The organism is Streptomyces sp. NPDC041200 (genome assembly GCF_055591805.1).
This window is the reverse complement of the sequence record NZ_JBVIZF010000024.1, coordinates 54,412-101,817: the sequence shown is the minus strand read 5'-3', so window position 1 is coordinate 101,817 and position 47,406 is coordinate 54,412. Positions and strand designations below refer to the sequence as shown.

43 protein-coding genes and 2 pseudogenes (1 of these 45 only partly in view) are annotated in these 47,406 nt (G+C 71.2%); 15 read left to right on the top strand and 30 right to left on the bottom strand.

Features of this window, described 5'->3' with window-relative positions; genetic code table 11:
* Positions 1 to 508: 508 nt before the first annotated feature.
* On the top strand, positions 509 to 742 hold the full coding sequence (locus ACZ6CL_RS33430; protein WP_468942772.1) for a DUF5133 domain-containing protein: 234 nt from the start codon (positions 509 to 511) through the stop codon (positions 740 to 742).
* A gap of 197 nt (positions 743 to 939) precedes the next feature.
* On the opposite strand, the gene ACZ6CL_RS33425 is transcribed toward ACZ6CL_RS33430, so the two are convergent.
* From ACZ6CL_RS33425 to ACZ6CL_RS33415, 3 genes are read right to left on the bottom strand one after another with little or no spacing between them, the layout of a single operon-like run.
* Entirely contained in the window at positions 940 to 1,974 is a 1,035-nt protein-coding gene (locus ACZ6CL_RS33425) for a DMT family transporter (protein WP_468942752.1), read from the bottom strand.
* A complete protein-coding gene (locus ACZ6CL_RS33420; protein ID WP_468942749.1) occupies positions 1,971 to 2,585 on the bottom strand; it encodes a TetR/AcrR family transcriptional regulator in 615 nt (204 codons plus the stop codon). The genes ACZ6CL_RS33425 and ACZ6CL_RS33420 overlap by 4 nt, the downstream gene beginning before the upstream one ends.
* 57 nt (positions 2,586 to 2,642) lie before the next feature.
* Entirely contained in the window at positions 2,643 to 3,050 is a 408-nt protein-coding gene (locus ACZ6CL_RS33415; RefSeq protein WP_468942746.1) for a RidA family protein, read from the bottom strand.
* A gap of 281 nt (positions 3,051 to 3,331) precedes the next feature.
* On the opposite strand from ACZ6CL_RS33415, the gene ACZ6CL_RS33410 reads away from it, so the two are divergent.
* Together ACZ6CL_RS33410 and ACZ6CL_RS33405 are read left to right on the top strand one after the other, a co-directional pair.
* Positions 3,332 to 4,264, top strand: coding sequence for an SDR family NAD(P)-dependent oxidoreductase (locus ACZ6CL_RS33410; protein WP_468942769.1), 933 nt, complete (start codon positions 3,332 to 3,334; stop codon positions 4,262 to 4,264).
* Between the two features lie 46 nt (positions 4,265 to 4,310).
* Positions 4,311 to 5,306, top strand: coding sequence for an alpha/beta fold hydrolase (locus ACZ6CL_RS33405; RefSeq protein WP_468942745.1), 996 nt, complete (start codon positions 4,311 to 4,313; stop codon positions 5,304 to 5,306).
* On the opposite strand, the gene ACZ6CL_RS33400 is transcribed toward ACZ6CL_RS33405, so the two are convergent.
* Genes ACZ6CL_RS33400 through ACZ6CL_RS33390 form a run of 3 tightly spaced genes read right to left on the bottom strand, consistent with a single transcriptional unit; the run spans position 5,303 to position 7,969 of the window.
* On the bottom strand, positions 5,303 to 6,106 hold the full coding sequence (locus tag ACZ6CL_RS33400) for an inositol monophosphatase family protein (RefSeq protein ID WP_468942768.1): 804 nt from the start codon (positions 6,104 to 6,106) through the stop codon (positions 5,303 to 5,305). The genes ACZ6CL_RS33405 and ACZ6CL_RS33400 overlap by 4 nt on opposite strands.
* A 36-nt stretch (positions 6,107 to 6,142) precedes the next feature.
* Entirely contained in the window at positions 6,143 to 6,919 is a 777-nt protein-coding gene (locus ACZ6CL_RS33395; protein WP_468942742.1) for an SDR family NAD(P)-dependent oxidoreductase, read from the bottom strand.
* Positions 6,920 to 6,964: 45 nt separating this feature from the next.
* Positions 6,965 to 7,969 (bottom strand): enoyl-CoA hydratase/isomerase family protein, encoded by a 1,005-nt coding sequence (locus tag ACZ6CL_RS33390; RefSeq protein WP_468942740.1) that lies wholly within the window; start codon positions 7,967 to 7,969, stop codon positions 6,965 to 6,967.
* A gap of 156 nt (positions 7,970 to 8,125) precedes the next feature.
* Here ACZ6CL_RS33390 and ACZ6CL_RS33385 point away from each other — a divergent pair, with 156 nt between their 5' ends.
* The gene (locus ACZ6CL_RS33385) at positions 8,126 to 9,001 is read left to right on the top strand and encodes a sugar phosphate isomerase/epimerase family protein (RefSeq protein WP_468942738.1); all 876 of its coding nucleotides are present in this window, start codon (positions 8,126 to 8,128) and stop codon (positions 8,999 to 9,001) included.
* Between the two features lie 19 nt (positions 9,002 to 9,020).
* On the opposite strand, the gene ACZ6CL_RS33380 is transcribed toward ACZ6CL_RS33385, so the two are convergent.
* From ACZ6CL_RS33380 to ACZ6CL_RS33370, 3 genes are read right to left on the bottom strand one after another with little or no spacing between them, the layout of a single operon-like run.
* The gene (locus ACZ6CL_RS33380; RefSeq protein ID WP_468942737.1) at positions 9,021 to 10,016 is read right to left on the bottom strand and encodes a Gfo/Idh/MocA family protein; all 996 of its coding nucleotides are present in this window, start codon (positions 10,014 to 10,016) and stop codon (positions 9,021 to 9,023) included.
* 30 nt (positions 10,017 to 10,046) lie between these two features.
* Positions 10,047 to 10,808, bottom strand: a complete 762-nt coding sequence (locus ACZ6CL_RS33375) for an SDR family oxidoreductase (protein ID WP_468942734.1) — start codon at positions 10,806 to 10,808, stop codon at positions 10,047 to 10,049.
* A 17-nt stretch (positions 10,809 to 10,825) separates the two neighbouring features.
* Positions 10,826 to 12,004, bottom strand: a complete 1,179-nt coding sequence (locus ACZ6CL_RS33370; protein ID WP_468942732.1) for a phytanoyl-CoA dioxygenase family protein — start codon at positions 12,002 to 12,004, stop codon at positions 10,826 to 10,828.
* Positions 12,005 to 12,113: 109 nt separating this feature from the next.
* On the opposite strand from ACZ6CL_RS33370, the gene ACZ6CL_RS33365 reads away from it, so the two are divergent.
* Positions 12,114 to 13,130, top strand: coding sequence for a LacI family DNA-binding transcriptional regulator (locus ACZ6CL_RS33365; RefSeq protein ID WP_468942730.1), 1,017 nt, complete (start codon positions 12,114 to 12,116; stop codon positions 13,128 to 13,130).
* A gap of 79 nt (positions 13,131 to 13,209) precedes the next feature.
* Here ACZ6CL_RS33365 and katG read toward each other — a convergent pair whose 3' ends face one another.
* Positions 13,210 to 15,426, bottom strand: coding sequence for a catalase/peroxidase HPI (katG, locus tag ACZ6CL_RS33360; RefSeq protein WP_468942727.1), 2,217 nt, complete (start codon positions 15,424 to 15,426; stop codon positions 13,210 to 13,212).
* Positions 15,427 to 15,672: 246 nt separating this feature from the next.
* On the opposite strand from katG, the gene ACZ6CL_RS33355 reads away from it, so the two are divergent.
* Positions 15,673 to 16,083, top strand: a complete 411-nt coding sequence (locus ACZ6CL_RS33355; RefSeq protein WP_468942725.1) for a Fur family transcriptional regulator — start codon at positions 15,673 to 15,675, stop codon at positions 16,081 to 16,083.
* Positions 16,084 to 16,113: 30 nt separating this feature from the next.
* Here the strand turns inward: ACZ6CL_RS33355 and ACZ6CL_RS33350 are convergent, their stop codons facing one another.
* From ACZ6CL_RS33350 to ACZ6CL_RS33335, 4 genes are all read right to left on the bottom strand, one after another.
* Entirely contained in the window at positions 16,114 to 16,764 is a 651-nt protein-coding gene (locus ACZ6CL_RS33350; protein ID WP_468942722.1) for a hypothetical protein, read from the bottom strand.
* Positions 16,761 to 17,273 (bottom strand): RNA polymerase sigma factor, encoded by a 513-nt coding sequence (locus ACZ6CL_RS33345; protein WP_468942719.1) that lies wholly within the window; start codon positions 17,271 to 17,273, stop codon positions 16,761 to 16,763. The genes ACZ6CL_RS33350 and ACZ6CL_RS33345 overlap by 4 nt, the downstream gene beginning before the upstream one ends.
* A 61-nt stretch (positions 17,274 to 17,334) precedes the next feature.
* A complete protein-coding gene (locus ACZ6CL_RS33340) occupies positions 17,335 to 17,562 on the bottom strand; it encodes a hypothetical protein (RefSeq protein ID WP_468942718.1) in 228 nt (75 codons plus the stop codon).
* A gap of 132 nt (positions 17,563 to 17,694) precedes the next feature.
* The gene (locus ACZ6CL_RS33335; protein ID WP_468942715.1) at positions 17,695 to 18,363 is read right to left on the bottom strand and encodes a class I SAM-dependent methyltransferase; all 669 of its coding nucleotides are present in this window, start codon (positions 18,361 to 18,363) and stop codon (positions 17,695 to 17,697) included.
* A gap of 106 nt (positions 18,364 to 18,469) precedes the next feature.
* Here ACZ6CL_RS33335 and ACZ6CL_RS33330 point away from each other — a divergent pair, with 106 nt between their 5' ends.
* Positions 18,470 to 19,009, top strand: a complete 540-nt coding sequence (locus ACZ6CL_RS33330; RefSeq protein ID WP_468942713.1) for a GNAT family N-acetyltransferase — start codon at positions 18,470 to 18,472, stop codon at positions 19,007 to 19,009.
* An 11-nt stretch (positions 19,010 to 19,020) separates the two neighbouring features.
* On the opposite strand, the gene ACZ6CL_RS33325 is transcribed toward ACZ6CL_RS33330, so the two are convergent.
* The 8 genes from ACZ6CL_RS33325 to ACZ6CL_RS33290 all read right to left on the bottom strand — a co-directional run bounded on the left by ACZ6CL_RS33325 (position 19,021) and on the right by ACZ6CL_RS33290 (position 34,330).
* Positions 19,021 to 19,860, bottom strand: coding sequence for a phosphotransferase (locus tag ACZ6CL_RS33325; protein WP_468942710.1), 840 nt, complete (start codon positions 19,858 to 19,860; stop codon positions 19,021 to 19,023).
* Positions 19,861 to 19,903: 43 nt separating this feature from the next.
* Complete coding sequence (locus ACZ6CL_RS33320; protein WP_468942707.1) at positions 19,904 to 21,487, bottom strand: ABC transporter substrate-binding protein; 1,584 nt, start codon at positions 21,485 to 21,487, stop codon at positions 19,904 to 19,906.
* Between the two features lie 6 nt (positions 21,488 to 21,493).
* Positions 21,494 to 23,584, bottom strand: a complete 2,091-nt coding sequence (locus ACZ6CL_RS33315; RefSeq protein ID WP_468942704.1) for an ATP-binding protein — start codon at positions 23,582 to 23,584, stop codon at positions 21,494 to 21,496.
* 219 nt (positions 23,585 to 23,803) lie between these two features.
* Positions 23,804 to 27,022 carry an NACHT domain-containing protein gene (locus ACZ6CL_RS33310; protein WP_468942703.1) on the bottom strand — a complete coding sequence of 1,073 codons (3,219 nt, stop codon included), beginning with the start codon at positions 27,020 to 27,022 and terminating at the stop codon, positions 23,804 to 23,806.
* A gap of 163 nt (positions 27,023 to 27,185) precedes the next feature.
* Entirely contained in the window at positions 27,186 to 29,999 is a 2,814-nt protein-coding gene (locus ACZ6CL_RS33305; RefSeq protein WP_468942700.1) for a beta-L-arabinofuranosidase domain-containing protein, read from the bottom strand.
* 132 nt (positions 30,000 to 30,131) lie between these two features.
* Positions 30,132 to 31,793 (bottom strand): RNA polymerase sigma factor, encoded by a 1,662-nt coding sequence (locus tag ACZ6CL_RS33300; protein WP_468942697.1) that lies wholly within the window; start codon positions 31,791 to 31,793, stop codon positions 30,132 to 30,134.
* Between the two features lie 36 nt (positions 31,794 to 31,829).
* On the bottom strand, positions 31,830 to 33,065 hold the full coding sequence (locus ACZ6CL_RS33295) for an alginate lyase family protein (protein ID WP_468942694.1): 1,236 nt from the start codon (positions 33,063 to 33,065) through the stop codon (positions 31,830 to 31,832).
* A gap of 86 nt (positions 33,066 to 33,151) precedes the next feature.
* The gene (locus ACZ6CL_RS33290; RefSeq protein ID WP_468942692.1) at positions 33,152 to 34,330 is read right to left on the bottom strand and encodes a serine hydrolase domain-containing protein; all 1,179 of its coding nucleotides are present in this window, start codon (positions 34,328 to 34,330) and stop codon (positions 33,152 to 33,154) included.
* Between the two features lie 125 nt (positions 34,331 to 34,455).
* Here ACZ6CL_RS33290 and ACZ6CL_RS33285 point away from each other — a divergent pair, with 125 nt between their 5' ends.
* Together ACZ6CL_RS33285 and ACZ6CL_RS33280 are read left to right on the top strand one after the other, a co-directional pair.
* Positions 34,456 to 35,034: a class I SAM-dependent methyltransferase gene (locus ACZ6CL_RS33285; RefSeq protein ID WP_468942690.1), complete on the top strand. Its 579-nt coding sequence runs from the start codon at positions 34,456 to 34,458 to the stop codon at positions 35,032 to 35,034.
* A gap of 83 nt (positions 35,035 to 35,117) precedes the next feature.
* A pseudogene (locus ACZ6CL_RS33280) lies at positions 35,118 to 36,366 on the top strand (MFS transporter).
* Here the strand turns inward: ACZ6CL_RS33280 and ACZ6CL_RS33275 are convergent.
* The 4 genes and pseudogenes from ACZ6CL_RS33275 to ACZ6CL_RS33260 all read right to left on the bottom strand — a co-directional run bounded on the left by ACZ6CL_RS33275 (position 36,281) and on the right by ACZ6CL_RS33260 (position 40,881).
* On the bottom strand, positions 36,281 to 38,311 hold the full coding sequence (locus ACZ6CL_RS33275) for a hypothetical protein (protein WP_468942689.1): 2,031 nt from the start codon (positions 38,309 to 38,311) through the stop codon (positions 36,281 to 36,283). The pseudogene ACZ6CL_RS33280 and the gene ACZ6CL_RS33275 overlap by 86 nt on opposite strands.
* A 39-nt stretch (positions 38,312 to 38,350) precedes the next feature.
* Positions 38,351 to 39,592 (bottom strand): ATP-grasp domain-containing protein, encoded by a 1,242-nt coding sequence (locus ACZ6CL_RS33270; RefSeq protein ID WP_468942687.1) that lies wholly within the window; start codon positions 39,590 to 39,592, stop codon positions 38,351 to 38,353.
* Between the two features lie 92 nt (positions 39,593 to 39,684).
* Positions 39,685 to 39,855: pseudogene (locus ACZ6CL_RS33265) on the bottom strand (transposase); the annotation flags it as partial.
* A gap of 3 nt (positions 39,856 to 39,858) precedes the next feature.
* Positions 39,859 to 40,881, bottom strand: coding sequence for an alcohol dehydrogenase (locus ACZ6CL_RS33260; protein ID WP_468942685.1), 1,023 nt, complete (start codon positions 40,879 to 40,881; stop codon positions 39,859 to 39,861).
* Positions 40,882 to 41,094: 213 nt separating this feature from the next.
* Between ACZ6CL_RS33260 and ACZ6CL_RS33255 the strand changes: the two genes are divergently transcribed.
* Both ACZ6CL_RS33255 and ACZ6CL_RS33250 read left to right on the top strand, forming a co-directional pair.
* The gene (locus tag ACZ6CL_RS33255; protein WP_468942683.1) at positions 41,095 to 41,493 is read left to right on the top strand and encodes a TOBE domain-containing protein; all 399 of its coding nucleotides are present in this window, start codon (positions 41,095 to 41,097) and stop codon (positions 41,491 to 41,493) included.
* Between the two features lie 390 nt (positions 41,494 to 41,883).
* On the top strand, positions 41,884 to 42,222 hold the full coding sequence (locus ACZ6CL_RS33250) for a hypothetical protein (RefSeq protein ID WP_468942775.1): 339 nt from the start codon (positions 41,884 to 41,886) through the stop codon (positions 42,220 to 42,222).
* Between the two features lie 290 nt (positions 42,223 to 42,512).
* Here ACZ6CL_RS33250 and ACZ6CL_RS33245 read toward each other — a convergent pair whose 3' ends face one another.
* Complete coding sequence (locus ACZ6CL_RS33245; protein ID WP_468942681.1) at positions 42,513 to 42,941, bottom strand: molybdopterin-binding protein; 429 nt, start codon at positions 42,939 to 42,941, stop codon at positions 42,513 to 42,515.
* A gap of 84 nt (positions 42,942 to 43,025) precedes the next feature.
* On the opposite strand from ACZ6CL_RS33245, the gene ACZ6CL_RS33240 reads away from it, so the two are divergent.
* The 4 genes from ACZ6CL_RS33240 to ACZ6CL_RS33225 all read left to right on the top strand — a co-directional run bounded on the left by ACZ6CL_RS33240 (position 43,026) and on the right by ACZ6CL_RS33225 (position 45,976).
* Positions 43,026 to 43,121, top strand: a complete 96-nt coding sequence (locus ACZ6CL_RS33240; protein ID WP_468942679.1) for a MerR family transcriptional regulator — start codon at positions 43,026 to 43,028, stop codon at positions 43,119 to 43,121.
* A gap of 67 nt (positions 43,122 to 43,188) precedes the next feature.
* Complete coding sequence (gene modA, locus ACZ6CL_RS33235; protein WP_468942676.1) at positions 43,189 to 44,019, top strand: molybdate ABC transporter substrate-binding protein; 831 nt, start codon at positions 43,189 to 43,191, stop codon at positions 44,017 to 44,019.
* Positions 44,016 to 44,885, top strand: a complete 870-nt coding sequence (modB, locus tag ACZ6CL_RS33230) for a molybdate ABC transporter permease subunit (protein ID WP_468942674.1) — start codon at positions 44,016 to 44,018, stop codon at positions 44,883 to 44,885. The genes modA and modB overlap by 4 nt, the downstream gene beginning before the upstream one ends.
* Positions 44,882 to 45,976 carry an ABC transporter ATP-binding protein gene (locus ACZ6CL_RS33225; protein ID WP_468942672.1) on the top strand — a complete coding sequence of 365 codons (1,095 nt, stop codon included), beginning with the start codon at positions 44,882 to 44,884 and terminating at the stop codon, positions 45,974 to 45,976. The genes modB and ACZ6CL_RS33225 overlap by 4 nt, the downstream gene beginning before the upstream one ends.
* A 527-nt stretch (positions 45,977 to 46,503) precedes the next feature.
* Here ACZ6CL_RS33225 and ACZ6CL_RS33220 read toward each other — a convergent pair.
* The 3 genes in view from ACZ6CL_RS33220 to ACZ6CL_RS33210 are tightly spaced (each overlapping or abutting the next) and all read right to left on the bottom strand, a layout consistent with a single transcriptional unit that may run on beyond the window.
* Entirely contained in the window at positions 46,504 to 46,923 is a 420-nt protein-coding gene (locus ACZ6CL_RS33220; RefSeq protein WP_468942765.1) for an enoyl-CoA hydratase/isomerase family protein, read from the bottom strand.
* Complete coding sequence (locus ACZ6CL_RS33215; RefSeq protein WP_468942670.1) at positions 46,920 to 47,069, bottom strand: hypothetical protein; 150 nt, start codon at positions 47,067 to 47,069, stop codon at positions 46,920 to 46,922. Before ACZ6CL_RS33215 ends, ACZ6CL_RS33220 begins: the two co-directional genes overlap by 4 nt.
* Positions 47,066 to 47,406, bottom strand: the end of a protein-coding gene (locus tag ACZ6CL_RS33210) for an NAD(P)-dependent oxidoreductase (protein ID WP_468942667.1). 574 nt of this gene lie beyond the right edge of the window; the window shows 341 of its 915 coding nt (coding positions 575–915); the start codon falls outside the window, past its right edge; the stop codon is at positions 47,066 to 47,068. Before ACZ6CL_RS33210 ends, ACZ6CL_RS33215 begins: the two co-directional genes overlap by 4 nt.

The following is a 47,406-nucleotide window of genomic DNA, read 5'->3' as shown; positions in this document are numbered from 1 at the left end:
TGTTCCGCCAGGCGCGTGAACCAGCCCGGCCGGTCGCCGTCACGGTGCGCGGGGTGCTGCGGTGCCATGAGGTCTCCAGCCGTCCTCACGAGGTCACCCGGGCGGCAGGGGCCCTCAGAGGCCCGTCGGACACTTCGACGAGCCGCCCACGCCACAGGGCGTGCGGCCCGTCACCCGTATCCGAATCCGCCCGTGCCTACCCCGCCTTCCGCAGAGCATGCACCTGTTTGGAGAGGGGCCGGGTACTCCACCAGGCTTTTGAGGTCGAGCTGCACCCGCCGCGTGCGGGCCTGGCTGACGAGCCAGGCGATCTCGGCGGCGCGCTGCCGCCACTGCTGGGCTCGCTCTTGGTCGAAGCCGTGCTCGCGCAGGGCCCGGTCGCATGCCTCAGTTCCCCTTTTCGTGGTCGTTGCACCGAACGAGAGCCGAAGCGCCGTCCTTGAGCGCTGCCGGGCTGATGGCAGAGCCGGGGGAAGTTTTCCTGGTCGAGGAGCGGGTCGCCGCGTGGCTGCCGATGGCCCACCCCGCGGTTCTCGCCGACCTCGTCCAGCAGTACGAGACCCTGCACGCCCTGCACGCCGAGAAAGGCGGCCCGGAGGCACAGCAACGACTCGATGACGTCGTCTACACGCTGTGCACCGCCACCGGCACCCGCGACATCGACGCCGCTCTGATCGCCGCCCGCCACCAGCTCCCCGGCGCCCGAGCCGAAGACGACTCCCTCCTCGTCTCCGACGCCTGAGACGTGCTGTGGCCCGGCGGCCCGGCCGGGCCACAGCACTCGAATACATTCGGATGTGCTCCGTACGGTGCGCGAACTCGCTGCCGTACCGCCGGTGCAGACGGTGCCGAGCCCTGCGCACTCATCCGCTGGCGATGGGTTGGGCTGCCCCGGCGCTGACTGATGCCTTCGTCACTGGGCCGCCCGGAAACGTTGTCTCACGGAGCCTGCGGGAAGCGGCGCTGATCACCCGCCCCGCCACCGCCGATGAGGGCCGCGCCCTCCCCCTGGGGCCCGGTGTCCGGCGCCGGGGCGGTCGTCCGGGGCTTCGGGGCGGAGATGCGGGGCGGGGTGGTGAGTACGGCGAGGCAGCCGACGACCAGGGCGATGCCGACCCACCCCAGCGGGGGCAGACGTTCGCCGACGACCAGGACGGCCAGCACCGCCGCGACGGCGGGTTCCAGCAGGGAGAGCGTCGTCGCGGTGCTCGCCGGTACGTGGGCCAGGCCCCAGCCGAACAGGACGTAGCCGATGAACATCGGCACCAGGGCCATATAGGCGCCCACGGCCGCGTTGGACCAGGAGCTGAGCAGCGGGGCGCCGGTGGCCAGCAGTACGGGCACCAGCAGCAGACCGCCCAGCCCGAAGACGGCGCCCATGGCAGCGCCGGAGGTGATGCCGCCGCTGATCAGGCGGTGGGCCGCCCAGGAGTACAGGGCATAGGTGACACCGGCCACCAGGCCCAGCGCCACACCGAGCACGGTCGCCCCCACGGAACGGGCCCCGGTGTCGGCCGTGGCGGCCTCGGCCGCGCACAGCAGCACCGTCCCGGACAGCCCCAGCGCGGCGCCCACCGTCCAGCGGCGCGTCAGGCGGCGTCCGTCCGCGGCCCGTTCGATCACGGCCGAGGCGAGCGGGGCCGAGCCGATCGACACCACGGTCCCGGCGGCGACCCCGGCCAGGTGCATGGAGCTGTAGAACGCCAGCGGGTAGGCCCCCACCGCCAGCGCGCCGAGCAGCACCACACCGCGCCGCGTACGGAGCGCGGGCGCTTCCCGGGCGATGCGGGGGGCGGCCATGAGGGCCTGGAGCAGTCCGCCCAGGCCCATGGCCACGGCCCCGATCGCGAGCGGTCCCACGCCGGGTGCGAAGGTCGCGGCGGTGCCCGTGGTGCCCCACAGCACCGACGCCACGAGCACACACAGCGACCCCACTCCCGCCGAACCGGCCGTCTGTCCGGCGGGCCCCGTCACAGCCGGTCCACCAGGTCGGCCGCCATGGTCCGGGCGTGCGCCAGCCGCGTATCCGCGCCCTCCAGACCGGCGCGCGCCATCGCGCCCTCCAGCAGGAACGCCAGATGCTCCGCCATCGCGCGGGTCTCTTCGGGCCGCTCGGGTCGCAATTCCGCCAGGTGCGTGGCGAGCAGGGATTCCACTTCCTCCTTGTGGCGGCGCACCACGGCCCGTCCCTCGTCCCCGGCGGGCAGCTCCGCGGCCGCGTTGAGCAGACCGCACCCCCGGAAGCCGTTCTCATAGGCGAAGGCCGCGTGATCGGTGTACGCGTCGAAGACGGCCAGCACGCCGCCGCGGCCGTCGCCCGCCCGGACGCCCTCCAGCCGTCGCCGGTACAGCTCCATCCACTCCTCGTGCCGCGCGTCGAGGTAGGCCACCACCAGATCGGCCTTGGAGGAGAAGTTGTTGTACAGGCTCATCTTCGCCACGCCCGCCTCGGCGGTGATCGTGTCGATGCCGGTGGCGGATACGCCGTCCGCGTAGAAGCGGCGTGACGCGGCGGTGATCAACCGCTCACGCGCCGCCCCGCGCCGCCTGCCGGGCTGCCGTGCCGCGGCGTCGGTCGTGCTCATCTCGCGTCCCCTTCCGTTACTAGGTAGGTCAGTCTACCTAGTAACGCGGAGGATCGTTCAGTCGAGGACCGCGGTGGCCTCGATCTCGACGAGATGGTCCGGCACGTCCAGTGCCGCGACGCCCAGCAGTGAGGCGGGCGGGGTCGCGGTGATTCCCAGCTTCGCGGTCGCCCGGGAGATGCCCTCCAGAAGCACGGGCATCTTGTCGGGCGTCCAGTCGACGACGTAGACGGTCAGTTTCGCCACGTCGTCGAAGGAGCCGCCCGCACCGGCCAGGGCGGTGGCGACGTTGACGTAACACTGCTCGACCTGCGCGGCGAGATCGCCCTCGCCGACCGTGACGCCCTCGGCATCCCAGGCGACCTGCCCGGCGATGAAGACCAGCTTCGATCCGGACGCGATCGACACCTGCCGGTAGACGTCGATGCTGGGCAATCCGCTGGGGTTCACCAGAGTGATGGCCATGCCGTGTGCCTCCCTGTGAGCTTCACGCTCTCTCGTGGTTACTCGGGAACCGTAGGAGAGCGCCCGCTGACATGGAAGAACGCACTTTTCCGTGCCTGAGGAACCTGTTGGTGACCCAGCAGCTCACGAGCGTGCCGCTGTCGGTGATCCATAGTCGATCTGTCGACGATCTGTCGGTGGCCGCTGCGATCTTTGATGGCGGGGCGCCCACCCAGAGCGTCCCCGCTCGATACGGGCCCTCCGGGCCTTCTGCCGCAAGGGAGCTTGCCGCCATGCCATCCATGCCCTCCGCCCCACCCTCCTGGGATGTCCACCGGCTGCCGCATGCCGATGGCCGCGTCGTCCTGGTCACCGGCGGCAACGCGGGCATCGGGTACTTCATCGCGGAGCAGCTGTCCACGACCGGCGCCACTGTCGTGCTGGGCAGTCGCAGCCTGAAGAAGGCCGAGGCCGCGATGGCGGCCATCCGCGAGCGTGTCCCCGGTGCGCGGGTGCGGGCGCTGCGGCTGGACCTCGCCGACCTCTCGTCGCTCGAAACCGCCGTGGGCGCACTGGAGTCGAACCACCTCGACGCGGTGGTGCACAACGCCGGGGTCGCCCTCGACGATCCGCCGCGCCGCGAGACCGTGGACGGCCACGAGTTGATGTTCGGCACGAACCACCTCGGACACTTCGCGCTCACCACATGGCTGATGCCCCTGCTGTCGGCCGCACCCGCGGGCCGCGTCGTGACCATGGGCAGCTTCGCGGCGAAGACCGAACGGCTGGACCTGGACGACCCGCAGTCCCAGCGGGACTACCGGCCGAAGCGCACCTACGGACGGTCCAAGCTGGCGCAGATGTCCTTCGGTCTCGAACTCGACCGCCGTCTGCGCGCCACCGGCAGCGCGGTGGCGAGCGTGGTGGTCCACCCCGGTGGCGCCCTGGACTCCCTCACGCCCTCGCGGCCACCGGTGCACGTACGGACCCTCGGCACCCGGCTGCGCGCGGCGCCCGCCGGGGTCCTGCTCCAGGGCAAGGACGCCGGGGCGTGGTCCGCGGTGCGAGCGGTGCTCGACCCCGAGGTGCGCGGCGGGCAGTTGTGGGGGCCGAGCGCCTTCGGCCTGCGCGGCAGGCCACGGCCCGAACCGGTGTGGGCTCACCTCGCCGACACCGCCGTCGCGGCGCGGCTGTGGGACATGAGCCGCGCCATGACCGGCAGTGCGTGCATATAGCATCGTTACTGAGCAGTAGAGCGCCGCAACCGGAAGAGGAAACACAGTGCACAGCCCGGTCAAGCATGACGTCGTCGAGGTGAACGGTGTGCGGTTGCACATCGCGGAGCAGGGGCAGGGACCGCTGGTCCTGCTGCTGCACGGCTTTCCGGAGAGCTGGTACTCCTGGCGCCACCAGTTCGCCCCGCTGGCCGAGGCCGGATACCGCGTCGTCGCCCCCGATCAGCGCGGCTACGCCCGCAGCGAGCAGCCCGAGGACGTCGCCTCGTACAGCCTGCTCCACTTGGCCGGTGATGTGATCGGGCTGATCCGCGCGCTCGGCGAGGAGCGGGCGGTGGTCGTCGGACACGACTGGGGCGCCCCGGTCGCCTGGATCACGGCGATGCTGCGCCCCGATGTCGTACGGGCCGTGGCCGGGCTGAGCGTCCCACCGGCGCTGCCCGCCGGAATGGCCCCGCCCTCGGCCACCCGGACGTACTACGGCGAGGGCTTCTACCAGAACTACTTCCAGCAACTGGGCGTAGCCGACGCCGAGTTGGGGCAGGACATCGCGTCGTCCCTCCGCCGGATCCTGTTCAGCGGCTCCGGCGACAACCCGAAGAACGAGCGGCCCCGGCCCTGGGTCATCCCCGAGGGCCAGGCCCTGCTGGACACCGTGCCCGAACCGGAGCAGCTGCCCGGCTGGCTCACCGAGGCGGACATCGAGGTGTTCGCCCGCGACTACGCCGAACACGGCACCCGGGCCTTCACCGGTCCCCTCAACTGGTACCGCAACATCGAACGCAACCAGGAGCTTCTGGCCCCCTTCCGGGGCCGTGGCATCGAGGTGCCCGCGCTGTACATGGTGGGCGACCGCGACCTGGTCACCTCGTTCCGCGGCATGGACACCCTGCGCGCCTCACTGCGCCGGATCGTCCCCCAGCTGCACGACGAGGTGACCCTGCACGGCTGCGGCCACTGGACCCAGCAGGAACGCCCGGACGAAGTCAACGCCGCCCTGCGGGACTTCCTCGCTCATCTGGACGGCGACGGCCGCGGCTAACCGCCACCGTCCCCCGCCCGGGCGGCGTGCCAGATGCCGTACATCTCGTCCGCCGCCCCGGGCGCCGCGACCAGCAGCCCGCCCGACGGAATGCCCGCGGTCGGCCCGGTGTCGCCGAACGCGAGCGCGCCCGCCTCCCGGCAGATCAGCAGGGCGGGCAGCCCGTCCACCGCCTGGAACCTGCCGATCGCCCCCGCGCTCGCCCGGCCCGCCGCCACCTGGGCCAGTGACAGTGCCGTCGAGCCCATGATCCGCACGGTGCACAGACGGGCGGACAGCTCCGCGAGCACCCGGTCCATGCCGCGCCACGGGGCGTGGGCCGCCCACTCCGTCATCACCACCTGGCCCCCTACCCCGTCGGCCTCGGTCACCCGGATCGGCTCCCCGTCCAGGCGGGCGCCCTCGCCCCGTACCGCCGTGAAGACCTCGCCCCGCCATGGGTCGGCCACCAGCCCGAGCAGTGGCCCGGACGCGTCGGACAGGCCGAGGGAAAACGAACTCCAGCCCACCCCGTGCGCGTAGTTCGTCGTGCCGTCGACCGGATCCACCACCCAGCTCGGCGCCCCCGCCGCGCCCTCGCGCACCCCGTACTCCTCGCCCTCCACCCGGTGTCCGGGGAACTCGCGCAGCAGCACGGAGCGGACCTGGCGCTCGATCAGCTCATCGGTGTCAGTGACCAGGTCGGCCGCGTTCGCCTTGTACCGTACGCCGCCGGTACGGGGACGGCGCATGGCCTCCGCCGCCCACCGCGCCAGCTCACCGGCCACCGCCACGGCCCGGCGCAGCTCGGCCTCGTCCATCGTCGACACCTGTCCTCCCGCTGTGACCTGCTCCGCTCAGAGCCGCAGATGCGACGCCCCGTTGAGATCCAGCACCGTCCCCGACGCCCACGTGGCCTCCGCCGACGCCAGATACACCACCGCGGCCGCCACCTCCTCCGGTGTGCCGACCCTGCCGAACGGACTCTGCGCCCGCAGCGCGTCCCCCGACTCCCCGGCCAGCCGCCCCGCCACCCGCTCGGTGGCGGTGAACCCGGGCGCCACCGAGGTGACCGCGATCCCATGCGGCGCGAGCGCCACCGCCAGCGACTGGCCGAGCGCGTGCAGCGCCGCCTTGCTCGCCCCGTAGGCCGGATGGTCCGGCTCGCCACGGAACGCCCCGCGCGAGCCGACGTGCACGATCCGGCCGGGCACACCACGGTCGATGAGGTGCCGCGCCACGCAGTAACTCACATGCGCCGCCCCGAGCAGATTCACGTCGACCATCTGCCGCCAGACCTGCTGCCAGTCTTCGTACGACACGTCGGCCACCCGGTGCGCGTTGCTCTCCGAGGTGGCCACGGCCGCGTTGTTGACCAGCACGTCGACCCCGCCCAGCGCCTCCTCGGCAGTGTCGGCGATCCGCTGCGCCGCGACCGGATCGCCGAGGTCGCCACCGATGACGACATGGCCCTCGCCCGGCAGCGCCGCCCGGGTCTCCTCGGCGTCCGCCACCCGCGTCCCGTAGTGCACGGCCACCCGGTCGCCCCGCTCCGCGAACGCCCGCGCGACCGCCCGGCCGATGCCCCGGGACGCCCCGGTGACCAGCACACCCCTGCTCGGCGGACCCGGCACGGCACACCACTCCCTCTACGGTGGTACGGATGAAGCACCCCCACGCTACTCGCCGAGCAGTTGGGCGATGCGCTCGTGGGGAACATCCTCGGCGGAGGCGAAGGACCAGCGCGCGTCCCCGGTCTTGTCCACCAGCTTCGCGCGGACACCTTCGGCGAAGTCCGGCTCACGGACGAGCCGGGTCGCGACCTCCAGGTCCCGGCGCAGGCACTGGGCGAGGCTGTCGTGTCCGCCCAGGCGCAGCATCTCGTCGGTCAGCCGGAGGCTCAGCGGTGACGCGGCCGCGAGGGCGCCGAGCGCCGTCTCCGCCCAGACCGAACCGTCCGCCCGGAGGCGGTCGGCCACCTCGGACAGCGGGCCGGGCGCGAACGCCGCGGCGATGCGGTCGCCCGTGTCGTCCAGCTCGGACGGTGGCGCGGCGCGGGCGTACTTGGCGAGCGCCTCCGCGGGCTCGGCCGTGTCCAGGGCGGCGGTGAACTCGGTCAGCTCGGCGGAGGACACGAAGTGGGTCGCGAGCCCCGCCCTGACCGCGTCGGCCCCGCTCAGGCGGGCGCCGGTGAGCCCGAGGTAACGGCCGAGCGCGCCACCGAGCCGGGGCAGGAAGTGGCAGGCGCCGACGTCGGGATAGAAGCCGATGAGGGTTTCCGGCATCGCGAACACCGAGCGCTCGGTGGCCACCCGCACCGCACCGTGCACGGAGATGCCGAGGCCGCCGCCCATGGCGACCCCGTCCATCAGCGCCAGATACGGCTTGGGGTACTCGGCGATCTCCTGGTTCAGGGCGTACTCCTCGCGGAAGAAACGCGTCGTGGCGGCAGAGTCGCCACGCAGCGCCGCCTCCCGGATCGCCCGGATGTCCCCTCCCGCGCAGAACGCCCGTGGCGTGCCACTGCGGACGACGACGGCGCGGACACCGGGGTCGCCACGCCACTGGTCCAGCGCGCCGCGCATGGCCAGCACGGTGTCGGTGTCGAGCGCGTTGAGCGCCGACGCGCGGTTGAGCACCAGATGCGCCACCCCCTCGCGCACCGAGGTTTCGACGGTTGTCATGAGCGCCTTTCCGTATGAGGGCCTAATGATGGTTTCCGCCCCTTCAGCCATCCGCCCGCGTGCGCCTAGCGTGTGCGTCCAGGTCAACGGACAGGCCCATGAACAGGCCCATGAACAGGCCCACGGACAGGCCCATGGAAGGGAAGGACACCCGTCATGCAGCACGCTCTCACCACCGAGGACCTGCTCGCCACCTGCTGGACCACCGCCGGTGACACCGCGCCCGGGCGGGGCGACGGGCGCAGTGCGCTGACGCTGCGGGAGCGGGCGGAGGCGGCGGGCGCCGCCGGATTCCGGGGGTTCGGGCTGGTCCACGCGGACCTGGTGGAGGCCGAACGCGCGTACGGGCTCGCGGGCATGCGGTCGCTCTTCGAGGACAACGGACTCGTCCACCTGGAGCTGGAGTTCCTGACGGACTGGTGGACCGACGGCGACCGCCGTACCGCCTCCGACGCGGTACGCCGGGACCTCCTGCGGGCCGCCGAGGCACTGGGCGCCCGCCACATCAAGGTGGGGCCCGACCACGAGGACCGGCCGTGGGACGCCGACACCTGGGCCGGGGAGTTCGCCGCGCTGGCCGCCCAGGCGGACGGCGTGGGGGCTCGGCTCGGAATCGAGTTCCTCCCCTGGTCCAACCTCAAGACCGTGCACGACGGACTCCGGCTGGTCGAGGCCGCGGGCCATCCGGCGGGCGGCCTCATCATCGACGTCTGGCACACCGAGCGCGCCCACACCCCACCGGCCGAGCTGGCGGGCGTACCGGGGCCGCGCATCGTGGGTGTCGAGCTGAGCGACGCGGACAGCCGGGTCGAGGGCACGCTGTTCGAGGACACCGTACGGCGCCGTCGCCTGTGCGGTGAGGGCTCCTTCGCCCTGCCGGGAATCATCACCGCGCTCCGCGCCACCGGCTGGTCCGGCCCGTGGGGAGTGGAGATCCTCTCCGATACGCATCGGACACGTCCGGTACGGGAAGCCGCCGACGCGGCGTACCGCACCGCCGCCGGGGCGCTCGGCCCGGCGGCGGTGCGGTAAAGAGGGCTCTCGCCCGCTCTCACACCTCTTCGAGCCGTACCGGCCGGTGCTCACGCAGTGACAGGGCACAGGCCTCGGCGATCCGGCTCGCCTCGATGGCATCCGCCACCGTGCAGGGCGAGGTCCGGGTGCCCGCCACGACCTCGGTGAAGGCGGTGAGTTCGGCACGGTAGGCGTCGGCGAAGCGGTCCATGAAGAAGTCGTGCGGCGGCCCGGCCGGGAACGTGGCGCCCGGCTCGGCCGAACGCAGCGGCAGCCTGTCCTCCAGGCCGACCGCGATGCTGTCCGTCATACCGTGCAATTCCAGCCGTACATCGTAACCACGGCCGTTGTGGCGGGAGTTGGAAACGACGGCGATGGTGCCGTCGTCGAGGGTGAGCAGCGCGGACGCCGTGTCGACGTCGCCCGCCTCCCGGATGTACGCCGCGCCTCGGTTGCCGCCGGTCGCGTACACCTCGGTGACCTCGCGTCCCGTCACCCAGCGCACGATGTCGAAGTCGTGCACACCGCAGTCGCGGAACAGCCCGCCGGAGACCGCGACATAGGCGGCCGGGGGAGGGGCCGGGTCCAGCGTGGTGGACCGTACGGTGTGCAGCGGCCCCAGCTCGCCGCTCACCACGGCCCCGCGCGCGGCCACGCAGCCCGCGTCGAAGCGCCGGTTGAACCCGATGTGCACCGGAACACCGCCGCCCTCGACCGCGCGCAGCACGTCCGCGGCCTCCTCGATCCCGCGCGCCACGGGCTTCTCGCAGAACGCGGGTACCCCCGCCTCGATCGCGGCGCGGATCAGCTCGGGGTGGGCGTCGGTCGCGGCCGCGATCACGACGCCGTCGACACCGGCGGCGAACACGGCCTCGGGGGAGTCCACCGCCGTGGCCCCCCACCGTTCGGTGGCCGCTGCGGTGGCGGCGGCCACCGGATCGGTGACCACCAGGGAGTCCACCGTGTCCAGTCCGGACAGGGTCTGTGCGTGGAACGCGCCGATCCGGCCCAGCCCCATGATGCCTATACGCATGGCAGCTACTCCTTCAGCCCACGGGGCGGTTCACTCGAACCCGCCGATGACGTTCTGGTCCCAGTCGATGACCGACCCGGTGACCACACCGCTGCGCTCGGAGAGCAGGAAAACCACGAAGTCGGCGATCTCGTCGGGCTGCCCCAGCTTTCCCATCGGCTGCGCCGCGGCGGCCTTCTGACGCCAGTCGTCGCCCGCACCGTGGAAGGCTCGCTGCGTCGCGTCCTCGCCCTCGGTGTCCGTCCAGCCGATGTTGAGGCCGTTGATACGGATACGGTCCCAGCGGTGGGCGTAGGCCGCGTTGCGGGTCAGGCCCGCCAGTCCCGCCTTCGCGGCGGAGTACGGCGCCAGATGCGGCGGGCCGCCGTGGGCGCAGTTGGAGAGGATGTTGACGATGGTCCCCGCCGCCTCGCGGGCCGTCATGTCGGCCACCGCCGCCTGCATCGCGAAGAAGGGCGCGCGCAGGTTGATCGCCATATGCGCGTCGAACAGCTCTGGCGTGGTGTCGAGCAGCGAGCCGCGCGAGGTCAGCCCGGCCGCGTTGACCAGGCAGTCGACGCGGCCGTGCGTGTCCACGGTCCGTACGACGCTCCCGCGCGCCTGCTCCGGGTCCGCCAGGTCCGCGCGGACGAAGTGGGTGCCCGTGTCCGTGGCGAGCGGCTCGGCGACCTCGGCCCGGCGTCCGGTGAACACGACGGTCGCGCCCTCGCGCGCGGCCGCCCGCACGATCCCCGCGCCCACGCCCTGGCTGCCGCCGTTGACGAGGACGACCTTGTCGTTGAGCAGTCCCATGATGGGCTGTGCCTCCTTCAGCTCTGGCGGCGCTCGGCGCCCGCGCGCAGTTCCTGTCGCAGCCGCTCCGGCGCCCAGCCCTCGGCCACGGCCTGCCGGAGGGTGTCCGCCTGGGAGGGCGGGGCGAGCCCGCCGACCGGCGGATCGAGGTCCAGGTTGGTGGGGAAGGCATAGCCCTCGGCCGTGGCGGCGACCACCCGGTGCAGCCACTCCTGTGAGACGCCCTCGGCAGTACGGCGCAGCAGCACCGGGAAGAGCGCGTTCGCCATCGCCTGGCGGTCCACGCTCTCCATCGCGCGGCCGAAGGCGGAGGAGATCTGGAGCAGATTGGCCATGCGCCTGATGTCGGCCGAGCGGTTGTGCCCGGCGGCGTGGAAGAGCGCGGGGTTGAAGAACACCGCGTCGCCCTTCTCCAGCGGGAGCTGGACGTGGTGGCCTTCGAAGTAGTCGATGAACTCCGGCAGCCGCCAGGCCAGATAGCCGGGCTCGTACTTCTGCGAGTGCGGCAGGTACAGGGTCGGCCCCGACTCGACCGGCATGTCGCAGTGCGCCACCGCGCCCTGCAGGGTCAGGACGGGCGACAGCCGGTGGACGTGCGCCGGATACGAGGCCGCCCGTGCCTGAGGGAGGAAGCCCAGGTGGTAGTCGCGGTGCGCACTCTGCGCGGCGCCACCCGGGTTGACCACGTTGACCTGCGAGGTGACCTGGTACGCCGGGCCCAGCCAGGCCTCGGAGACCAGCGCCAGCATGTCGTTGGCGTAGTAGTCCGCGAACGCCTCCGGCGCGTGCGTGGCCATCTTCTCCAGCGCGTTCCACACCCGGTCGTTGGCGCCCGGCTTGGCGAAGTGGTCACCGCGGGCGCCACCCCGCGCACGCTCCTCCTCGATCAGCGCGCGGAACGCGGCGGACGCGCCGTCCACGACGGCCGGGTCCGGATACGCGCGACGCAGCACCACCACGCCGGGCCCGTCCAGCAGGGCCCGCACCAGCTCGGCCTGGACCGCCCGGAGCCCCTCCCCGGTGGCCGCGAGGTCGCGGATCCGGTCGCTGTCGTACAGCGGGACGCCCTGCTCGATCCGCTCGGCCGAGGGGTGGTCATGCGGGTCGGTGCCCTGCTCGACCAGCGTGCGGAACGCGTCGAGAGCGCAGTCGTCCTCGGTCAGCCACGTCCGTGTCATCGCGTCGGTGGGGGACATCCCGGTCCTTTCGCCGTGCCTGCCTTTCTGCCAGTCTTATGAACCTCCATCCATCAATCAATCCGCAGCATCCCATCAAAAAACCATCATCGGCATCGAGGACATCCCCATGCGGCACCCCTACACGATCAAGGAGATCGCCCGGCAGGCCGGGTTGAGCGAGGCCACCGTCGACCGGGTCCTCAACGACCGGGGCGGCGTACGGGAGAGCACCGTCACGGAGGTGCGCCAGGCGGTCAAGGACCTGGACCGCCAGCGGACCCAGGTGCGCATCGGGGGGCGCACCTTCATGATCGATATCGTGATGCAGGCGCCGGACCGGTTCTCCACCGCCGTACGCGACGCACTCGAAGCCGAACTGCCGTCCCTCCACCCCGCCGTGGTGCGCTCGCGCTTCCACTTCCGGGAGACCGGCCCCGCCTCGGAGCTGATCGCCGCCCTGGACAAGATCGCCAAGCGGGGTTCGCAGGGCGTGCTCCTCAAGGCCCCGGACCTGCCGGAGATCGGGGCCGCCGTCGGACGGCTGACCGAGGCGGGCATCCCCGTCGTCACCCTGGTGACCGACCTGCCCGGCAGCGCGCGCAAGGCGTACGTCGGCATCGACAACCGCGCCGCCGGGGCCACCGCCGCCTACCTCACGGGGCAATGGCTCGGCGGCCGTCCCGGCAATGTCCTCGTCACCATCAGCCGGGGCTCCTTCCGAGGCGAGGAGGAGCGCGAGATGGGCTTCCGTGGCGCGATGCGCAACGCCCACCCCGGCCGGTCCCTGGTGGAGGTCACCGACAGCGACGGCCTCGACGCCACCCAGCGGGACCTCGTCCTGGCGGCGCTGGAGCGCGACGGCGACATCATCGGCGTCTACTCCATCGGCGGCGGCAACGCCGCGACCCTCGACGCCTTCGACACCCTCGGACGGGAGTGCGCGGTGTTCATCGCCCACGACCTGGACCACGACAACACCCGGCTGCTGCGCGAACGCCGCCTCTCCGCGGTCCTCCACCACGACCTGCGCCAGGACATGCGCCGCGCCTGCCAGACCATCATGCGGGCCCACCAGGCGCTGCCCGACGACGGGCCCTCGCTGCCCTCGGCGATCCAGGTGGTCACCCCGTACAACATGCCGTGAGCCATACCGTGAAAAACGGCCAGGCCGACCCGTGCGGGTCGGCCTGGCCGCTGCTCAGCGGAACCGATCAGGAGACCGGTCAGACGAGGTCGTACCGGTCGAGGTCCATCACCTTGGTCCACGCCGCCACGAAGTCCTTCACGAACTTCTCCTTGGCGTCATCGCTCGCGTAGACCTCCGCGACCGCGCGCAGTTCGGAGTTCGAGCCGAAGACGAGGTCGGCACGGGTGCCGGTCCACTTGACCTTGCCCGCGGCGTCGCGCCCCTCGAACGTGTCCTGGGCCTCGGACGTCGACTTCCACTCCATGCCCAGCTCGAGCAGGTTGACGAAGAAGTCGTTGGTCAGCTTCCCCGGGGTGGCGGTGAAGACACCGTGCTGCGACTGCTGGTAGTTCGCGCCCAGGACGCGGAGGCCACCGACGAGGACCGTCATCTCCGGGGTGCTCAGGGTCAGCAGGTTCGCCCGGTCGACCAGCAGGTACTCGGCGGGGAGCCGGTTGCCCTTGCCGACGTAGTTGCGGAACCCGTCGGCCTTCGGCTCCAGCGCCGCGAACGACTCGGCGTCGGTGTGCTCCTCGGTCGCGTCGACCCGGCCCGGGGTGAAGGGCACCTCGATGTCGTGGCCCGCGTCCTTGGCCGCCTTCTCCACGGCGGCGGAACCGCCGAGCACGATCAGGTCGGCCAGCGACACCTTCTTGGCACCGGAGTTGAACTCCCGCTGGATGCCCTCGAGGGTGCGCAGGACCGTCGCGAGCTGCTCGGGGTTGTTGACCTCCCACCCGCGCTGCGGCTCCAGGCGGATGCGCGCGCCGTTGGCGCCGCCGCGCTTGTCACTGCCGCGGAAGGTCGAGGCCGACGCCCACGCGGTGCTGACCAGCTGCGAGACGGTCAGGCCCGAGTCGAGGAGCTTGGCCTTGAGGGCCGCGATGTCCTCGGCGCCGATGGTCTCGCCCTCCGCCTCCGGCAGCGGGTCCTGCCACAGCAGGGTCTCCTCCGGAACCTCCGGGCCGAGGTAGAGCGACTTCGGACCCAGGTCGCGGTGGGTCAGCTTGTACCAGGCGCGCGCGAAGGCGTCCGCGAACTCCTGCGGGTTCTCGTAGAAGCGGCGGGAGATCGGCTCGTAGATCGGGTCGTACCGCAGCGACAGGTCCGTGGTGAGCATCTGCGGGCGGAGCTTCTTCGACGAGTCGTAGGCGTGCGGGACGATCTCCGGGGCGTCCTTGGCCACCCACTGGTTGGCCCCGGCCGGGCTCTGGGTCAGCTCGTACTCGTACTCGAAGAGGTTCTTGAAGAACCCGTTGCTCCACTCGGTCGGGGTCGTGGTCCAGGTGACCTCCAGACCCGAGGTGATGGCGTCCGCGCCCTTGCCGGTGCGGAAGGTGTTCTTCCAGCCGAGGCCCTGCTCCTCGATCGTGGCGGCCTCGGGGTCGGCGCCGACGCTGTCCGCCGGGCCCGCGCCGTGGGTCTTGCCGAAGGTGTGACCGCCCGCGATCAGGGCGACCGTCTCCTCGTCGTTCATCGCCATCCGGCGGAACGTCTCACGGATGTCACGGGCCGCGGCCAGCGGGTCCGGGTTGCCGTTGGGGCCCTCCGGGTTGACGTAGATGAGGCCCATCTGGACCGCGCCGAGCGGGTTCTCCAGCTCCCGGTCGCCGGTGTAGCGCTCGTCGCCGAGCCAGGTGGTCTCGGGGCCCCAGTAGACGTCCTCGTCGGCCTCCCAGACGTCCGGGCGGCCGCCGGCGAAGCCGAAGGTCTCGAAGCCCATCGATTCCAGGGCGACATTGCCGGTGAGGATCAGGAGGTCGGCCCACGAGATGCTCTGGCCGTACTTCTTCTTGACCGGCCACAGCAGACGGCGGGCCTTGTCCAGGTTCCCGTTGTCCGGCCAGCTGTTCAGGGGGGCGAAGCGCTGCTGGCCCGCACCGGCGCCGCCGCGGCCGTCGCTGATCCGGTAGGTGCCCGCGCTGTGCCAGGCCATACGGATCATGAACGGACCGTAGTGGCCGAAGTCGGCCGGCCACCAGTCCTGCGAGGTGGTCAGCACCTCGGCGATGTCCTGCTTGAGCGCCGCGAGGTCGAGGCCCTGGAACGCCTCGGCGTAGTCGAAGCCCTCGTCGAGGGGGTCGGCCACGGCCGGGTTCTTGGCAAGGATCTTCAGATTGAGCCGCTCCGGCCACCACTGGCGGTTTCCGCCGCCCTGGGTCGGATGCGGGGCACGCCCGTGCGCGACGGGGCAGCCACCGCCCTCGCCCTCCGTCTTCGCGTCTACGACGATTGCTTCATGGTTCTCAGACATGGGAATCCTTCCGGACCAGGCGGATCAGGTGCCCAGGAACTGCGGGCGGTGGAACAGTCGGGGCCGGGCCCCACGTCTCCGGCTGCTGCCGAATTGGAGTCTTCCTGTCCCTTGGCTATCGCCGGAACCGATCCTACGATGGACAGGGTCTAAGTCAATAAGCACGCCAAACCCAGATCCCATCAGAGTCCCGGGACCCATGGGTAAGATCGGGACATCCCACCGAACGTGAATAGGTGAGCCTGTATGAGTGACCTGCTGCGGCGACTGCGAGGGCGTGGCTGGCGTATGACCTCCCAGCGACGTGTCGTCGCGGAGGTCCTCGACGGGGACCATGTGCACCTCACCGCCGACGAGGTGCACGCCCGGGCGGCGGAGCGGCTGCCCGAGATCTCCCGGGCGACCGTGTACAACACCCTGGGCGAGCTGGTCTCCCTCCGCGAGGTCATGGAGGTCTCCACCGACGGCCGCGCCAAGCGCTACGACCCCAACGCCCACCACGCGCACCAGCACCTGGTGTGCTCCAGCTGCGGCACCATCCGCGACGTCCACCCCACCGGCGACCCGCTGACCGCCCTCCCGGCGGAGGAGCGGTTCGGCTTCACGGTGTCCGGGGCCGAGGTCACCTACCGCGGCCTGTGTCCGTCCTGCGTCTAGATCACGCGGGAGATCCCCCGGCGGCACGCATCAGGTCATCGCGGCGGTGACTCCGATCCCGAATCGGGCCGAGAGGCTGTCCCGGATGGTCTCCATCGCGTCGATGACCGACGTGCACAACGAGATGGCGTGCAGGACGGCCCCCGGGGGCAGGGCGTCGTCCTCCCGGCCCTGCCCCAGCCTCCGCCGGACGCGGCGCGCGCTGCCCCACACCGCGAGCGTGAAGTGCATGGCGGCGGTCCCGGTCATGCCCTGACCGGTGTACGGACCGGACACGACGAGCCGGTTGTAGTAGTAGGTGATCCGGGCGTCGAGCTGATTCCGCAGCAGGCAGGTGTCGCCGGAGACGCTGCCGGGCGGGAGGAGCTGGGCCAGCAGCTTGGCGTCCTGGTAGGCGTCCGCGACCAGCTCGGCGAAGGCCGGGGTCCGGCCCGCGGCCTCGGGGTGCTCGTCGGCGTCCGTCCCCGCCGGGCGGATGGTGATGGCTCCGTCGATGTGGATGTCGCGGTACGCCGCGTACAGGTCGGGCTGGCTGGGCAGCGGTACGTCTTCGGTCGGGACCGCGTGCCAGTGCGCCAGGGCGGCGCCGCGGTCGGTGTCGAGGTTGGCGCTCACGGTATCCAGTACGGCAGCGTCTGCTGCGGCGAGGAGAGCGTCGAGCGCCGTGTCCGGATGGGTCATTTCGCACCTCCAGCGGATGTCACGCCCAAGATGTCCTTCAGCAGGGCACGGGCGCGGGCGACGTTCTGCCGGACCGCGTTCGGTTGCATCTCCAACGTCTCCGCGATCTCGTTCGTCGAATAGCCGTCGAGGAGCCAGGCCATCACCTGACGCTGCCTCATCGGCAGTCGGGCCAGGGCCTCGAACACCTGCTTCTCCTGGTCGGCCAGCACGACCCTCTCCAACGGACAGGAGAAGGCAGGCCGGTCGGGCACCTCGTCGGTGAGTTCCTCCTGCGGACGCGGAGCCTGCCGCAGGTACTGACGGAAGGCCACCCTGCGCAACCACGCGCCGGGGGACTCGATCAGATGCCACACGCGGAAGCCCTCGATGAAGGCGGCCTGAGCGGCATCGGCCGCCTCGTGCGGACTGGCCCCGTAGCGCATGACGAACCTGATCAGGGACGCCATGTGCTGCTCGTAGTAGCGGGAGAAGCTCTCGCGGAGCGCCTCGTCTTGGTGGGCAGGCACGGAGACACCACGTTGGCCGGGAAGGGACACGGGCAGGGCGCGGACGGTATGGCTCGTGCGGCTATCCACGCGCTCCTCCCGTCGGCGGGCCGACCCGGACCCGGATGCTGTCGCCGTGGTGCGCCTCGCTCAGCGTGCTGCCCGGCGGCAGCGCGCGCACGCGCTCGCTGATGCCCTGCTGACGCAGCCGGGCCAGCCGGACGCGGGCACGACTGCCCATCCAGGCGTACAGCAGACGCGCTCCCGCGGCGCAGACCGTTACCACGGCTGCCGCGACCGCGATCTCCATGCGGCTCCTCACAACTCCTTCGATCGACGGTGCCCCATTGCATCGTCGGCGGACCTATAGGAGTGCGCTTGGGCTCGTAATGTGTGACATCCGGATCACAACAGGCCCACAGTGCGGTCTTGTGCCCGGTCTTCAGGCGGGGCGCTTGGCCATGACGACCAGACCCGGCCCCGTTCGCTCATCGGCGGGGAGCCGGAGTTCGGCGACCGGCCGCAGTCCGGCCTGCTCGATCAGGTCCACGAGTTGTTCCGGCCGCCATTTGTGCGTCGTCCAGCGAACGGGTACACCCCCGTAGGCCTCGGTGCGCACCGCGTCCTCGTCGCCGACGTGTGTGGCGGTGATGAAGTGTCCGCCTGGTTTCAGGGCGCGCGCGAACAGGGCGAGGACCTGAGGAAGGACGTCGCGGGGGAGGTTGAACAGTGACCACCACCCGAGCACGCCGCCGAGGGACGCTTCGCGAAGGTCGAGGTCGGTGGCGGAGGCGACGCTGAAGCGGCACTGCGGATGAAGACGGCGCGCGTTTTCGATCATGCGGGCTGAGAGATCGACTCCGGACACGTCGAGTCCGCGTTCGGCGAGGTAGGCGGTCACCGTTCCGGGGCCGCAGCCGACGTCGAGGACTGGCCCGAGCCCGCTCACGGTGTCGGCGAAGGCATCGATTGACGCCTTGAGCCATGGATGCTTACGGATATCACCCATTCCCGTCGTCAGCACCATGTGGGCGTAGTTGTCGGCCACCCGGTCATAGGACTCACGGACCATGTCGAGATCGGCTGGGCGGTCAATATGGTGGGCGCGCATCGGCCAACAATAGGGCGACGGGGGCGACTTGGCACGCGCGGGGAGCGTAGCCCTGGCCGCGGCACCGCGGTCGAGCGCGGCTGGCGTGTGCGATAGGTTGCCCGCCATGACCGGACTCGGACCCGTCGCCTGGCCACCTGCCCCGGTAAGGACCGAGCGGCTCGTGCTCCGTGAGCCCGAGGCCCGGGACCGTGCGGCGTTCATCGAGTTGTTCGCCTCGCCAGAGGTGCACACCTACCTCGGCGGCCCCCGCCCGCGTGACGAGCTTGAGCGCGAGGTGCCCAGGGTGCCCGAGCGGTGGCCCGGGAGTTTCGTCGTTGATCTCGACGGGGCGATGATCGGCCAGATCCTGCTCAGGAGAGCACCGGAGCACCGTCGCCCGGCTGCCGAGGGGAAGGCCGATCTCGGCTACCTGTTCCTGCCGCGAGCGTGGGGGTTCGGGTACGCCGCCGAGGCGTGCGTGGCGGCACTCGACTGGTTCGACGGCGTCCTTCCCGGCGAGCCGGTGGTGCTCACCACCCAGACCGCCAACGTCGGCTCGATGCGCCTCGCGGCGAAGCTGGGGTTCACCGAGATGGAGCGGTTCCAGGCATGGGACGCCGAGCAGTGGCTCGGCCTGCGGTCCCCGGTCACGCCGTCCGGTTGAGCCAGGACGTGTCAGTCGGGACGCCGCTCACGTGCGGCACGGACCTGGTTGAGCCCCTCCCCTCTCCAGTGGTCCCGGTCAGGCATCTGGTCGTCTCGGCGCCAGCGCCAGGCCGAGAACATCGCCCAGTTCAGGGCGCGGCACCGGTGAATCAGGTCGTGGTCAGCCCCCGCGTAGTGCGCTCCCACTTCTTCGGGCGCATGGGCGAGGTCAAACTCGACCGGCCCACGGCAGCACGTGGCGAGGTCTACGAAAAGCGGCCCTCTCCGTGTGTTCAGGAGGTTGCCCGGATGCGGCTCGCCGTGCAACAGCTGCTCGCGGGCTGTGTCGATGGTGACCGTGGCGCTCAGGCCACTGAGCGTGTCGCTGAGGAGTTCCCGGTCAGAATCGGGCAGCTCGGGGGTCTGCGCCCGGTCGTTCACCTCTCTCAGTGCCACAGCGACTCGATCGGTGAAATGCGGTGCGTCCAGATCGATCTGGCGCAGGGCGGCATGGTGCCGCATGAACGCGTCCGCGTAGTCGGCCGGGGCGATCTCTGATCCCACGGGTTCGTAGTAGGTCCAGAGCGAGATGGCGAAGGCATCACGCACATAGACGTGAGGATCGGCCCGGGGGTCGAGCTCAGCCACCGGAGCGTCGACGTCGGCGAGATGGCGAGCGACCTCTACTTCGAACTCGGAAGCAGCCAGATGTCCCGAAGGCGCGACCCGAGCCAGAACACCGCAAGGGGCCAGGCGCAGCGCGACACGGTCCGAGTTGTGGATGACGACCACATCGTTGACCTGAAGTCCCAGCTCCGAAGCGGTCGCCCGTCCCGCCTCAACTGCGCGACGGAGTTCCCATGGCTCCATACCGTCCTCCCTTATCGTCGACGGGGACCCAGCGTGACCGTGTTCAGGAGGGGCAGTCGTCCCCGGGGCCGGTGCGGTAGGTGCGGTAGAGGGTAGTCTGTCTGCCGGTGCGAGGTGCGGGTGGGTATTCGACGACGGGGACGGGTTTGCAGACGGCCCACTGGTCGTTCTTGCCCGGGCCCTCGAAGCCGTAGGTCCCTCCCGCGCCGATCAGGCAGGAGTCGCAGGAGTCGCCGGAGACGCTCGGGATGATGAGGGTGTTGTAGACGTCGTCCTTCGTGGGGATGCGCGGCGACTTCGGGGCCTGCTGGCCACCCTCGTTGATTTCAGTGTAGGTGCGGTCGACGGCGCCTGCGAGGAGGGCGAAGGCATCGTGGTACATGACCGCGTAGCCGTCGTCGAGGAACTTGTCGCCGAAGTCGTGCTGCTCCTTCAGCTCCTCGAAGCGGTCGAGGAAGCGGCCGAGCGCCTTCTCGGGCTTGTTCTTGCCGTTCCACCAGGCGGGGTCGACACAGGAGGCGTCCACTATGGTCGCCCGGGCGTCGTCCAGGCGCCGGGTGGGTGCCTCGGCGGTGAGGGTGGGTTCCAGGCCGATGCCCACCTTGAGGATGCGCAGCTTCGTGGTGCGGCCGCAGTCGCCCTCCTGGGCCAGGCGCTCGATGAACGCGGGCAGGTCCTGGTCGCGGCCCGCGAAGAAGACGGTGTCGGACTTCTCGTTGCAGATCTTCTGGACGGCGTCGGTGAACCGCTGGGGGATGCCCTTGTCGGTTCCGGAGGTGCCGGTGAAGTTCGAGTTGTGGCGGGCCAGGCCGTAGTCGTCGCCGAAGTGTCTCTCGAAGACGCTGCGCAGGTCCTTCGAGTAGACGTCCTCGTCGCGGTTGTCCCAGACCAGGAAACCCCGGCCCTGGCCCGGCTTCTCGGTCAGGTAGTGCTTCAGGGCGCGGGCGAACTGGTCGTTGTTGGCGGAGGTCTTGAAGAAGTACGGGGAGTTCATGGTGGCCGCGGTGATGACGGGGCCGACCGTGGGGATGCTGTGCTTGCTGAGCGCGGCGATGGCCCGGCGCGTCTCCGGTGTGCTGCTCGGAATGCCGGTCACGCCGACCAGGGGCGCGCGGGTGTCCTTGGACAGTTCGGCCAGGCGCGCGACGACGGGTTCCCACTGGTCGAGGTTGCGGCCGTCGGGGGCGAGCAGCAGCTGGTAGTGCGGGCCGCCGAAGCGGTTGGCCTGCCGCTGCGCGGCGAGGGCACCGGCGAGCCCGCGGCGGATCATGTCCGTGGTCATGGCGCTGTGTTCGTCCGCGGTGAAGGGCATCATCAGCGCGATGCGCACGTACGGGATCTCGGGTCCGCTCGCCGGGGACTCCGCGTTCTGCCGCACCCGCGCGTTCTCCTTCGCGACCGCCCGGATGAGGCTTTCGACGCCGGGGTCGGCCTCGAAGGCGTTCGCGGTGACGCCCACGCAGTCTCCGTCGATGTCCCGCAGATCGTCACCGCATGTGCCGGGACCCCGCGCCATGCTGACGACGACGGTGACCGCGACGGCGGCCAGGGCTCCGAGTCCGAAGACGGCCACCCATTCGACCGGGCCCCACTCGCGGGGATGACGTCGGAACAGACGCAGCAGCATGCTTCCTCACTGACCGGTGATGGGGAAGGGGCGCTTCTTCCGCGCCGCGCCGGGCCAGCTGCGGGCGGCCTGGCCCAGGACGGCGTGCCAGGACGGGTGCCGCGGTGAGAGGTAGGCCAGCTCTTCGCCGACGGCCTTGCACATGTCGGGGTCCGGCTCGGCGTGCGGTTCGGACACGTGCCACAGGGCGTGCAGAAGCCGGTTCACGCAGCGCTCGATCTCGTGCAGCCCCGCATACCGGCCGTCGCGCGCGCCGAGGGCGACCTGCACGCGTTCGTCGGCCCACTCCCCGGCGGGCGGGGTGGGCGCGGTGGCGGCGTACCGCAGGCACTCCAGCCAGTGCGCGGCGGCGTGTTCGTCCTGCTCCGACTGGAACTCCTCCGCCAGCATGGCCACCACGGCCTCGGCGTTCCCGGCCGCGAGCGTGTGCCGCAGGGCGTCCGCCTCGCCGCTCTCGCCGCGCTGCGCGTGGTGCATCCGCAGGAAGCGGTGGATGTCCTGCCAGCCACGGCCGTCCTCGGCCGCCCGCGAGGTACGGCGCGCCTCGTGCACGAGCAGGGCCCGCAGCAGCGGGTCGGTGACCAGCGGCTCGTCCGGCGGGGTGAGTTGCTGCCACTGCTGCTCTTCGAGGTAGTCGGTGGCGGAGTTGGCGGGCAGCTGGTCGGGGCCCTGGAGGCGCAGGTGGTCGGCCAGCGCCTCGGCCGCGGTGCTGTCGCGGGCGAGCGAGAGGAGGGTCAGCCGGTCGCGCTGGCGCCGGTCAGGGAGCAGCCGTTCGAGGAGTGCCGCGGTGACCGGGCGCCCGTCCTCGGCCTGCAGATGGAGCAGGTCCCGCGGGCCCACGCTGCCGCCCTGCGCGGTGGCGTCCAGCACCGCCGCGCACAGCACGGTGGTCACCGCGGGATGCCCGCCGGTGAGGGAGTGGACGGCGGAGGCCAGATAGGGGTGGAGCGGCCGGGCGGGCCGGTCCGGCACCAGGAGGGGCAGGATGTCGTCCCGGCTCAGCGGGGTGAGGGGGACGGCGAGCAGCCCGGCGGAGGGGCTAAGCCCCTTGCGCTCCCAGCCGGAGGACTTCACCAGGTCGGGGAGGTCGCGGCGGACCGCCGCGGACGCGTCCTCCGGCAGGCCGCCGAGCCGGGTGGCCACGACGACCAGCTCCTCGTGGTCGGGGCGCTCCGGCATCGCCCGGTGCGCCAGCAGCAGTTCGAGGAAGTCCTGCCCCGGCGGGTGGTGGGTGTCGTCGAGCAGGATGAGCGGCCACGGCTCCCGGTTCCACCGCTGGAGCCTGCCGTAGGAGGCCGCCACATCGTGGAGGAAGGCGGCCATCAGGGTCTGCTCGGCCGCGTGGCGGTAGTCGCCGCCCTGCTGGAACCACTGCCCGAGCAGCACCAGCGGATCCTGGCCGTCCGCGCCCCGGGGAAAGCGCCGCCGGTACCACTCCTGGGCCGGGGCGTGCTGGTGCCGGTCGGCGTACTCGGCCACCACGGCGGCGATGACCGCGTCCCGGCCCACAGTGTCCGGCTCCGCGTAGTCCGCGTGCTCCACGTGGCGGGCGTCCGCGTCGCGGGCGTCCAGACGGCCTTCGACGGCGGTGGCCCACGCGTGCCGCAACGTGTTCTCGTCCCCACCGGTGAGGCGGCACGCCAGCAGCAGCCGGGCGAACCGGAGACACGCCGCGTCCCGCTGCTCGGCGTTGCCGTGGTGCCATCCGGACACGGCGAACAGGCCCGGCACCAGGACGGGGAAGCGGCGGCGCAGCGCGGGGGCCAGCCCGCACACCAGCTCCGCCAGGATCTCGACCAGAGTGGAGGCGGTGGGCGTCCCGCCGTCGGCCGGGGCGTACGGGAAGGCGGCGGTTTCGGTGGCGACGACGCGGATGTGGGCGAGCGGCAGCCGGTCCCGGTAGCGCCTGGCCAGTTCCGCGAGGACGGCGCTGCGCCCGATGCCGTGGTATCCCGTCACCAGCACGACGGGCAGGTCGCCCTGGTGTTCCCGGGCCGTACGGGACCTCTCGTCCAGGGTCAGGCCCGTGAGCCGGGGGACGAGCGAGCGCAGCAGAGGGTCACGGCCGTAGAGCGGTGACCCTTCCGATTCGCGCATCTGGCTGCGTCCCGCCTCCGTCGCTCAGCGCTGCCCGCGGCCACGACTACAGGAGGCGGGCGGCACCGCTCCCCCGAGACATCAGCCGCTGACATCCGTACCAACTACGCCTGTAAACAGAGAATTTACCCGTCGCGGGAGCGTCACACCAGGTGAAGGCCGGATTGCGTACGAGGTGGCGTCCTACGGGCCCCTGTTATCGAACGCGGGTGCGGTATGTCAGGGGTGCGGATAGACATCCAGTTCGACGCTCTCGGGGAGCGCGTCCGCCCCGCGGATCTCTCCGGGGTAGACGAGCCGCACCCGGCGGAGCCCGCGCAGTCCGGCGAGGGAGGCGAGGTCGAGTTCGGCGACCTGCGACAGATGGATTTCCTCAAGCCCCGGGAGGCGCCGGGCGATCCGCCGCAGCGGAACCGCGGCGCCCGCCCTGGCCCGTACATCCAGGTGGGTGACCTGGGGAATCTCGGTGCGCGGGGCGAACAGCAGCATGCTCAGCTGCTGCGGGGAGAGCGTCAGCTTGCGCAGATTCGGCAACTCGGCGACGAGGGAGCCCCACTCGTCCGGCGTCAGCCGCTCGCTCGCGTCCTGCAGCCGCAGCTCCTCGAGCCCCCGGCACGCCACGATGCCCCCGAGCTGGGCCGCCGCCGACGGCAGCGCCAGCAGCCGCAGCTCGCCGGCGCGCGGGAGGTCGGACAGGCCGCGCCAGGGCACCTCGGGGCCGACGAGCAGGCCCTCAAGACGGGGGCAGTCCGACAGCCTCAGCAGGGTCTCGAACTGGGGGAGGTCCCGCAGCTCCAGCCGCCGCAGCCGCGGCAGCCGGGTCAGCGGCGCCGGGTCCTTGACGTTCCGGCAGCCCTGCAGGGCGAGCGTCTCCAGCTCGGGGTAGGCGGACAGCAGGCCGAGGTCCTCCAGCTGGAGGGTGTTGCGCAGCCGCAACTCGCGCAGCCGCCGCGGGTCGAGCGAGGCGCGGATCTCGTCGGGGCCGAAGTCGCCGTGCAGCCCTACGCGCTGATACCCGGACATGGTGCGCAGCGCGTCCAGCTCGGCGTGCGAGCGCACCGTGACCAGCTCTTCGGGCGCGGTCTCCAGGAGTGGGCGCACGATTTCCTCGGCGTACGCGGTCGTGTCGAACCGGTCCCAGTGGGCGAGGAGCTGCGCGCGCACCGCGGGCTGGCCCGTGCGCAGGAACTCCCGGAGCCGGGGGATGGCGGCGTCCCCGCCGATCTGGCATATCGCGTGGACGGTGGCCAGCTCCTCGTCGCCCGCCAGGTCCTTCGCGGCGGGCAGCAGACCGAGCAGCAGCGGGCCCGTCTGCGCCAGCGACCTGGCCTCCCGCAGACTGCGCGGCGGGAGCAGCCGCGCCGCCCGGTCCTCGATCGCCTCGCGCACCGTCGGCTCCAGGCGGGTGGCCTGTTCGAGGGAGGCGAGCGCGAGGAGCCGCAGGCGCGCCCGCACCGCCGCGTCCTGCTCCCGGTCGCCCCGCTCGCGGAGGCGGGTCAGCAGATCGGCGCGCTCTTGGTGACGGGCCTGTGCGACGGCCATCTGCACCACGTCCTCCCACTGGTCCAAGTGCGCGTTGTTCACCAGCATGCCCATGTCGCGCTCTTCCAGTACGGCCCGGGCGCCCAGGAAATCCTGAAAAGTCCGGTGAATGAAGTTCACTGCACCCGTGGCGGGTTCCCGCAACAGACCGGAACGCTCCAGCAGATGCTGCAAAGCTTCCTCCGCCGTCCCGATTTCCGCCAGCCGGGGTACGGACGGCTGCAGCCGCCGCACCACGTCCACCGCGTCCGGACGATCCAGCTGCGTCCGCTCGTTACGGATCAGCCAGTACGCCAGCTTCTGCAGCGGTTCCGTCGCCGACCTCTGGTCCAGCACCGGGCGGCTGCGGCCGTACACCTCGCGCTCCAGATCGCGCCGCTCCAGGAGCATCGACAGCGCCGCCTCGTACAGCGAGGCGCGGCCCTGGGGCAGGAAGCCGCGGCGCTCCCGGTGCAGGGCGCAGATCAGGCCGCACATCAGGGGGTTGGTCGCCAGACGGCTCAGCTCGGGGCTGCTGCGCAGCGACAGCGTCAGCGAGTCGCCCAGCTCCTCCGACGCCCCGGCCGCCGCGTGCCAGCGCCGGATGAACTGCTTCATGTCGGCGGGCCGCATCGCGGCGAGCGCGAACTCCTGGAAGCCCTCGTGCGCCAGCCAGCCCCGCTCCAGGGCCGAGGGGCGGGAGGTGAGCAGCCACAGATTGCCGGGGAAGACGGCGAGCAGCTTCTTGAGCCAGGCCCGAGTGCGGGTCCGGTCCTCCTTCGGGATCTCGTCGGCCCCGTCGATCAGGAGCACGCCGCGCCCGTGCTGCAGCACCCTCGCCGCCCACCCGTCCGGCTCCGTGCCCACCAGCGGGCAGCCGATCCAGCGCAGGAAGTCCTCGGGCATCGGCAGCTCGGCGTTCTTGCGCGCCAGGGTGCGCAGCGGCAGGACGAAGGGGACGCGCCCGAACAGCTGTGTCAGCCCGCCCGGCAGCCGCTCCTGCTGCGCCGTCGCGAGGGCCAGCCACTGCACCAGGGTCGTCTTGCCGGTGCCCGCGACCCCGCGCAGCAGCACCCGCTCATGGCGGGCGAAGACCGTCTCGGCCGGGCCCGACGCCCGCTCGGCCTCCGTCTCCCGGTCGGTGCCCGGCTCGCCGTTCACCACCGGAAGCGGATCGGCCCCCTCGCGGTACGGCCTGGCCTCCAGGCTCAGATACGCGGTCTCCAGCGGCCAGTCCTGGCCGTCCGGTTCACGCAGGTCGACGCCGTAGATCGTGAGCCTGCCGTGGCACTCGACGACGTAGCGCGCGTACTCCTCCTCGAACTCCGTGTCCTGGCGGCTGATGTCGGGCAGCCGCCGCAGGATCCTGTCCAATTTCTCGCTCTGCTCCCGGATCTCGCGGCTCTGCTCGATCTGGGCACGCGCCGCGAAACCGGGCCGCTGGCTGAAGAAGCGCATGAGGTGCACGCACGCCGTCTCCAGGAGCCGGTCGTGGAAGCGGGCGGCGTCGTCGCTGAGCAGTCGCCGGGTGTCGGGGCCCGCGCTCTTGGACAGCTCGGCGGCCAGCCGCTCGGGGCCGAGCGCGAAGGCCTGGACGTCGTCCATGTCGAGATCGCCGAGCGCGTGCAGGGTGCGGGTCAGCGCCTGGCCGACGGAGTCGTGCTCGTCGGCGCCGATCGGCGGATCGTGCGGACCCGCGGCCCGCACGGCGCGGCGGACCAGCTCCCGGGCGAGCTTGTGCAGATCGTCCTCGGTCAGGGTGCGGTGCTCCCGGCCGAACGACACCAGCCGCCGCACCGGAATCGGGCGTTCGCCGAACTCGGCCGCGGGCGCGCTCGCGGGCGGCAGCAGCAGTCGTTTGACCACCGGCACGACCACTGCCGACGCGATCTTCAGGCCCACCGTGCCGCCGTCCACAGCAGCCCCTCCCTCACCAGCGCCGACGCGCTTCCCCCGCCGGGTCCCGTGTCCCTCGAACCCCGCTCACCATAGCCGTGGACGGCTGTCTTGAGGCAGGGCGCGCGGGCGCCGGGCTTGCACCGAGCGCCCGTCATCTTCGTTTGCGTGGGGTCGCGTTCGCTCAGGATACGTAGTCGGCCTTCCTCGCCGCGTCGACCACGCCCCGGCCGTCCGCCGCGCCGAGCAGTCCCGAGGCCACCCAGGAGTCCACGGTGGACCGGACGTGCTTGACCAGCGCGCCCTTGTTCCGGTACGGGGCGGCGGCCCAGATCGCGTCGAGGAGCGTGGTGCCGTCGTCCCGTACGGGGTTGGCGATGCCGGAGTCGGTGCCGCCGAAGACCACCGTCGGCTCGGACCGGCGGAAGTACGCGTGGGTCGGCTCCTCGGTGCCCTCGGCGAACGGGGCGAACTCGACCCCGTCCAGGGTGAAGTGGAGCGGCTTGCCGGGTACGGGGGTGAGCGTGGGCAGCAGATCGCCGGAGAGGGCGGCGTCGCGGTAGAGGCCGAACGTGAGGAACGACGTGCGGGCGTCGCGCGCCACCAGGTTGACCGGGCCGTAGAACAGGGTCTGTACGGACGGGTCGTCGAGCGCCTTCTCCACCCGCAGCCGGAACGGGATCAGCACCCGGACGGTGTCCCCGTCGCGCCAGGTGCGCGACACCGAGACATAACTACCGGGTGACCACGTCCTGTTGACGGCCCTGCCGTTGACCGTCACCCGGAAGCCGCTCGTCGCCCACGCGGGCACCCGCAGGCGCAGGTCGAAGGCGGCGGTGCGGCCCCGGATGGTGAGGGTGGAACCCTGCTCCCGGGGATAGCCGGTGGACTGGGTGACGGTGATGCCCTTCTCGGCCCAGGTGAGGGTGGACGGGCTGTACAGGTTGACGTACAGGGCGGTGCCGTCGGCCTTCCTGAAGTACACGGAGTCCTGGTACTTGGTGGCGCTCTCCATGCCGGTGCCCTCGCAGCAGGTCGTGCCCGCCTTGGGGGTGTAGTCGCGCACATGCCCCGGCGCCAGGCCGATGAAGTACGTGACGAGCGGCTTCTCCGCGTCGGCCTTGTCCTGCTTGGAGCCGAGGACCTGGTTGTAGAGGGCGCGCTCGTAGTAGTCCATGTACGCCGGGTCCTGCTCGTGGAAGAACAGCATTCTGCTCAGCTTGAGCATGTTGTAGGCGCAGCAGGTCTCGGCCGTGGTGTCGCTGAGGGTCTTGGCGACGGCGCCGCGGGCGCTCCAGAACTCCCGGTTGCTGGTGCCGCCGATTCCGTACATCCGGGTCGGGACGACCATGTCCCAGAAGTTCTTCGCGGCGGTGAGGTAGCGCTCCTCCTTCGTCTCGTCGTACAGCCGGACCAGACCGGTGAAGATCGGGATGTGCTGGTTGGCGTGCAGCCCGTCCAGGATGTCGTTTCCGGCGGCGCAGGCGTCGATGAGCTTGTCGAGGTCGAACAGGCGGGCCAGCGCGAGGTGCTGGGCCTTGCCGCTGATCGCGTACAGGTCGCAGATCGCCTCGGCGATGCCGCCGAACTCGCCGCTGGAGAAGATGCCCCACATCCGCTGCAGTGTGCTCGCGGGCAGCTTGGACAGCCGGGAGTACATCCAGTCGCACATGCCCTCGGCGAGGTCCAGGGCCCGTGCGTCGCCGGTGCTGAGGTGGGCGTCGAGCAGCCCGCGCAGGATCTTGTGGGCGGTGTAGTACGGCGCCCAGACCACGGTGTAGTCGCCGCTGGTCATCGACTCCAGGGTGATGAACTGCGTCTCGGGATACGCCGCGAGGAACCCGGGGTGGCTCGGCCCGCCCCAGGTGCGGCGCAGGGTGGCGTGCTGATCGCGGCCCGAGGAGTCGGCGAAGGTGCCGCCGGTGGTCTCGGCGAAGGCATACGCGGCCAGGTTTCCGGCCCCGGCGGACGACTCGGCGGCCGGTCGGTCCTGAAGATCGGCGATCTGGGCGGCGGTCAGGGCCCGCGACCAGACGTTGACGTCGTCGAAGGCACCCGCGAACACCGGGTCCGCGGAGTAGTGGGACCGGCCGAGCCAGTGGTCGCGCAGGGTGCCGAGCGCTGCCGGGGTGAGGGTCATCGCGGTGTTCTTCGCGACCGCGGTGCCGTTGATGTAGAGGACCCCGGTGCCGTCCGCGATCGTCACCGCAACATGGCTCCAGGTGTCCAGGGGCAGTGGCGCCGTGCCGTCGAGACTCTGTTCGCCACCGGCGCCCGACGTGGTGATGGCGAAGCGGGGGTTGCCCTGCGCGTTGCGGGCGGCGAGGTAGAGGTAACGGGTGGTGTCGTCGCCGAAGTCCAGGATCCTGGCCCAGGCGGTGGCGTGGGTGGGCTTCACCCAGGCCGCGAGGGTGACCGCCGTGGCTCCGCCGAGCACGGTGTTCGGCAGGTCGACGTAACGGTAGGACCCGCGGACGTTCTCCGCGGCGGTGCCGAACCTGCCCGGGACGCTGAGCACGGCCGGATCGCGCCGCAGCGCCTCCCGGACCTCGTCCAGGGCCCCGATCATGTGGCGGATCTTGTCCGCGTACACCGTCTCGCCGGTGCCGGTGTGGGCCTGGGAGAGCATGGTGAGGAAGTGGCCGGTGAAGTGGCCGCGGAGGTTGCCGTTGGCCTCGCCGTCCAGCCCCTCCCAGCCGCCAGGGGCGACCGCGCCACGGGTGGAGAGCCCGGCATTGGCCCGGAAGACCTGGAGCAGGCGGTCCACGTCATATCCGCGGCCGTAGTCCAGCATCAGCTGGCGCTTGGCGGTGAAGACGCCTTTCCGTAAGACCACGTCCTGGGGGCTGAACGGCTGCAGTGTCCAGGCGGCCGGGGCCCCGGTGGTGGCTCTTGGAGCGGCAGTTGCCCGGCCGACGGCGAGCGAGGTCAGTGCCGGAGCCGCCGCGACGAGTGCTGCGGCGCGGAGGACGGCTCGTCTGGCGGGTGCGGGTGCCATGGATGGCCTCGTTTCTGGGTGCGGCGGGCAGATGTTTATGTTCGATATGTCAAACGTCGTTCGGGAAGGCGACCAGAAAGTAGAACGCCGGTCAGAACACGTCAAGAGGTGGGACGAGAGTGGGCAGATGCCTCAGTGGGGCGGGGGAGTGACCCGGGACCGCTGCGGTACGGCCCCGGGGTCGGCGGGCCGCGCGCGCGTCAGATACTGCGGCACCGGCGCCGTGTCCTCGCCGGTGTCGCGGACCAGCCCGTACCGGACGATGCCCGCGCCCGCGTCTGGCGCGGTGACCACGTCTTCGGCGACCTGGTCCCAACTGGACGGCTGGGCAAAGAGGTTGTAGTCCGCGCCCCGCTCGTTCTGGTGGAGGGTGACGCTGCCGTCCAGCCAGAAGTACTCGTTCTGCCACATCTGCTGGGCCCCGGCGGGCAGCACGGTGGAGCCGGTGGCGGGGCCGCCCATCCAGGTCGTGCCGTCCGTCGAACCCGGCTGTACGTCGTCCAGGCGCCGCCCGCCGCCTGAGGCCACGTGGAACAGCTTGCCGCGCAGACCGGTCCACGTCGCCATGGCGAGAGAGCCCGGGCGCTGTCCGGGCAGCACTTGCCAGCGCACCCGGAAGTATCCGCGTCCGGTGAACGTGACCTGCTCGCCCCGGTGGGTCAGCCCGGTGGGCGGCGCGCCAGTCAGCGTCATCGTGCCGTCCGCGCGCCGTGGCAGCGTCGCGGGGCGGGCGGTGGCGGCGGGGGCGCGGTCGGCCGTGTCCACGACGGTGCCGTACAGCTGCTTCCGGGGGCGTGTCGGTGTCGGTGAGGGGGAGAGCGGGGGCGCGGACGACGGCGGGCGCGCCGTGCTCGCGGCGGTGGGCGGTGCGGCACGCGGCGCGGGCTCGTCCGGCGCTTGCGTCACGACGTACGCGCCGCCCGCGGCGATGGTCGCCCCGGCGGTCACCGCCACCGCGGGCTTGGCCAGCGCGCCGAGCACCTTGGCCGACCAGCCCACCGGAGCGGCGGCCGAAGCGGCCACCGCCGTCTTGCCTCCCAGCACTGCCGCGAGCGTGAAGCCGGCCGGCAGCGGCACCAGCGCGATGCCGACGAGCAGCCGCTCGGCGGGTACGGCGTCCTCACGCGCTCCCGAGCAGCGCGCACACCCCCGGATGTGCCGCGCCAGCCGCTTGCGCCAGACCGAATCGGGCCGACCGTCCCAGCCGTCGGTCACCTCGCGCAGCTCCGGGCACGAGGCGCCGAGCGCCCGGACGATGCCCCGCGCGGTCTCCAGGCGCGCCTTCATCCGCTGGACGCGGACGGCGGCGTGCTGTCGGCTGATGCCGACGGCCGCCGCCAGCTCGCGCCGGGTGAGTTCGCCCGCGACCTCCAGCCACCACAGCGACAGCAGTTCCCGGTCCTCGTCGGCGAGCCAGCGCACCGCCTCCGCCACCTCCCGTCGCTGTCCCTCCAACTGCAGTCGCAGCACGGTCAGTTCGGCGAAATCCGGCGCGCCGCCGGTGTCCTCCGGCAGCGCCTCGGCGGTCCGCCGCCGCGCCCGGTCGCGTATCTGCCGCATCGCGATGGCGACCAGCCAGGACCGGAAGCCGTCCGGGTCGCGCAGCGAACCCAGGCCGTGGACGGCGCGCAGCATGGTTTCCTGCACCACGTCGTCCACGTCCGCGTGGCCGTTCAGCGCCCGCCCGACGATGTTGTAGACGAGCGGCAGCCAGCCCTCGACCAGCTCGTCGAGGGCGCGCCGGTCGCCGTTCCGCGCCGCCGCGATGGTGGAGCGCCACTGCCGTCCGTCCACTGCCCGCCCTTTCCGCCGTCCCTGCTCGCCCGGGTCTCACTTCGCGTAGAGGAGCGTCCCGAATCCGAGCTGGTCGAACCCTCCGCTGTTCGGCCCGTAGTCGCCGCCACCGCCCTCGGCGCCCACCTTCTCAGCCATCGCCGTGATGGCGGGCACGGAGAGCCCCCGGCGCCGCGCGTAGTGGTAGTGCAAGACGCCCCAGACCGGGCGAATCTGCCCGCGGCCAGCATCGGAGATCACCGTCTGCGACCGCTGCGCGCATCTCTGGCCGGTGCCCCAGGTGTAGGTGGTGAACGGCACGTCCCGTCCGAGGTTGTACGTGGCGACGTACTGGGCGGCCTTCATGAACCGGTTGTCGTCGTAGCCGTACAGGTCGATGCCCTGATTCCAGGCCATCTCGCAGATCGCGCCCATCAGGCCCATGCCCATCATGGTGTGGCCCTGGTCGCGACCGCTCTCCTGCCACTGCGCGAGCCCCTGGCTCTCGTGGACGAAGGGGATGGCGTGCCGGAGGGAGCCGTTGCCCTCGCCGGACTTCATGTACGTCACGGCGCGGTCGAACGCCGTGGCGTCGTCGTGGAGGATGCCGATCGCCAGGAGCGAGGCGGTGTTGCAGAGGTCCCAGTTGGCCCAGTAGTTGGTGACGCAGGCGTCGTTGTGGCGGGTGAGGAAGTCCTCGTTGAGCGGCTGGAAGACACGCCGCAGCATCATCTGGAAGCGGGCGAGGTCGAAGCCGCCGTAGCCGCGCATCAGCTCGGCGGCGTTCGCGAACTGGTAGCCGTAGAGACCGGCGGCCAGGAAGCGGTCGGCGTTGCCGGTGATCTCCTTCAGGGTGGCCGACCAGGCGTTGAGGATCGCGACGGCGGTGTCGCCGTTCGCCTTGGTGCCGCCGATCTTCCAGCGCAGGGCGTTCTGGTAGGCGGCGTGGACGTCGTGGTACAGGGTGGGGTAGTTCTGGCCGGTGCCACCGCGAATGACGGTGGCCTGGGGCCTCGGCTGCCAGGTGCTCGCGGAGTGGCGGTTGGCGGTGAGTCTCTTCCAGCCCGCCAGCCACGGGTCGTCGCCCGCCGCCACCCGCACCTTGGCGCGGTGCAGATCACCGGCGTTGTGCAGCGCGCCGGGGTGCGTGAAGGCCGTCGGGGCGGCCTCCGCGCCACCCCCGGCGAGCGCGGCGATCCCGCCGCCGAGCGCCCCGGCCGCCGCGAGGCCACCGCCGAGGGTGAACAGGCCTCTGCGGCTGAGGCGGTGCTTGTTGTCGTGCGCGTGCGGCATGTGACGCAACTCCTGAACGGGATGACAAGGGATGCCCAGGAGACGGAGCCACACCACCGCCGATAACAGTTTTTCTTACCCCGTCGTCACAGCGCCGTGTACACCGCGTCGATCAGCGCCTTCTTCCGGGGGTCGTCGGCGATGTGCGGGCCCATGCGGTTCATGACATAGCCGAGACTGACCTCGGCTTCGGGGTCGGCGTGACCGCAGGATCCGCCGAAGCCATCGTGACCGAAGGCGCGGGGATTGGGGCCGTAGGAGCCGTTGGGGCCGCTCAGCCACACCCCGAGCCCGATTTCGGTGTGATGGGTGAAGCCGTGCCCCAGGATCAGGTCACGGCACGCCCCCTGCCCCTCACGGACCCGCTCGACGGCCTCGGACGAGAGCACGCGGTGGTCCCCGGCCAGACCGTGGCGGGCGTAGACGCCGTAGAGGGTGGCGAGCGCACGGGCCGTCCCGTGGCCGTTGGCGGCCGGTATCTGGGCGGCCCGCCACTCCGGCGTATTGGCCTCGGCGGCCCCGACGAGCGGATTGGCCAGCGCGGCGATGGCGACGGGCTCCAACTGGGCGAAGACAGCAGCCTGTTCGCTGGACGCGGCGGCGGGCGGATGGACCAGCTCCGCCACCCGCCCGGCCTCCTTCTCCGGCAGGCCGATGCTGAAGTCGATCCCCAGCGGCCCGGTGATCTCCTGCCGCAGGAACTCGCCGGGCAGGAGACCCGTGATGCGCCGGATGACCTCGCCGACCAAGTGGCCGTACATCATGGCGTGGTAGCCGGACCGCGTTCCGGGTTCCCACCACGGCTCGGTGGCGGCCAGCCGCGCGCAGGTCTTCTCCCAGTCGTACAGATCCGCCGTGGTGTGCTTCTCCCGCAGCCCGGCCAGGCCCGCCCGGTGGGAGAGCAGATGGCGCACCGGCAGCTCGGCCTTGCCCGCGGCCGCGAACTCCGGCCAGTACGCGGCCACCGGCGCGTCGAAGTCCAGCAGCCCCCGGTCCGCGAGCACATGGGCGCACAGGGCCGTCACGCCCTTGGTGGTGGACCAGACGTTCACCACGGTGTCCCGCTCCCACGCCCGCGCGCGCCCGGCGTCCGCCCAGCCGCCCCACAGATCCACCACGGCCCGCCCGCCGACCTGGACGCTGACCGCCGCGCCCAGTTCGTCGCGCTCGGCGAAGTTGGCTTCGAACGCGTCCCGCACGGCGGTGAACCGCGGGTCGCAGTGGCCTTCGATACGCGGCGCGGACGGCACGGACTGCGGCGTCATGGGGCACTCCCAACAGGTGTGTTCAGCGGACTTGCAACATACCGACTGGTTGGACCAACGAAAACCCGGGAACTCCGTGCACTGGAACAGAAGCCCTCATCGTCAATGACCGTGGAGCAGCCCCGTTGGGACACACACAGCAGGACGAATGGGACGCCCACTACGCCGACGGAAAGACATTCCGGCCCCTGGGGGACACGGAGCGCGCACTGCTGTCCGCGCACGTACCCGCCCCCGCCGAGGGCGGCCGGGCCCTCGACGTGGGCTGTGGCCTGGGCGAACTGGCGGCGTATCTGGCATCGGTGGGCTACACCGTCGACGCCGTCGACTGGGCCGACAGCGCCCTCGCCCGAGCCGGTACCGCCCACCCGAGGGGCGTGCGGTGGCTGCGCCTGGACATCGAGCGGGAGGATCTCGCCGTGTTGCAGCGGGACGGCTACGACCTGATCACGCTCCGGCTGGTCTATCCCTTCTTCCGCGACCGCACCCGGGTCATGGACGACCTCGGCCATCGACTGAGGGAAGGCGGAGCGGTCGTGGTGATCACACCGCTCGCCGCGACGACGCCCGAGGAGCGGCGGGACATCGCGCTGGACGAGACGGAGATCGGCCTGCTGAGCACCGGGTGGAAGCGGGCGGATCGGTTCGATGCGGAAGGGCTGGCGGTGCTGATCCTGCGTGGCCGGGTTCAACCGCAGACTTGAGGGCTGTCCGCCCACCGGCCCCGAACCGCCGGCCACGGGCGGTGAAAAGTCTCCGGAGTCACTTCAACGAAACACTTGACGTCATGGCTTCCCCAGACATCGAACTATCCAAGGCTGAGCTGTCCGTTGACGCCCCCGCGTCTCAACGCCGGTGGTGGACGCTGCTGGCGGTGAGCGCGGCCCAGCTGCTCGTGGTGCTGGACGGGACGGTCGTGAACATCGCGCTGCCCTCCGCGCAGAGCGCGATCGGTATGTCCGACGCGAACCGGCAATGGGCGATCACCGCGTATGCCCTGGCCTTCGGCGGACTGCTGCTGATCGGCGGCAGGGTCAGTGGCGCGCTCGGCCATCGGGCTGGTCGCCGGGGGACTGCTGACCGAGTACGCCAGCTGGCGATGGTGCCTGTACATCAACGTCCCGATCGCCCTGCTCGCCGTGCTCGGCGCGACGTTCGTACCAGCGGGCCGTCCGGTCCGCGGCGGCGGACGGCTCGACGTCGCGGGCGCCCTGCTCAGCGCCACCGGCTTCGCCGCGGTGGTTTATGCCTTCAACGAGGCCGAACCGCTCGGCTGGGGCGCGCCGAAGGTGCTGGCACTGCTGGCCGGTGGTGTCCTGCTGCTGGCCGTGTTCGCCGCCGTCGAGGTCCCTGTGCCCCACCCGCTGCTGCCGATGCGGGTGCTCGCGCACCGGGCCCGGGCCGGTGCGTTCCTCTCGATCACCCTGATGTTCGTCGCGATGTTCGGCTTCTACCTGTTCATGAGCGACTACACCCAGACCCTCCTCGGCTATTCACCGGTCCAGGCCGGCCTGACGCTGATCATCAACGCCCTCGCCGCCCTGCTCGGCGCCACGCTCATCGCCGGGAGACCGCACGGACGCGTCGCACCCGCGGCGCTGATCCTGCCCGGTCTGATCGCCGCGGCCGCCGGGATGCTCGTCCTGACCTGCCTGACACCGCAGAGCACGGACATCCTGCCGCTCTACCTGGCACCCGCCCTGGTCCTCACCGGACTCGGCCTCGGCATCGTCATGCCCCCGACCGCCAGGGGTGCCCCGGCAGCGGTGGCGCCCGCAGCCCACCACCGACGGATCCGCCTTGGCCCTGCTTTACCGCACCGCCGAGCTGCTGCAGGAGCGAGGGGTGCTGAGCGTGACCCCGGCGCTGCCGAGCCGCGGCGATGCGCCGGATCGCTGACCTCTGCCCCGGCGAGGCCGACGCGGAGTCCATCGGTACACCGCAGCAGGCTCACAGGCTCGAGGGCCTTTCGAGGGCTTGCAGCGTCCCCGCGGGGAGCCGGTCGTTGCCCCAGCTGCGCTCGATGTAGCCGATGATCCGCGCGATGTCTTCGGCGGGCACCCGCTCCGCTTCGCCGCGCTCGAGCGGGTCGGCGTGGAAGATGTAGAGCCGCGAGGCGAACTGGTCGAACGGCAGTGAGGCCTCGCCGAACCGCTCGCCGTTGCCCGCGGTGGAGACGACGACGCCGTCGCCCCAGTCCTGGCCGCTGTCGTTGTTCGGGTTGAAGAAATACACCCGCATGACGTCCTGTGGGTCCGGCACGGCCCGCAGGATCGTGATCGCGTGCCAGCCGACGTAGCGGGCCGCGCTGTCGGTGACGGCGACACCGGCCGGCTGGGGATGGATCAGCGGCTGCTCGCCGTTGTAGGACGGGTGGTAGGTGGCGTGGAACTGCCGCAGGAACTCGTCGAGGTCGACCAGGTTCCCGGTCGCGACGTCGACGTTGATGTGGAACCCACGGCCCGCCCACCAGCCGTGGAACTCGGGGTTGACCCACCGGTGCGGGTCCCCTGGCCGCTCGGCGCAGCGCCGCCCCATCTCGGCGTAGATCCGGTCCAAGTGGGGCACCACGAGCAGCGACACGGGGTCCAGGTCCATCGGCAGCGTGCTGGCGACTCCGGTCGCGCTGTCCTTCGACGAGATCGGCTGACCCTCGAAGTGCATGATGATCTCGTCGTCGCGGGCCGCCCAGACCACCATTTGCAGCAGGTAGTCCGGGTCGTTGTAGGACCACATCGACAGCGCGCGGGCCGACTGGCAGGTGGGATTGTCGCCCTGGCCGACGCCGAGCGGCTGGCCCAGCACCGAGAGCACCCCCGCGACCAGCCGCGCCCGCGGCCCCGGAACCTCGCCGAAAACCGTCGTCAACCGCTCCCGCGCGACCGGGGACAGCTCCAGCGACAGCTGGCGCCACAGCGCGGGCACGATCGGCGGCTCGTAGAGGATGCCGCGGTCGAGCAGCAGCGCCAGCCCGTAGACGCTTTGCGCGGTCTGCGGGTGCACGGCCACCTCGATCAGCCGGTGCACCAGTTCGCTGTAGCGCAGCAGACAGTTCCGGCCGGTGTCGGACAGCCCGAGCGCCTCACCGACGAGGTAGTCGCTCTCGCTCAGCAGGAACCGGAGCAGTTCCGCGTGGTACGGCGACACCAGGCCGGTGTCGTGCATCGCCCGCGCGAACCCCGCCGCCTCGTACTGCAGGCCGCCGGTGTCCATCGCCTCGAGCCGGGAGCGGAAGACCTCCATGCCCGGGTCCTCCCGGCACGCCTCGGTGGTCCCGTACAGGCTCGTGATGAGCCGGTCGATGCCCAGCCCCGACGACACGCCAAGAGCGACGTCCGGATCGTCGCGGTAGGTCGCCACCCGGGTGATCAGGGACTGCACCGCCTCGACCTGGATCGGACGCTGGCGCAGGATCCGCCAGATCTCGTCGACCAGGTCGTCCAGGACGCTGTCGTAACCGATCCCGTCGGCGAGGTGGGAAAACAGGATGCGGATGAGCTGTGCGGTCCGGCCCTGCTGGGTTCGCTCCGCCTCGCTGGGCGGGGTGAACAGCAGCTCCAGGTTCATCGCCAGTACCTGGGACAGGAACTGGCGGGCGTCCTCGGCGGGCAGCGTCGGGTGCGCGAAGTCGCCGCGGGCGACAGCGAGCATCCGCAGCTCGCTGGTCGCCTCCATGACAACGGTGTCCGCGTCTCCGCTGTGCAGGCCCGGCCTGACCAGCGCCGGGATAAGGATCTCTGGTGTCGCCCAGTCCGTCCCCTGGAAAAGCCCGGCTTCCTCAAGGGCCTGCGCCCTGGCCTGGACCGCCGCGGCGCCGCCCGGCTGCATGAGCACTCGCCGCAATGCTTCCAGAACCCGCCGCAGCTTCGTGTGCTTGCCGAAGTCGCGGGTTTCGGCCATGGCCTGGATGGCGTCGTCGAGTGAGGTCACGCGCTTGTCCAGCGTCGTGACCTCACCACGGACGTCGACGGTCGGTTTCAAAGGTTTTCCTCGGGTTGGTCTTCTGCGCCCACGGGGTCGTCAGACGTAGAAGTCGAGCTCTTCCTGCTTCTTCAACAGGTCGCGCATCCGGTAGGGGTCCTCACCGAAGAAGTACACCAGGCCCCAGTGGGTGCCGAACGCGGTCCTCTTGGTGACAGTCTCCTCGAGCGGCGTCGAGAGGTCGTGCGACTCGTAGTAGTCGTCGTCCTCGGTCTCCTCCGGGATCTGCAGGTCGCTGACGACACGGCGGCGCGGGTAGACACCGAAGCAGCCGGCGACCCCGGACGCGTCGACCACCTCGCGCGGGAAGAAGGCGTCGATCTCTTCCTCGGTCGTCTTCGGATCGAAGGCCAGCACCAGCCCATGGTAGGCGTTGAACCCGTATGCCCGCTCCAGCAGCTCGAACACCTTGAAGCCCGGCGGTCGGTAGGCGACCTCGCCGAAATACATCTCGCCGTCACTGGTGACGAAATACTCCGGGTGCACGAAGCCGAACTCGATGTCGAACGTCTTGATGAGCTTCTCGATCTGCGCCGTGATCTGCGGGCGGTACCGCTCCAGCTCCGGGGTTGCCGGCACGAACACCGAATATCCCAGCGTGACGTATTCGGAGATGTTGAGGAACTTGATCTTCCCGTTGTGTACCCACGCCTCGACCGCGAACTCCCAGCCATCGAGGTGGGATTCCATGAGGACCGGGAATTCCTCTTCCGGAATCGTGTCGACCTCGTCCGGGGTGCGGATGACGCGGTGCCCCAGGCATCCCGCCTTGTCGAACGCCTTGAGATGGATCGGGTCGTTCGGGTCGCCGTCCAGCTTGAGCAGGGTCTGATTGACGCGCTTGAGGAAGCGGATCACGTCGTCCCGGTCGTGGGCTTCCTCGAATATTCCGACCCGGATGCCACCGAGCTGCGCGCGGCGCTTCATCAGCGCCTTGTCCCGCAGCAGCATGGCCTGACCGTACAAACGCGGGTTGTCCAGCAGAACGGAGTTGATCGCCCCTGCCCATTCAACCGTTTCCTCGAACAGCGGGATCGCGACGTCGACACCCTCGTTCTGAAGAGTCTCGGCGATCTCCATGGAGCGGTCGTTGAGCCGTTCAAAATTCCACAGCATGTAGGGGATGCCGTGGTTGACGCAGTACTCCTCGGCCCACTCCGGCGCCACGACGACGTATCGCCGGTCGAACCGATCGAGGGCTTCCACCGCATTGAGACTCCAGCCAAGAAGCGCTACGTAGCCTTTGTCCGGGTTCTTGGTGGCCGGTTCGACTTGTGGCATAGACAGTTTCTCCTTCGGCGCGTGCGCGCATCGACGACGTGACTGGCGCCTACCCGACGATCTGCCGCCCAAGCGCTTCGCTCCCACGCACAAGGTTTTGTGGTGAAGCCGGCGCTGTCGGGTGTCCCGTCAGCTCGGCAGCGGGCTTCGTCGTCCATCCAGGAACGCGGAACGCACGATTCCCGGTCGATTGCCGCGTATCCGCATCAAGTGGAGTAGGCAAGATAGACGGCGACCTGGCTGTTCTCGATGCGCCCGGCGGTGCGTCAGCCGGTGGTGAGCACCATCCGGAAGCGGGCGGCGCCGGACATCATCTTCCGGTACGCCTCGTCGGCCCGGTCCAGCGGCACGGTCTCGACCATCGGGCGGATCCCGCGCAGCGCGCTGAACGCCATGGTGTCCTGGACGTCCTGCGCGGTGCCGGACGGGTGACCACGGACGATCCGGGCGCCCATCACCAGTTGGGACGGGTTGATTCCCAGCGGGGTGGGGTCCACACCGATGACCACCAGCTCGCCGCGTGGGGAGAGACCGTCCACGGTCGCCGTGATGGCGTCGGAATTGGCGGCGGTGGCCAGGACGGCCTTGGCGCCGCCGAGGGACCGCAGCGCGTCCGCGACGGCGGTGTCCGCCGTGCTGTCGATGTAGTGGTGCGCGCCGAGCTGCTTGGCGAAGTCGGCTTTGCCGGCCCCGCGGGCGATGGCCACGGTCTCGAAGCCCATCGCGGCCGCGTACTGCACCCCCAGGTGGCCGAGGCCGCCGATGCCGAGCACGGCGACCAGATCGCCGGGCCGGGCGGAGCTGCGCCGCAGCCCGTTGTACGTCGTCACCCCCGCGCAGGCCAGGGGCGCCGCATCGGTCGCGGTCAGCGCGTCGGGGATCCGGGCGAGGGCGTCCACCGGCGCGATCACCGCCTCGGCGTACCCTCCGTCGTACGCCCATCCAGGGATCTTCAGGTTCTCGCAGACGATGAAGTCGCCGTGCCGACAGGGCGGGCAGTGGCCGCAGCTGCCGCCGAACCAGCCGACCGCCACCCGGTCGCCCACCCGCCAGACGTTGTCCGTGCCCTTGCCGAGTTCCTCGATGCGCCCGGCGATCTCATGCCCGGTCACCAGGGGAAACCGCACGCCCGGGACCTCGGCGTTCACGAAGACGCTGTCGCTGTGGCAGACCCCGCAGGCGTCCACGGCGATCCGCACATGGCAGGGGCCGGGCCGCGGCACTTCTCGCTCGACGATCTCGAATGCGCCACCGGCGGCACCGACCTGCGCGACTCGGAAGGTACTCATCTGGGTCTCTCCGGGGTACGGGGATGAATCCCCCGGATCCAGCAGACCAGCTCCGCCCGGATCGCGCGCGCCGGACAGCGCGGACGAGGTGTAGGCGTCGGTCGAGATCGTCGCGCTCGTGCCGGTCACCCGTGCTGACCGGACTTGGTGGGATGACCGCGTGGACCGTGTGAGACAAGGCGGGCAGCCTGGTGCGGACGTATCTTGGCGCGCATGCAGTCATACACGATCGGCCAGGCCGCACGGTTGCTCGGCGTGAGCCCGGACACCGCTCGGCGGTGGGCGGACGCGGGCCGGGTGGCCACCCATCGCGACGAGGCCGGGCGGCGGCTCGTCGAGGGGAAGGACCTGGCCGCCTTCTCCGTGGAGCTGGCCAAGGGCGGCGGCAACGGCGAGGAGGACGTCTCCTACACCTCGGTCCGCAACGCCTTCCCCGGCATCGTCACCGCCATCAAGCTCGGCGACATCGCCGCCCAGGTGGAGATTCAGGCCGGGCCGCACCGGCTGGTGTCCCTGCTCACGCGCGAGGCAGTGGAGGAGCTGGGGCTGGAGGTGGGTGTGGAGGCCACCGCCCGGGTGAAGGCGACGAACGTGCACATCGACCGCGTCTGAGCGGTGGGACGTAGGCCTTGGCCCCGGCTCCGGCCAGGGCACCGCCGCAGGCCCAGTTCGCCGGAGGTCACCCGGGTAGGGGGCGATCGTCGGGAGGTCGTCGCGGGCGTAGGAGGTCGGGTATCCGTCGGTCGGGTTGCTCGCAGAAGCCGCCGAACCCCCGCTCGCGGCCGACGAGATGAACCGGCTTCCGCGGTCACACGGGCGCCTCGGCGTGCAGCCGCTCCCCGGTGATGTCCGGGTCGGCGTTGAAGAAGGCCTTTCCCGCGGCGAACACCACCAGGGCGGCGATGCGCGGGCCTCGTAGCAGGCCAGGTCCCAGCCCGCCGCCCGCAGCGCGGGCCGCAGGTTCTCCTCGGCCAGCGGGTCGGCCGGGTCGAGGGGGCGGCCGTGGCGGGCGGCGCGCTCGGCGCTGCCCGCCGCGTACGCCGGGCTGTCGATGGCGAAGCGTTCTTCCCAGGTGGCGGCCTGGGGTGTGACGTAGGTGCGAGTCGTCGTGCGCGCGGAGCGGTCGGCGACGAGGGCGGCGAAGCGCGCGAACGCGCCGAAGGCGTCAACGGCTCTCTCGTCCACCTCCAGGTGAAACTGAAGCCCCCAGGCGGAACCGCCGATCCGGAACGCCTGCACCGGGTAGCGGTCGCAGGAGGCCAGCAGGACGGTGCCTGGTGGAAGGTCCATCGTGTCGCCGCGCGAGTGCAGGACACCGAGCCGTTCGGGAACGTCGCCTAAGAGCGGGTCGGCGCGCGGCGGCCGGGGACATGCCCACCGTGCCCCAGCCGATCTGTGGCCCGGGGCCAGGATGGGCCACTCCGCCCGCGGCCACGGCCAACAGCTGCGCACCCAAGCACACCCCGAGCACGGGCACTTCGGCCTCCATTGCGGCCCGCAGCAGCGCCAGCCCGGCCGCCTCCAGCGCCGTGCCGATGGCGTACGGGCCCTCCTGCGGGGCGTGCTCGACGACCAGGACATTCGCCACCGGGGCCACCGGGTCCGGGTTCACCGGGCCCCTCTCGCCGCTGTCAGCTCCACGCGGTGTATCCGCCTTCCACCCGGATCGCATCGATGCCGCTGATGTGCCGGACGCCGCAGCGGTCCTGGGGGAGCGCCAGTTGGGGGCCGACGCGGTCGAGCGGGGTGTCGTCGATGGTGACCGCGAGCAGGACGGGGGCGCGGCCGAAGTCCGGATCGATCTCGGCCCAGGACAGCATCGTGTGGTGGCCGTCCGCGCCGCGCACGGCGATCAGGAAGCGCAGGCGGTCCTTGCGCTTGGCGGGGTCGAAGGCGGGGCCGGCCGAGACCAGAACCTCGTGCAGGAGGGGGTCGGTGAAGCAATGGTGCTGGATGCCACTGGTGGCGCACTCGAAGCTGACCTGGGCCCGGTGCTGAGGCCAGGCGAGCAGTTCGGACACCGTCAGCCGGGCCGGACGGATCAGGCCGTGCAAACGCACATGCCAACCTCTCCATCCGGAGATCCGGCTCATGCGAAGAGACCGCAGGCCATGCCCTGGCATCTGCGGCAGTAAGATCGCTGCATGCACACCTACCGGATCGGGGACGCGGCCGCCTTGCTCGGTGTCAGCGTCGACACCGTGAGGCGCTGGAGCGTGGTGTTCCGGCGGTTGCCGTGATCAAGTCGACCAGCGTGGTCGTCGAGAGACCGTAAATGTGTCCGTCAGGACCAGAGGGAGTGGACCCTTGAAGACCCGTTCCGCGCACCGGCCCCGCCGGACCCTACAGGTGGCCGCGGCAGGCGCCGCCGCCCTGCTGACCCTGAGCGCCTGTTCGTCGTCCGACGATTCCTCGTCGAAGAAGTCGGACTCCTCCGACTCCGCCTCCGCTTCAAAGAAGCTGTCGGGCTCGGTGACCGTCTTCGCGGCCGCCTCGCTGAAGGAGAGCTTCACGACGCTGGGCAAGGAGTTCGAGAAGCAGCACCCGGGCACGAAGGTGAACTTCAGCTTCGGGGGCAGCGACTCCCTCGCCGCGAGCATCACCGGCGGCGCCCCGGCCGATGTGTTCGCCGCCGCCAGCCCCAAGACGATGAAGATCGTCACGGACAAGGGGGACGCGTCCGGCCAGCCCGCCACCTTCGTGCGCAACCAGCTGGAGGTCGCCACGCTGCCGGGCAACCCCGACAAGATCTCCTCCCTCAAGGACCTCACCAAGTCCGGGCTGAAGGTCGTGCTGTGCGACAAGACGGTCCCGTGCGGTGCCGCCGCCCAGAAGGCCCTCGACGCCAGCAAGCTCAAGCTCACCCCGGTCTCGTATGAGCAGGACGTCAAGAGCGCGCTGAACAAGGTGCAGCTCAAGGAGGCGGATGCTGCCGTGGTCTACAAGACCGATGTGAAGGCGGCTGGTGACAAGGTGGAGGGCGTGGAGTTCCCCGAGTCGAAGAAGGCCATCAACGACTACCCGATCGCTCAGCTGAAGAGCGCCCCCAACGCCGCCGTGGCCAAGGCATTCATCGCGCTGGTGCAGTCCCCCGAGGGCCAGAAGGTCCTCGGCCAGGCCGGGTTCCTCAAGCCGTGACGTCGCCGGACAAGGCAGGCGCCGCGGAGATCTTGGAGGGCGCTCCGCGGCGCGGCCGTGTCCGCAGGGGCGACCGCGGGCGTGTCCGCAAGGGGGCTCCGCTGCCGCTCCTCCTGCCCGCGCTGATCGGCCTGGCCTTCCTGCTCGTCCCGCTCGTCGCCCTGCTGGTACGGGCCCCCTGGGGTAGCCTCCCCGACCTGCTGACCAGCACCGAGGTCTGGCAGGCGCTGCAGCTCTCGCTGGTCTGCGCCACGGCCGCGACCGCGGTGAGCCTGGTCGTCGGTGTCCCGCTCGCCTGGCTGCTGGCCCGGGTCGAGTTCCCGGGGCGCGGCCTCGTACGGGCGCTGGTGACGCTGCCGCTCGTCCTGCCGCCGGTGGTGGGCGGTGTGGCCCTGCTCATGGCGCTCGGCCGCAACGGGGTCGTCGGGAAGTGGCTGGACTCCTGGTTCGGCATCACGCTGCCGTTCACCACCACGGGCGTCATCGTGGCCGAGGCGTTCGTGGCGATGCCGTTCCTCGTCATCAGCGTCGAGGGCACCCTGCGCGCCGCCGACCCCCGCTACGAGGAGGCCGCCACCACCCTGGGCGCCTCCCGCTTCACCGCCTTCCGCCGGGTGACACTCCCGCTCATCGCCCCCGGCATCGCGGCGGGCGCCGTGCTCGCCTGGGCGCGCGCGCTGGGCGAGTTCGGCGCGACGATCACCTTCGCGGGCAACTTCCCCGGCCGCACCCAGACCATGCCGCTCGCCGTCTACCTCGCCCTCCAGAACGACCCGGACGCGGCCATCGCCCTCAGCCTGGTCCTGCTGGCCGTGTCCATCGCGGTCCTGGCCGGACTGCGTGACCGCTGGATGACCGCCTCATGAGTGACACCAAGAAGACGACACACGACCCCCTGCGCTCCGTGGGCCCGGACGGCGAGGGACTCGACGCCCGGCTCGTGGCCGAGCGCGGGTCGTTCCGCCTCGACGTGGCCCTGACCGCCGCGCCCGGTGACGTCGTCGCACTCCTCGGCCCCAACGGCGCCGGCAAGACCACCGCCCTGCGCGCGCTCGCCGGACTCGTCCCGCTCACCGGCGGCCACTTCCGGCTCGACGGCGCCCCGCTGGACCACATGCCCCCGGAGTCCCGCCCGGTCGGCGTGGTCTTCCAGGACTACCTGCTCTTCCCCCACCTCTCCGCGCTCGACAACGTGGCCTTCGGGCCCCGCTGCCACGGCGCCACCAAGGCGGAGGCCCGAGCACAGGCCGCCGAGTGGCTGGACCACATGGGCCTCGCCGACCACGCCGGAGCCAAACCACGCCGGCTCTCCGGCGGGCAGGCCCAGCGCGTCGCCCTCGCCCGCGCGCTGGCCACCCACCCCAGGCTCCTGCTCCTCGACGAACCCCTCGCGGCCCTCGACGCCCGCACCCGCCTCGACGTCCGCGCGCGGCTCCGCCGCCACCTGGCGGAGTTCGAGGCGGTCGCCGTGCTGGTCACCCACGACCCGCTCGACGCCATGGTCCTGGCCGACCACCTCGTCGTCATCGAGGACGGCCACATCGTCCAGGAAGGCGCGCCGTCCGACATCGCCCGCCGCCCGCGTACGGACTACATCGCCCATCTGGTCGGCCTCAACCTCTACCGGGGGGAGGCCGAAGGCCACACGGTCCGCGTCGGCGGCGGACCCGACATCACGACCGCGGAGGAGCTCACGGGCCCGGCATACGTCGCGTTCCCCCCGAGTGCGGTGACCCTGCACCGCGACCACCCCACCGGCGCCAGCGCCCGCAACCTCTGGCGCTGCGAGGTCACCGGCCTGGAGACCAACGGCGACCAGGTCCGCGCCGACCTCACCGGCGACCTCCGTCTCGCCGCCGACCTCACCACGGTCGCCGCGGCCGAGCTCGGACTCCAGCCGGGGGCCACGGTGTGGGCGACGGTCAAGGCGACCCAGACGCACGCCTACCCCGCCTGACCTCGCTGGACGACCCCTGGCTCCCCGGTCTGCGAGGTTTCCGCCCTGCTTCGCCTCGCGGATGCGACGGTCCCGCCACGGCGCCGCCCACGCCGAAGCCGCTGCCGGCCACGCACGGGGAAATGGCACGCGCAGGGACTCCGCGAGTCGACCAATTCGGTGGCGAGCGCTTCGGGCCTCCTGCCCAGCAGCCGTGCCGCGTCCGTCAGCCAGGTCCGGGCGTGCAGATAGGGCTCGACCTCAGTGGCGGGGATTCCGCCACGGCGTCGCCGAGCCGGAGGACCTGCCCGTCGTGGAGCGGTTCATCGACGGTGTACGGGCTGAGCGGTTGGCCGAGGTACTCGGCCAGGCAGCAGCCTGCATTGCGCCGCTGACGGCCTGGGCGTCCGGCGCGCTTGCCGCGATGCCAGCGCCCATGGACTGCGGCGGAGCGTTGCCCCCGAGGGGGAAGGGCCTGCGCTGCCAGGTCGCCCAGGCCGGGAGCTGCCCGGCGGTACCATCCATGAACTCACGGTCGGTTCTCGGGCTCACCACCGCGCAGGTCGGCCCTTGAGCTGCTGCCAGTAGCGCCGGTGGGCGTGCCGGGCCTGGTCGCTCGTCATGCCGGGTGGAAGCTCCTCGTCCAGCGGATCGGCGAGTTCGGCGATGTCGCGCAGGGCGGCCGCCTGGCAGGCACGCTTGGTGAACGCGCACTGCTCGACGCAGTCTTCTGGCGTGTGCTCGGCGATGGCGACCCGGTAGTCGCACACGGCTGCGGTGATCAGTCCTCCGGCGAAGGCGTGGCCGTTGACGGCGGCGACGGTCGGGCGCGGGTAGGTGAACAGCCGCATGTTCGTGGCCCGATAGTCCTGGAACCAGGCCGCCACGTCCGCCGGATCGCCCGCGAAGAGCGGGAAGTGCTCGCCGAGGTCGAGACCCGCGGAGAAGCGGGCACCGGTTCCGGTCAGGACGACGGGCGAGTCGGATGGTCACGTTCGAGCCGGTCGAAGGCGTCGTGCAGGTCGGCGAAGAAGGCCCGGTTCTGCGCATTGACCGGATTGGTCGTCATCGTCACGACGGCGACACGACCGCGCCGTTCGATCGTCCAGCTCATGCTCGTTCCTCGCATTCGTCGGTGATCAGGCAGGCTGTGGACCCGTCGGTCCGGGCCTCCAGGGCGCGCAGTACGGCCACCATGTCCTCGCCGCCGTGGCCTTGGGCGACCGTCTCGCCGTAGAGGGCGTGGCAGATGTCGAGGAGCGGGGAGGCCAGGTCGGCCTTGCGGGCGGCCTCGGCGATCAGGCGGTTGTTCTTCAGGACGTCCGCGGCGGCCGCCTGGACGGTGAAGTCGCGGTCCAGCAACTTGGCCGCCTTCACGCCTGAGACGGCGCTGGCCATGGGCCCCGCGTCCAGGACGTCCCGGAGCAGGCGCTGGTCGAGCCCGTGCCGGT

Excerpts from the sequence above, each read along its gene's own strand:
- ACZ6CL_RS33410 (WP_468942769.1), top strand. The coding sequence starts at position 3,332 with ATGCCCTCCGCCCCACCCTCCTGGGATGTCCACCGGCTGCCGCATGCC.
- ACZ6CL_RS33330 (WP_468942713.1), top strand. The coding sequence starts at position 18,470 with ATGACCGGACTCGGACCCGTCGCCTGGCCACCTGCCCCGGTAAGGACC.
- ACZ6CL_RS33270 (WP_468942687.1), bottom strand. The coding sequence starts at position 39,592 with ATGCCACAAGTCGAACCGGCCACCAAGAACCCGGACAAAGGCTACGTA.
- ACZ6CL_RS33305 (WP_468942700.1), bottom strand. The coding sequence starts at position 29,999 with ATGGCACCCGCACCCGCCAGACGAGCCGTCCTCCGCGCCGCAGCACTC.
- ACZ6CL_RS33255 (WP_468942683.1), top strand. The coding sequence starts at position 41,095 with ATGCAGTCATACACGATCGGCCAGGCCGCACGGTTGCTCGGCGTGAGC.
- ACZ6CL_RS33380 (WP_468942737.1), bottom strand. The coding sequence starts at position 10,016 with ATGCGTATAGGCATCATGGGGCTGGGCCGGATCGGCGCGTTCCACGCA.
- ACZ6CL_RS33355 (WP_468942725.1), top strand. The coding sequence starts at position 15,673 with ATGAGTGACCTGCTGCGGCGACTGCGAGGGCGTGGCTGGCGTATGACC.
- ACZ6CL_RS33375 (WP_468942734.1), bottom strand. The coding sequence starts at position 10,808 with ATGGGACTGCTCAACGACAAGGTCGTCCTCGTCAACGGCGGCAGCCAG.
- ACZ6CL_RS33400 (WP_468942768.1), bottom strand. The coding sequence starts at position 6,106 with ATGGACGAGGCCGAGCTGCGCCGGGCCGTGGCGGTGGCCGGTGAGCTG.
- ACZ6CL_RS33215 (WP_468942670.1), bottom strand. The coding sequence starts at position 47,069 with ATGAGCTGGACGATCGAACGGCGCGGTCGTGTCGCCGTCGTGACGATG.
- ACZ6CL_RS33415 (WP_468942746.1), bottom strand. The coding sequence starts at position 3,050 with ATGGCCATCACTCTGGTGAACCCCAGCGGATTGCCCAGCATCGACGTC.
- katG (WP_468942727.1), bottom strand. The coding sequence starts at position 15,426 with ATGTCTGAGAACCATGAAGCAATCGTCGTAGACGCGAAGACGGAGGGC.
- ACZ6CL_RS33420 (WP_468942749.1), bottom strand. The coding sequence starts at position 2,585 with ATGAGCACGACCGACGCCGCGGCACGGCAGCCCGGCAGGCGGCGCGGG.
- ACZ6CL_RS33370 (WP_468942732.1), bottom strand. The coding sequence starts at position 12,004 with ATGTCCCCCACCGACGCGATGACACGGACGTGGCTGACCGAGGACGAC.
- ACZ6CL_RS33340 (WP_468942718.1), bottom strand. The coding sequence starts at position 17,562 with ATGGAGATCGCGGTCGCGGCAGCCGTGGTAACGGTCTGCGCCGCGGGA.
- ACZ6CL_RS33350 (WP_468942722.1), bottom strand. The coding sequence starts at position 16,764 with ATGACCCATCCGGACACGGCGCTCGACGCTCTCCTCGCCGCAGCAGAC.
- ACZ6CL_RS33390 (WP_468942740.1), bottom strand. The coding sequence starts at position 7,969 with ATGACAACCGTCGAAACCTCGGTGCGCGAGGGGGTGGCGCATCTGGTG.
- ACZ6CL_RS33260 (WP_468942685.1), bottom strand. The coding sequence starts at position 40,881 with ATGAGTACCTTCCGAGTCGCGCAGGTCGGTGCCGCCGGTGGCGCATTC.
- ACZ6CL_RS33335 (WP_468942715.1), bottom strand. The coding sequence starts at position 18,363 with ATGCGCGCCCACCATATTGACCGCCCAGCCGATCTCGACATGGTCCGT.
- ACZ6CL_RS33325 (WP_468942710.1), bottom strand. The coding sequence starts at position 19,860 with ATGGAGCCATGGGAACTCCGTCGCGCAGTTGAGGCGGGACGGGCGACC.
- ACZ6CL_RS33240 (WP_468942679.1), top strand. The coding sequence starts at position 43,026 with ATGCACACCTACCGGATCGGGGACGCGGCCGCCTTGCTCGGTGTCAGC.
- ACZ6CL_RS33295 (WP_468942694.1), bottom strand. The coding sequence starts at position 33,065 with ATGCCGCACGCGCACGACAACAAGCACCGCCTCAGCCGCAGAGGCCTG.
- ACZ6CL_RS33225 (WP_468942672.1), top strand. The coding sequence starts at position 44,882 with ATGAGTGACACCAAGAAGACGACACACGACCCCCTGCGCTCCGTGGGC.
- ACZ6CL_RS33290 (WP_468942692.1), bottom strand. The coding sequence starts at position 34,330 with ATGACGCCGCAGTCCGTGCCGTCCGCGCCGCGTATCGAAGGCCACTGC.
- ACZ6CL_RS33365 (WP_468942730.1), top strand. The coding sequence starts at position 12,114 with ATGCGGCACCCCTACACGATCAAGGAGATCGCCCGGCAGGCCGGGTTG.
- ACZ6CL_RS33320 (WP_468942707.1), bottom strand. The coding sequence starts at position 21,487 with ATGCTGCTGCGTCTGTTCCGACGTCATCCCCGCGAGTGGGGCCCGGTC.
- ACZ6CL_RS33315 (WP_468942704.1), bottom strand. The coding sequence starts at position 23,584 with ATGCGCGAATCGGAAGGGTCACCGCTCTACGGCCGTGACCCTCTGCTG.
- ACZ6CL_RS33385 (WP_468942738.1), top strand. The coding sequence starts at position 8,126 with ATGCAGCACGCTCTCACCACCGAGGACCTGCTCGCCACCTGCTGGACC.